Source organism: Streptomyces sp. NPDC005791 (assembly GCF_042871485.1).
Lineage (GTDB): Bacteria > Actinomycetota > Actinomycetes > Streptomycetales > Streptomycetaceae > Streptomyces.
The window spans coordinates 170182-227211 of record NZ_JBIAIP010000004.1; the positions used below are offsets into that span (position 1 = coordinate 170182).

At 70.0% G+C, this 57030-nt stretch carries 55 protein-coding genes and 1 tRNA gene (2 of these 56 cut by a window edge); 24 read left to right on the forward strand and 32 right to left on the reverse strand.

Annotated features, from left to right (window positions below):
• From repSA to ACFYSH_RS10345, 10 genes are all read right to left on the reverse strand, one after another.
• On the reverse strand, positions 1 to 512 hold the start of the coding sequence (repSA, locus tag ACFYSH_RS10300) for a replication initiator protein RepSA (protein WP_388751792.1). Its footprint begins 904 nt before the window's first position; 512 of the gene's 1416 nt are visible here — the first part of the coding sequence; it begins with the start codon at positions 510 to 512; its stop codon lies off the left edge, out of view.
• A 90-nt stretch (positions 513 to 602) separates the two neighbouring features.
• A complete protein-coding gene (locus tag ACFYSH_RS10305) occupies positions 603 to 923 on the reverse strand; it encodes a SpdD-like protein (RefSeq protein WP_388751794.1) in 321 nt (106 codons plus the stop codon).
• Positions 924 to 950: 27 nt separating this feature from the next.
• On the reverse strand, positions 951 to 1106 hold the full coding sequence (locus ACFYSH_RS10310; protein ID WP_388751796.1) for a hypothetical protein: 156 nt from the start codon (positions 1104 to 1106) through the stop codon (positions 951 to 953).
• Between the two features lie 12 nt (positions 1107 to 1118).
• Positions 1119 to 1310: a mobile element transfer protein gene (locus ACFYSH_RS10315; RefSeq protein WP_003967784.1), complete on the reverse strand. Its 192-nt coding sequence runs from the start codon at positions 1308 to 1310 to the stop codon at positions 1119 to 1121.
• Between the two features lie 5 nt (positions 1311 to 1315).
• Positions 1316 to 1501, reverse strand: coding sequence for a hypothetical protein (locus tag ACFYSH_RS10320; protein WP_388751798.1), 186 nt, complete (start codon positions 1499 to 1501; stop codon positions 1316 to 1318).
• A 19-nt stretch (positions 1502 to 1520) separates the two neighbouring features.
• Positions 1521 to 2192 (reverse strand): DUF2637 domain-containing protein, encoded by a 672-nt coding sequence (locus ACFYSH_RS10325; protein ID WP_388751800.1) that lies wholly within the window; start codon positions 2190 to 2192, stop codon positions 1521 to 1523.
• On the reverse strand, positions 2192 to 2377 hold the full coding sequence (locus ACFYSH_RS10330; protein WP_388751802.1) for a hypothetical protein: 186 nt from the start codon (positions 2375 to 2377) through the stop codon (positions 2192 to 2194). The genes ACFYSH_RS10325 and ACFYSH_RS10330 overlap by 1 nt, the downstream gene beginning before the upstream one ends.
• Positions 2378 to 2460: 83 nt before the next feature.
• Positions 2461 to 3816, reverse strand: coding sequence for an FtsK/SpoIIIE domain-containing protein (locus ACFYSH_RS10335; protein WP_388751804.1), 1356 nt, complete (start codon positions 3814 to 3816; stop codon positions 2461 to 2463).
• A 2-nt stretch (positions 3817 to 3818) separates the two neighbouring features.
• Positions 3819 to 4178, reverse strand: coding sequence for a hypothetical protein (locus ACFYSH_RS10340; RefSeq protein WP_326659849.1), 360 nt, complete (start codon positions 4176 to 4178; stop codon positions 3819 to 3821).
• A gap of 139 nt (positions 4179 to 4317) precedes the next feature.
• Positions 4318 to 5097: a GntR family transcriptional regulator gene (locus ACFYSH_RS10345; protein ID WP_388751806.1), complete on the reverse strand. Its 780-nt coding sequence runs from the start codon at positions 5095 to 5097 to the stop codon at positions 4318 to 4320.
• Positions 5098 to 5115: 18 nt separating this feature from the next.
• Here ACFYSH_RS10345 and ACFYSH_RS10350 point away from each other — a divergent pair, with 18 nt between their 5' ends.
• Positions 5116 to 5580, forward strand: coding sequence for an NUDIX hydrolase (locus ACFYSH_RS10350; RefSeq protein WP_388751809.1), 465 nt, complete (start codon positions 5116 to 5118; stop codon positions 5578 to 5580).
• A gap of 377 nt (positions 5581 to 5957) precedes the next feature.
• Here the strand turns inward: ACFYSH_RS10350 and ACFYSH_RS10355 are convergent, their stop codons facing one another.
• The 7 genes from ACFYSH_RS10355 to ACFYSH_RS10385 form a co-directional block, all read right to left on the reverse strand.
• Positions 5958 to 6164, reverse strand: coding sequence for a hypothetical protein (locus ACFYSH_RS10355; RefSeq protein WP_388751811.1), 207 nt, complete (start codon positions 6162 to 6164; stop codon positions 5958 to 5960).
• Positions 6165 to 6274: 110 nt separating this feature from the next.
• On the reverse strand, positions 6275 to 6505 hold the full coding sequence (locus ACFYSH_RS10360) for a hypothetical protein (RefSeq protein ID WP_388751813.1): 231 nt from the start codon (positions 6503 to 6505) through the stop codon (positions 6275 to 6277).
• Between the two features lie 986 nt (positions 6506 to 7491).
• Positions 7492 to 7800 (reverse strand): hypothetical protein, encoded by a 309-nt coding sequence (locus ACFYSH_RS10365; RefSeq protein WP_388751815.1) that lies wholly within the window; start codon positions 7798 to 7800, stop codon positions 7492 to 7494.
• Entirely contained in the window at positions 7797 to 8540 is a 744-nt protein-coding gene (locus ACFYSH_RS10370) for a GntR family transcriptional regulator (protein ID WP_388751817.1), read from the reverse strand. The genes ACFYSH_RS10365 and ACFYSH_RS10370 overlap by 4 nt, the downstream gene beginning before the upstream one ends.
• Complete coding sequence (locus ACFYSH_RS10375) at positions 8537 to 8761, reverse strand: hypothetical protein (RefSeq protein WP_388751819.1); 225 nt, start codon at positions 8759 to 8761, stop codon at positions 8537 to 8539. Before ACFYSH_RS10375 ends, ACFYSH_RS10370 begins: the two co-directional genes overlap by 4 nt.
• Positions 8758 to 8961 carry a hypothetical protein gene (locus tag ACFYSH_RS10380; RefSeq protein ID WP_388751821.1) on the reverse strand — a complete coding sequence of 68 codons (204 nt, stop codon included), beginning with the start codon at positions 8959 to 8961 and terminating at the stop codon, positions 8758 to 8760. Before ACFYSH_RS10380 ends, ACFYSH_RS10375 begins: the two co-directional genes overlap by 4 nt.
• A gap of 323 nt (positions 8962 to 9284) precedes the next feature.
• Positions 9285 to 9563 (reverse strand): hypothetical protein, encoded by a 279-nt coding sequence (locus ACFYSH_RS10385; protein ID WP_388751822.1) that lies wholly within the window; start codon positions 9561 to 9563, stop codon positions 9285 to 9287.
• Positions 9564 to 9641: 78 nt separating this feature from the next.
• On the opposite strand from ACFYSH_RS10385, the gene ACFYSH_RS10390 reads away from it, so the two are divergent.
• Entirely contained in the window at positions 9642 to 10397 is a 756-nt protein-coding gene (locus tag ACFYSH_RS10390) for a GntR family transcriptional regulator (RefSeq protein ID WP_388751824.1), read from the forward strand.
• Positions 10398 to 10562: 165 nt separating this feature from the next.
• Here ACFYSH_RS10390 and ACFYSH_RS10395 read toward each other — a convergent pair.
• A tRNA-Ser gene (locus ACFYSH_RS10395) sits at positions 10563 to 10649 on the reverse strand.
• Between the two features lie 60 nt (positions 10650 to 10709).
• Positions 10710 to 12179, reverse strand: coding sequence for a S1C family serine protease (locus ACFYSH_RS10400; RefSeq protein ID WP_388751826.1), 1470 nt, complete (start codon positions 12177 to 12179; stop codon positions 10710 to 10712).
• 197 nt (positions 12180 to 12376) lie between these two features.
• Here ACFYSH_RS10400 and ACFYSH_RS10405 point away from each other — a divergent pair, with 197 nt between their 5' ends.
• The 3 genes from ACFYSH_RS10405 (at position 12377) to ACFYSH_RS10415 (ending at position 15033) form a co-directional block, all read left to right on the forward strand.
• On the forward strand, positions 12377 to 13210 hold the full coding sequence (locus tag ACFYSH_RS10405) for a glycerophosphodiester phosphodiesterase (RefSeq protein WP_359463811.1): 834 nt from the start codon (positions 12377 to 12379) through the stop codon (positions 13208 to 13210).
• A 47-nt stretch (positions 13211 to 13257) separates the two neighbouring features.
• Positions 13258 to 13941: an ATP-binding protein gene (locus tag ACFYSH_RS10410; protein WP_388751828.1), complete on the forward strand. Its 684-nt coding sequence runs from the start codon at positions 13258 to 13260 to the stop codon at positions 13939 to 13941.
• 126 nt (positions 13942 to 14067) lie between these two features.
• The gene (locus ACFYSH_RS10415) at positions 14068 to 15033 is read left to right on the forward strand and encodes a DUF5926 family protein (RefSeq protein ID WP_388751830.1); all 966 of its coding nucleotides are present in this window, start codon (positions 14068 to 14070) and stop codon (positions 15031 to 15033) included.
• Between the two features lie 531 nt (positions 15034 to 15564).
• On the opposite strand, the gene ACFYSH_RS10420 is transcribed toward ACFYSH_RS10415, so the two are convergent.
• Complete coding sequence (locus ACFYSH_RS10420; protein WP_359463803.1) at positions 15565 to 16248, reverse strand: bifunctional DNA primase/polymerase; 684 nt, start codon at positions 16246 to 16248, stop codon at positions 15565 to 15567.
• 634 nt (positions 16249 to 16882) lie between these two features.
• Here ACFYSH_RS10420 and ACFYSH_RS10425 point away from each other — a divergent pair.
• Together ACFYSH_RS10425 and ACFYSH_RS10430 are read left to right on the forward strand one after the other, a co-directional pair.
• Positions 16883 to 18253: a SpoIIE family protein phosphatase gene (locus ACFYSH_RS10425; protein WP_388751832.1), complete on the forward strand. Its 1371-nt coding sequence runs from the start codon at positions 16883 to 16885 to the stop codon at positions 18251 to 18253.
• Between the two features lie 95 nt (positions 18254 to 18348).
• On the forward strand, positions 18349 to 19812 hold the full coding sequence (locus ACFYSH_RS10430; RefSeq protein ID WP_359463797.1) for an aminopeptidase P family protein: 1464 nt from the start codon (positions 18349 to 18351) through the stop codon (positions 19810 to 19812).
• 49 nt (positions 19813 to 19861) lie between these two features.
• On the opposite strand, the gene ACFYSH_RS10435 is transcribed toward ACFYSH_RS10430, so the two are convergent.
• Positions 19862 to 20449, reverse strand: a complete 588-nt coding sequence (locus ACFYSH_RS10435; protein ID WP_359463794.1) for an ATP-binding protein — start codon at positions 20447 to 20449, stop codon at positions 19862 to 19864.
• A gap of 258 nt (positions 20450 to 20707) precedes the next feature.
• Between ACFYSH_RS10435 and ACFYSH_RS10440 the strand changes: the two genes are divergently transcribed.
• The 9 genes from ACFYSH_RS10440 to ACFYSH_RS10480 all read left to right on the forward strand — a co-directional run bounded on the left by ACFYSH_RS10440 (position 20708) and on the right by ACFYSH_RS10480 (position 30386).
• On the forward strand, positions 20708 to 21514 hold the full coding sequence (locus ACFYSH_RS10440; RefSeq protein ID WP_388751837.1) for a hypothetical protein: 807 nt from the start codon (positions 20708 to 20710) through the stop codon (positions 21512 to 21514).
• A gap of 98 nt (positions 21515 to 21612) precedes the next feature.
• On the forward strand, positions 21613 to 22344 hold the full coding sequence (locus tag ACFYSH_RS10445; RefSeq protein WP_359463788.1) for a YcnI family protein: 732 nt from the start codon (positions 21613 to 21615) through the stop codon (positions 22342 to 22344).
• A gap of 51 nt (positions 22345 to 22395) precedes the next feature.
• A complete protein-coding gene (locus ACFYSH_RS10450) occupies positions 22396 to 23052 on the forward strand; it encodes an SCO family protein (RefSeq protein ID WP_359463785.1) in 657 nt (218 codons plus the stop codon).
• A complete protein-coding gene (locus ACFYSH_RS10455) occupies positions 23049 to 23495 on the forward strand; it encodes a copper chaperone PCu(A)C (protein ID WP_359463782.1) in 447 nt (148 codons plus the stop codon). Before ACFYSH_RS10450 ends, ACFYSH_RS10455 begins: the two co-directional genes overlap by 4 nt.
• Before the next feature lie 13 nt (positions 23496 to 23508).
• Positions 23509 to 25446: a copper resistance CopC/CopD family protein gene (locus tag ACFYSH_RS10460; RefSeq protein WP_388751840.1), complete on the forward strand. Its 1938-nt coding sequence runs from the start codon at positions 23509 to 23511 to the stop codon at positions 25444 to 25446.
• A 5-nt stretch (positions 25447 to 25451) separates the two neighbouring features.
• Positions 25452 to 26765: an iron uptake transporter deferrochelatase/peroxidase subunit gene (gene efeB / locus ACFYSH_RS10465; RefSeq protein WP_388751842.1), complete on the forward strand. Its 1314-nt coding sequence runs from the start codon at positions 25452 to 25454 to the stop codon at positions 26763 to 26765.
• A gap of 40 nt (positions 26766 to 26805) precedes the next feature.
• A complete protein-coding gene (pheA, locus tag ACFYSH_RS10470) occupies positions 26806 to 27741 on the forward strand; it encodes a prephenate dehydratase (RefSeq protein ID WP_359463772.1) in 936 nt (311 codons plus the stop codon).
• 555 nt (positions 27742 to 28296) lie between these two features.
• Entirely contained in the window at positions 28297 to 29574 is a 1278-nt protein-coding gene (serS, locus tag ACFYSH_RS10475; protein ID WP_359463769.1) for a serine--tRNA ligase, read from the forward strand.
• Positions 29571 to 30386, forward strand: coding sequence for an HAD family hydrolase (locus ACFYSH_RS10480; protein WP_359463766.1), 816 nt, complete (start codon positions 29571 to 29573; stop codon positions 30384 to 30386). The genes serS and ACFYSH_RS10480 overlap by 4 nt, the downstream gene beginning before the upstream one ends.
• Before the next feature lie 544 nt (positions 30387 to 30930).
• On the opposite strand, the gene ACFYSH_RS10485 is transcribed toward ACFYSH_RS10480, so the two are convergent.
• From ACFYSH_RS10485 to ACFYSH_RS10505, 5 genes are all read right to left on the reverse strand, one after another.
• On the reverse strand, positions 30931 to 31623 hold the full coding sequence (locus tag ACFYSH_RS10485) for a hypothetical protein (RefSeq protein WP_359463764.1): 693 nt from the start codon (positions 31621 to 31623) through the stop codon (positions 30931 to 30933).
• Positions 31624 to 31909: 286 nt separating this feature from the next.
• The gene (locus ACFYSH_RS10490) at positions 31910 to 32629 is read right to left on the reverse strand and encodes an ABC transporter permease subunit (protein ID WP_359463761.1); all 720 of its coding nucleotides are present in this window, start codon (positions 32627 to 32629) and stop codon (positions 31910 to 31912) included.
• Between the two features lie 30 nt (positions 32630 to 32659).
• Entirely contained in the window at positions 32660 to 33571 is a 912-nt protein-coding gene (locus ACFYSH_RS10495) for an ABC transporter ATP-binding protein (RefSeq protein WP_359463758.1), read from the reverse strand.
• Positions 33568 to 34476, reverse strand: coding sequence for an ABC transporter permease (locus ACFYSH_RS10500; RefSeq protein ID WP_359463756.1), 909 nt, complete (start codon positions 34474 to 34476; stop codon positions 33568 to 33570). The genes ACFYSH_RS10495 and ACFYSH_RS10500 overlap by 4 nt, the downstream gene beginning before the upstream one ends.
• Positions 34466 to 35440, reverse strand: a complete 975-nt coding sequence (locus tag ACFYSH_RS10505) for an ABC transporter ATP-binding protein (RefSeq protein ID WP_388752004.1) — start codon at positions 35438 to 35440, stop codon at positions 34466 to 34468. The genes ACFYSH_RS10500 and ACFYSH_RS10505 overlap by 11 nt, the downstream gene beginning before the upstream one ends.
• A gap of 250 nt (positions 35441 to 35690) precedes the next feature.
• On the opposite strand from ACFYSH_RS10505, the gene ACFYSH_RS10510 reads away from it, so the two are divergent.
• On the forward strand, positions 35691 to 37511 hold the full coding sequence (locus ACFYSH_RS10510) for an SDR family oxidoreductase (RefSeq protein WP_359463750.1): 1821 nt from the start codon (positions 35691 to 35693) through the stop codon (positions 37509 to 37511).
• A gap of 354 nt (positions 37512 to 37865) precedes the next feature.
• Complete coding sequence (locus ACFYSH_RS10515; protein WP_359463747.1) at positions 37866 to 38408, forward strand: RNA 2'-phosphotransferase; 543 nt, start codon at positions 37866 to 37868, stop codon at positions 38406 to 38408.
• Positions 38409 to 38613: 205 nt separating this feature from the next.
• Here the strand turns inward: ACFYSH_RS10515 and ACFYSH_RS10520 are convergent, their stop codons facing one another.
• The gene (locus ACFYSH_RS10520) at positions 38614 to 39006 is read right to left on the reverse strand and encodes a DNA-binding protein (protein ID WP_359463745.1); all 393 of its coding nucleotides are present in this window, start codon (positions 39004 to 39006) and stop codon (positions 38614 to 38616) included.
• Between the two features lie 246 nt (positions 39007 to 39252).
• Here ACFYSH_RS10520 and ACFYSH_RS10525 point away from each other — a divergent pair, with 246 nt between their 5' ends.
• The 4 genes from ACFYSH_RS10525 (at position 39253) to ACFYSH_RS10540 (ending at position 45333) form a co-directional block, all read left to right on the forward strand.
• Positions 39253 to 42114, forward strand: coding sequence for a DEAD/DEAH box helicase (locus ACFYSH_RS10525; protein ID WP_359463743.1), 2862 nt, complete (start codon positions 39253 to 39255; stop codon positions 42112 to 42114).
• Positions 42111 to 43346, forward strand: a complete 1236-nt coding sequence (locus tag ACFYSH_RS10530; RefSeq protein ID WP_388751846.1) for an SWIM zinc finger family protein — start codon at positions 42111 to 42113, stop codon at positions 43344 to 43346. The genes ACFYSH_RS10525 and ACFYSH_RS10530 overlap by 4 nt, the downstream gene beginning before the upstream one ends.
• A gap of 112 nt (positions 43347 to 43458) precedes the next feature.
• A complete protein-coding gene (locus tag ACFYSH_RS10535; protein WP_359463738.1) occupies positions 43459 to 44355 on the forward strand; it encodes an LLM class flavin-dependent oxidoreductase in 897 nt (298 codons plus the stop codon).
• 135 nt (positions 44356 to 44490) lie between these two features.
• Positions 44491 to 45333 (forward strand): Cof-type HAD-IIB family hydrolase, encoded by an 843-nt coding sequence (locus tag ACFYSH_RS10540; RefSeq protein ID WP_359463736.1) that lies wholly within the window; start codon positions 44491 to 44493, stop codon positions 45331 to 45333.
• 37 nt (positions 45334 to 45370) lie between these two features.
• On the opposite strand, the gene ACFYSH_RS10545 is transcribed toward ACFYSH_RS10540, so the two are convergent.
• The 5 genes from ACFYSH_RS10545 to hisC form a co-directional block, all read right to left on the reverse strand.
• On the reverse strand, positions 45371 to 47077 hold the full coding sequence (locus tag ACFYSH_RS10545) for a GAF domain-containing sensor histidine kinase (protein ID WP_388751849.1): 1707 nt from the start codon (positions 47075 to 47077) through the stop codon (positions 45371 to 45373).
• Between the two features lie 62 nt (positions 47078 to 47139).
• Complete coding sequence (gene cydD / locus ACFYSH_RS10550; RefSeq protein ID WP_388751851.1) at positions 47140 to 50724, reverse strand: thiol reductant ABC exporter subunit CydD; 3585 nt, start codon at positions 50722 to 50724, stop codon at positions 47140 to 47142.
• A 46-nt stretch (positions 50725 to 50770) separates the two neighbouring features.
• Complete coding sequence (gene cydB / locus ACFYSH_RS10555) at positions 50771 to 51772, reverse strand: cytochrome d ubiquinol oxidase subunit II (protein WP_359463727.1); 1002 nt, start codon at positions 51770 to 51772, stop codon at positions 50771 to 50773.
• Between the two features lie 19 nt (positions 51773 to 51791).
• Positions 51792 to 53300: a cytochrome ubiquinol oxidase subunit I gene (locus ACFYSH_RS10560; protein WP_388751853.1), complete on the reverse strand. Its 1509-nt coding sequence runs from the start codon at positions 53298 to 53300 to the stop codon at positions 51792 to 51794.
• Between the two features lie 285 nt (positions 53301 to 53585).
• Positions 53586 to 54665, reverse strand: coding sequence for a histidinol-phosphate transaminase (gene hisC, locus ACFYSH_RS10565; RefSeq protein ID WP_388751854.1), 1080 nt, complete (start codon positions 54663 to 54665; stop codon positions 53586 to 53588).
• Between the two features lie 402 nt (positions 54666 to 55067).
• On the opposite strand from hisC, the gene ACFYSH_RS10570 reads away from it, so the two are divergent.
• On the forward strand, positions 55068 to 56180 hold the full coding sequence (locus tag ACFYSH_RS10570; protein ID WP_359463718.1) for a LacI family DNA-binding transcriptional regulator: 1113 nt from the start codon (positions 55068 to 55070) through the stop codon (positions 56178 to 56180).
• Positions 56181 to 56339: 159 nt separating this feature from the next.
• Positions 56340 to 57030: the 5' portion of a metallophosphoesterase gene (locus tag ACFYSH_RS10575; protein ID WP_388752006.1), read on the forward strand. 383 nt of this gene lie beyond the right edge of the window; the window shows 691 of its 1074 coding nt (coding positions 1-691); it begins with the start codon at positions 56340 to 56342; its stop codon lies beyond the right edge, outside the window.

Genomic DNA, 57030 nt, shown 5'->3' on the forward strand with positions numbered 1-57030 from the left:
TCGAGGGCGGTGCCGAGGTTCGGGGCGTCGGCGGTGTGCGGGGTGCCGCAGCGGCAAGTGCCGCGGTCGGGGCGGTTGTGGACCGGGCCGAACGACGGGGCGGTGAGGGTGGCGAAGACGCGCGGGTGGTCGCGGACGGTGGCGGGGATGTCGCGGCGGTCGTCTCCGGCGAGGCCGGCGCGGATCAGGTGGTAGGTGTCGCCCGCGTAGGTCCAGGCGCAGGAGGGGCAGCGGGAGGCACGGCGGTTGCCGCAGGCGATACGGAGGCGCCCGCCCGGCTCGTACGCGGTGGAGTAGCGGTGCAGGGTCTCGCCGGTGGCCTTGTCCTTGTGGGTTACCCAGCCGCTCAGGTGGACGGGGTCGGCGCAGCCGCCGGTGCTGCGGATCTGGTCTTCCCAGCGGGTGTAGTCGGAGGCCGAGGCCACCCGGAGGACGTCCCCGAGGACGGCCGGGTCGAGCGGTGGGGCGGGCATGGACGGCTTCTGTGTCGAGGATGAGGCCCGGTGGGCCATGCTGGGAGTTCCTTCCGGTTGCGAGATCGATCGGTGGGGACGGCTCCCGGGCGGCGGATGCTTGGCGGTATCGAGGCCGCCCGGGGCCGGTCAGCGGCGTTTGGCGTCAGAGGCGATCAGGGAGCGCAGGACGACCGCGCAGACGGCGACCGATGCGCTGGTGACGGCGACCGCCAGGAGCAGCGAGACCAGGACGGTGCCGACGACCAGGACGACGGCGGTGCCGGCGCCGACGAGCGCGAGCGCGGTGCCGGGGGTGAGCTGGACGACCGGGCGGGAAGGCACCGGGGCAGCGGCGGACACCAGGGGCGGGACCGGCGTACCCGGGGTGATGGCGGTCGGCTGGATGACGGCGGGCGGGGTGACCAGGCCGGTGGGCTGGGGCATGGTCGGGATCTTGGGCTGGAACATGGTTGGTTCTCCTCTCCCGGGTTCGGGCTACTTGACGGCGGTGTTGATGACGGAGGCGAAGAGGCTGTCGGCGAGGAGGTAGCCGCCGAGGAGGAGCACGCAGATCAGCCACAGCGGCGGGCGGAAGAGTTTGATGCCGAGGTAACCGACAGCCAGCAGGGCGATCCAGAGGGGGACGTCCATGGACGCTGTCTCCTAACGGACGGTGCAGCGGTGGGTGCGGGCGGCGAGTTGGGCGGCGGTCCGGCTGGAGTAGTCGGCGGACCAGCCGCAGCGGTCGGCGGTGCAGACGGCGGCATGGGCGGTGCGGCCGGTGCGGTCGCGGTGGGTGCCGATCTGCACGGGGCCGATACGCATCACGGAGTGGAAGCTGTCGCGGGCGGGCATGCCGGTCAGCCCCTGTCAGTCGCGGTGTCGGGGTACTGGGCGCGGATGCTGCGGGCGGTGGCCGGGTCGTCGACGCGTCGTGCGGCTTCGTCGGCGAGCAGGTGGGCGAGGAAGGGGCGTCCGGCCGCGGCCATGTCCCGCGCTCCGTCGAGGTAGTCGGCCACGGTCAAGTCGGCGGGGTCGTTGGTCATCTCGGTCTCTCCTTTGCGGTCAGCTGAGGTGGGCGGCGATGGCGTCGGCGAGGTGGGGCGGGACGCCGAGGCGGGCGCGGAGGGTGTCGGTGTCGATCGGGGAGCCGTTACGGGTGCGGTACTCGTCGGCGACCTTGCGGGCGTGGTCGACCAGCGCGGCGGGGACGGGCGGAGCCGGTGGCGAGGGCAGGGCCGGAGGCGTACTGGCTTCCTCAGCCGGGGACGGGGACGGGGACGGGGACGGGACGGCATCAGGCACAGGCACCGGCTCGATGTCCTCCGCGTCCGCGACGGTGGTCAGGGGAACCGGCTCCGACTCCGCTTTCCCCGACGAGTGCGCAAGGAGGGTGCCGCCGAGGAAGGCGAGCGCAGGCCATCCGGCGATACCGAGACGGAGCGGGGCAGGCGGATCGGCCAGGTCGAGGAACCCGGCGGTGGCGACGTTGGCACCGAGCGAGGCGAACAGGGCGACCAGGAACCAGCACCAAGCCAGCCGGGACGGTCCCTCACTGCGCAGCCGACGCCAGGCGGCGACAAGGAGCAGGTCGACACTGACCGGGTAGGCCCATGCCTTCCAGCCGTCCTGTCCGGCCGCGGCGGCGAGGTCGTGCAGGTGGGCGAAGGACAGGGCTCCGGCGATGACCGCCTGGATCAACACCGCGTCGATCCGGAGACCGTGCCGGACGCCCATCAGGAGTCCTCAGCGGGGTCGGAGTCATCCGGGAACGTGCCCGACGGCGGCTCCGGCAGCGACACGGCGAGCGACGAGCTGACGGCGTCCGCGAAGTCGAGGTCGGCGCCGGCCATGTCGGCGTACAGGGCGAGTTGACCGAGCAGGAGCACGGTCCGGGCGAAGTCCTCGCAGTCCGGGCACATGGCGGATCTCCCTTCTTTGGGCATGCAGGGGGTAGGGACCCGGCGCGAAGACGGTCGCGCCTGCCGGGTGGAGCGGGGAGGAATCAGGCGGTGGCCGGAGAGGCCTTCGCCGAAGGCACGAGAGCGGTGGCGGGAGCGGTCACGGCCGGCCGGAAGGGGGCCAGCTCGGGCAGGTCCGGGGTGCGGTCGGCGTACCGGTTGCAGAGGTTCACGGCCTGGCGGAGCGAGGTGTGCGGAGCGCGGATGCGGTGCCACCCGCCGGACGAGTCGCCCGCGATGGCGAGGCCCCGCATGTCGGCGGGAATCTGGATGGCGGCGAGGACCGCGTCCGGAGCGATGTCGCCGAAGGCCATGTTGGCGGAGGTCTCATCGTTGAGTCGGTGGGCGGTACGGCCGGTGAGTTGGGCGCGGAGCATGGTGATGCCCTTGCCGAGTTCGGAGCCGAAGCGCTGTCCGCAGATTTCGAGGTAGATGCCGGCCGCGCGGCCGAGCTGCGCGAGACGGACCAGAGCGGTGATGATGCGGTCCCTCCGCCTCTCCTCCTCCTTCGTTGCGTACAGGGCGAGTTCGGCCACCTCGTCGACCAGGACGACGATCGGAGCCGGGCGGAGTTCATCCGGCAGGTTCCAGATGTCGGCGGCGATCTCCGCGTCCGGCACATCGACGGTGATGCGCTGCTGGGTACGGATGAGTCGGTAGACGTCTGCCATCCGGGCCACGAGTGCGTCGAGGAGTTCGGCGGCGGCGTTCGGGCTGTCGGCCAGCGCGGAGAACCGGCGGGCCAGCGGGAAGAGTTCGACTCCCTGCTTGCAGTCGATGCCGACGAGGGCAACGTCCATGGGAGCCAGCCCGGCGACCAGATTGCGTTGGTAGACGGACTTGCCGGACTCCGTGGCGCCGAGGGTGAGGGCGTGGGGTATCGCCCGGTAGTCGCGGTAGTGCACCGCCCCGTCCTCCCGAAGGGCGACCGGTACCCGCATCGGCCGGGTATCGGTCTCGGCAGGCATCTGCACCCGCTTGAGCACGTCGTATCCGGTCATCCGTACTTCGACGACACCGGACCGCACTTCACGCGAGGTGACGCCGAACATTGAGAAGGAGTGCCGGAGCCGGTCGGAGGCCGCGGCGATGTCGAAGGCGTCCTGTCCGGGACGGAGCTTGAGTCGCAGGACCAGGCCGGTGCGGGTGGGCCGCAGCCGTCGGATGCGCGGCGGGCGGGGCTCAGGTATCGGCCGGTTAGCGGCACGAGCGAGGGCTAACCGCCATCGCGCCGGCGGAACGGTCAGCCCGCACGCGTCCATGACCGAGCGGTACCGGACCAGGACCCGCAGTGCGGCCAGAGTGACCCCGAAGGCCAGCCAGTACCAGGCGGGGCGCCGCCACCGCAGGAGACCCGCAGCGGCGACGACCAGCACCAGAGCGACCGTGAAGGCGGTCATGATCAGGCCGCCTTCGACCCAGCGGCGGCAACGTCGGCGAGCGAGGTGACCGCGACCGCGCGGAACGCGATGCCGTGCCGCCGCTGGCCGTTGAAGTCGTTCTCCCACGGACGGGCGACCAGGCCGGTGAGCGCGACCGGCGTACCCATGGACAGCTCACCGCTGATCCCGGGCTCCGGAACGGTGACGGACAGGATCTCCACCTCCTCGTTCGCCGCGAACATCACGTCCACCGTCATGAGCTGAGCACCGGTCTCCATGTCGGTGGCGATCTCACCGGTACGACGGTCGCGCACCTTGACCTGCGGAGTCTTGGCGACCATCACGACCGCGCTGGAGGTGTCGACGGGAATCTGACGCACAGCAGATCACTCCTCTATAGATGCTGAACTCCGCCACTCATGTATATGAGTGACATGAAGAAGAGTGCATCACTCCTGTACATGAGTCAACCCGCCGCGAAGAAGAACTCGCGACGGGTTGAGGGAAGTTGAGCGGGCGTCAGTCGCCAGCAGGGATCCGGTACTCGAAAACGAACTGGTCAGCGGCCATGAGGGTGTCGCACACCTCGACCACGCGACCCGCGGTCGTACGGGCCTCCCGGATCAGGTGAACCACGGGCGCACCCGGGCTGAGCGCCAGTTCCGCCGCCTCCGACTTCGAGGCCGGACGCGCTTGCAGCGTCTCGACGAACTCCGCGAACTCATGCCCGTGGTCTTCGAGTCGGGCGTAGATGCCACCGCCCCCGGGGTTCTCGGCGAACAGCTCCGGGATCTCCTTGACCACGTCCCAGGGCAGGTAGGACGAGGCGGTCTCGACCGGGGTGCCGTTGCGGAAGTAGAGGCGCCGGCGGGCCAGCACCTGCGTACCGGCGGGGACGCCCAGGCGCTCGGCGGCATCCTCGGGCGCGTCCATGGGGCCGATGTAGAGGACGCTGACCTTCGCGGTGGCGCCGGACTGTGCGGACTCGGCGAGGTAGGCGGCCTGGCCACCCTGCCTGAGCGAGCGCCGGAAGCGATCGGAGGAGCGGTGCCGCACGGGAGGCCGGTTCTTCACGATCGAGCCCTTGCCGTGCCGGGTCTCGACGAGCCCACTCGCCCGCACCTCGACCATGGCCTTACGGATCGTCCCGCCGGAGACGCCGTAGCGGTCCACCAGCTCAGATTCACTCGGCACCATGTCGCCGGCCTTGAGAACGCCCGCCCGGATCTGCTGCACGAGGTCATCAGCGATCTGCACATACCGAGGCCCGGAACCGGCCCCTCCCGCCGCAGTTCCCATAGTCCTTCCCTGCCTCCTATGCTCCTCTACATGAGTCAACCACAGGAAGCGACACCCCCTCCCCTGCACTCCGTGTCCGTAGCAGGAGTAGTGGTGCGCGAGGACGGCCGCCTCCTGGCGATCCGCCGAGCCGACAACGGCACCTGGGAGCTCCCCGGCGGCATCCTCGAACTCAACGAGACACCAGAAGCCGGCGTAGCCCGCGAAGTCTGGGAAGAGACGGGCATCCGCGTCGAGGTGGACCAACTCACCGGCGTCTACAAGAACACGACCCGAGGCATCGTCGCCCTGGTCTTCCGCTGCAAGCCCTCCGGCGGCACCGAGCGCACATCAAGCGAGTCGACAGCCGTCTCCTGGCTCACGCCCGACGAGGTCAGCGAGCGCATGTCCGAGGTCTACGCGGTCCGTCTCCTGGACGCCCTGGACGGCAACGGGCCTCACGTGCGGAGTCACGACGGCAAGCAACTCACCACAGCGGGATAAGACTTTCTCTACTTCATCAAGGCCCGCGCACGGCGCGGGCGCGCGCCGCCTCTGCGGCGCGGCCTGCCTCCTGTCTGCGCCCCGGCTGGCCGCGCCCGGCGGCGCGCTACGTGCATGCGGGCGGACGTAAAAAACCCTCTGTGGCTGAGCCCGGTCGGCTCCACGGCTTTAGGCAGCCAATTTGGCGCGAGCCTCGAAGATCATGGCCCAAGATCGGGCACTAACGGGCAGGCTCACAAACCTGCCCGATCCGCTGGCTAGCGTAATGGGCCATGATCACTCGCGCCAAATCAGCTCCAGCCCAAAGCCGTTCCACCCGACCTCTTGGACAGCGATCCGGCCAGTTCCGGGACTGCATAGCTGCAAGTGGATACACCTCACCAGGGAGAGTACCGCCAGGGCGACGCGACGTAGCCAAGCCATTCCAGGTCGAAGTGAATGCCTTCGCTGAAAGGCTTGCGAATTGCCAGATTAAACAACCCCCAGAGAAGGGCAACTACTCCAGTGAGAAGGTAAATCGCGAGCCGGAAGGCGAGTGCGGCCGCACACCACATGCACCACACAATGACCTTGACGACAGCCAAGATAATATTGTCAGCCAATGGAGGCATGCCGGATGACATCACTCTCACGCCCTTCCTGCGGCCCCCAGGCGGGTAAATCGCGGCTACCGACCTTCTTCAAGCGGACCCATTCAGCCGTTCGGTTCCAGCTGACGCTTGAAGAACGTGAGGTAGGCGTAACCCTTGATGTCCTTGGTGAAATGACCAGTGAGGGGCACAGCCTCATAGCTGATCATCTCCCAACCGGCCGAACCCATCTGATTGAGATAGAAGCGAAACGCCTCTACTTCCTCTTTCTGACGCTTGGAAGACCAGCGTTCGGATATGTTCACCGTCTCGATGTGGTATTCCCACTTGGCCATTACGACCTCCCCGCGCATCACTCAGCTATCGCGATCTGTTCGCGGAGGTTAAGAGTAGGGCGGCGAAGGATGGAACTATGCACAAGTCCCGCACCCTTGTGGCGAATTCAACTGAATGCCTCGGAAAGCTGTTCACAATTGAACCGCACTCTCCGACCCTGACCGCTAATGGGATGGGCCTCACCTTCCAAGCTAGGAGCCTGATGCACTGACCGCAAGTTGCCATTTCGCCTGCACTCCCAAGGACACGCGAGCGCCCTCCCGGGCCGTCCTCGGGCCGTGGAAGGGCGCTCAATGATGACCAACGCCGACAACTGCCGACAGCTAACCAGCAGGTCAGGACATTGATCCAGAAGACGGCCGCAGGTCACGGCCGCCGGTGATCAGTTGTGGCTGTACTGAGCGAGCGGCATTCAGCGACCAGGCCGGCCAACACTGGTGGTCGTCGTCGGTTCGCCCCCGACAGCAAGAAGCAGCGTGGCTGAGGTCGGTGGGGGTGCAGCGAGGCACACGCGCACCTGATCGGTTGGCGCACCCGCCGTCGTGGCTGGCTTTCGTCGGCTGCGGCACAGACGAACCCCGCAGCAGGCCGTTCAGCAGATGTCAGCCCACCTGGCCCGGCTCGAACGGGCTGGCCCCTCCACAACGCGCCGGTGCTGCGGGTCTACAGCGCGCCGGCCGACGCAGGCAGACTGATCGTAGGACAGCTGTCAGCACGCCCGCACCGGCGTTTCCCGCACCGGAAGAGCAGCAAGGGTGAGTGTCTAACTGCGTGACAACGCCGACGAACACGCCAGCGGACCATCAGCACAGGTGAGAGGCACACCAGCCCAAGGCCGAGCGCCCACCCAAGTTGCTTCGGGACGAAGCAGTCCTCAGGCCGTCCAAGGTCGGCCGCAGTCGGCAGACAAAGTCAGAAGCCCACGGCGTCTGAGCTGGTCAGAGCCATGGGCTTCTCTTGCTGTGCTGGTCGGCGGGATCGTAGATCAGTAGGCGGGCTCACGCGGTTCGCTCGCTGCCAGGAGTTGGCCGCGGCTAGTTGCGACGCGGAGGATGTCCCGCAGAGCCCCGGTCAGCTCCTCGACCAGGCACCGCATCTCGTCAAGGGTCGTGTCCTGGTTGTCGAGGGTTTCTGAGGCCTCTTCCAACAGTCGTGCTGCCGTGCCGAGTTGGACGGATTCGATGTTGTCCGCCAGGCGGGACATGTAGCCGTCCGGGTCGTCAGTACTCAGGTAGCAGGGCCTGTCCTCCAGGCCTGACCACGGGAGGAGCCTCAGTTCGTTTGGTGTCGTCATCCTTGAGACTGCCTCTCGTCGAGTACGTGGTGGGCGGTGAAGACGGCGTCGATGCGGTCTCCCGGGAAAGCCAGAAGCGCAGCCTCGACGACGCGGCCGGTGGAGTCGGTGGCGATGCGGGTAATCGCCAGGACGGCCGTGGTGGTTCCGATCCGGAGGGCCGACGCTTCGTCCGGGGTCGGAGAGCGGGCGCAGACCGTCTCTCGGACGGTGGCCGGCGAGGGGCCCAGGACGGCGAATCTCGTGGCCGCCTCCCGGCATTCGGAGTCGTCGTCGAGCACTCCGGCCGGGGCCAGGTCGCGCGGGATGTAGATGCGGGCCAGGCCGTGCGGCGACCCTTGTTCAAGGCTGAGGCAGGAGTACTCCGCGAGAGGGCTGCCCGTTGGCACCCTCAGCAATGTCGTTAGGTGTGCGGAGGCCGGAACCGTGTTGCTGCGAACCGTGACGCGCAACGTGGGCTCAGCAGCCGTCCAAGGGTCCAGCGTGCCCCAGCCGCCGACGTACATGATCTTGCGACGTGGGCGACGCACGAAGTTGCCCTTGCCGTGGATCTTCTCGACGAGCCCTTCGCCCTGGAGTACGGCGAGGGCGCGTCGCAGGGTCACTGTGCTGACCCTGTACCGGCCGGCCAAGCCGACTTCGGACGGTAGGCGCTCGCCAGGCTTGAGGCGGGCCGTCGTGATCTGGTGGCGGAGATCGTCGGCGATGTCGTGGTGACGAGAGGGCACGGAGCCAGTCACCGCCTTCTCAGGAGTCGCACAGCGACGAGCCGGGTACGCGTGTGTATGGTCAACAGCTCGCCCGACTCGAAGACCAGTTGTTTGGCCCCCTGGGGGAGCTGAAAGAGGTCTCTCACTCGGCATGCCTGGCCGCCGATTTGGATGATGTCGCCGCGCTGCACGGTGGCCGCGGTGACCTCGATGTGGGAAACCAGCGCACCGCCGGGGGCTCGGTCCCTCACGCCGTCACCTCCACGGGCACAGACGGGTCGGGCGTGGAGTGGCACGGGCAGCCGCACACCTCGTAGATCACCGGTACGTCGGTCGGCGCCAAGGACGGGGAGTCCTCGACGCAGGAATGGTGCGTGCCGATCCAGCACGCGATCGAGCGGTAGGGGACGGAAGCGGTGTCCGTGGGGTGCGGCTGTCGACGAGGAGGCATCAACGGACCCCCTCAAGCGCCGACCAGGCGTCGGCCGGCGGGCGAGGGGCGACGACCACCGTGCGCGTCCGTACACGCTCTTCCCACGCCAACAGGTACGGACGGACAAGCGCGACGTCCTCACCCCTCAGCGGGTAACGGTGGACCGCGCCAGCCGAAGCCCGGCCCAGGACGACGGTCGATGCGTCAGCGGAGGCGGGACAGGTGAGAGCGGCCAGCGGCCGGGACGGCACTAAGGGGCGGCGATGCCGTCCCTTAGAGAAGTACCGCTCTCTGGTAAGCGAGGCAGCACGGCGGATACGGTTGAGCACGCTGTTCAGCTCCTATCGCTGATAGCCCGGTCCCCCGACATCGCCCGTCGTGGGGACCGTTTTGCGTATGACCGCCCATAAGGTGCGGCCGTTCAAGCTGGTGGCCAGGAGCCCGAATCGATCGGCCTCAGCCACCACGTCCAAGACCTCCCGCCATGACTCGGCGGAGAGCGTCTCCGGCACTTCCGCCTCGACAGTCGTGAACCGGCTGTGCTCCTCCACGCGCGTGGGAAGCCCGACGGCGGACAGCCGGGCGGCGATGGCCACCGCGCTCACTCCCGAAGCGGACACAGGGCAGCCTCCGTCACCAGCGATCACTTTCAGTGAAGCTAGTTAACTAGATTAGAGCTAGTGGACTAGATTTTCCATATGTCTGAGCAACCGCCGTATCTCCGCATCGCCGACGAACTCCGGCGGCGCATCGCGGAGCACGTCTGGGGACCGGGGGACCGCCTCCCCTCCCGCGCCCAGATCGGCCAGGAGTGCGGCGTGGGCGAGAACGTGGTCCGCCGGGCGCAGGAGTTGCTGATCTCCCAGGGAGTGCTGGAGGGCCGGGCCGGATCGGGCACGTACGTCGCCGAAGCCCGGCAGCGGGTTCGGGTCGTGCGGTCGTCCGCGCGCGAGCAGCCCACGGGGTCCCCGTTCCGCCAGGACATGAGGGCTCTCGGCAGGCAGAGCGACTGGGAGAGCCGGACCGAGGCGAAGGTGCCGGCCCCGGCGGAGATCGCCGCGCGGCTGGGGATCGCCGAGGGCGAGTTGTGTGTGCGGACGACGTACGAGTTCCTGGCGGACGGCAGGCCAGTGCAGCTGTCGACGAGTTGGGAGCCGTACGACCTCACCGCCGGCACACTCGTCGTCCTCCCCGAAGGAGGGCCGCACGCCGGGGCAGGTGTCGTGAACCGCATGGCCGAGATCGGAGTCACCGTCAGCCATGCGGTGGAGCAGCCGGAGCCACGACAGGCGACCGCCGAGGAAGCGTCGCTACTCGGCATCCAGAAAGCCGCACTCGTGACGCACATCCGGCGGACGTACTACAGCGACCAGTGCCGCCCCGTGGAAACAGCGGACATCGTGGTGCCCGCGGCGCACTGCGAGATCGTCTACGAGATCCCGATCAGCCGATAGCGTGCGGACCTCCGGCAGCTCCAAAGCAGTGCCCGGCCGTGCCCCCCGCGTGCCCCTTCCGTGCCCGATAGAGCGGGAAACCAGGGGGAACAGCGGTGACCGGCAGGGACCGGGCATGGCAAAGGCCCCCGACCGTATCGCCTGGTCAGGGGCCTTTGCGCAAAGCGGTGGGTGTGGGATTTGAACCCACGGTGACATCGCTGCCACGACGGTTTTCAAGACCGTTCCCTTAGGCCGCTCGGGCAACCCACCCCGCGTCGTCGCCGGTCCCGGAGGCCGGGGCCGGCTCGATGCGTGGGACAGCCTAGCCGGTCAGCTGTCGCCCTTGCGCTCGCCCAGGGTGAGTTCGGCCGTTGCCGTCCTGCCGTCGCGCTCGTAGGTGAGCGTGACCTTGTCGCCCGGCTCGTGGGTCCAGATCTCGCCGATCAGCGTCGGGCCGCTGTCGACCACTGTGTCGTTGAACCTGGTGATCACGTCGCCGGCCTTCAGCCCCGCCTTCGCCGCCGGGCCGTCCGGAGTGACGGCGGAGGTGCCGCCCGCGCCCTCGTCCGAGATGACGGCGCCGCCGGTCTTCTCCTCCATCGTCACCGTCGCGCCGATCACCGGGTAGACGGGCTGGCCCGTCTTGATCAGCTGCTCGGCGACGTTCTTCGCCTGGTTGACCGGGATCGCGAAGCCCAGGCCGATGGAGCCGGCCTGGGACTGGCCGACGCCGCCGCCGCTGGTGGACTGGATGGCCGAGTTGATGCCGATGACCGCGCCGCCCGCGTCCAGCAGCGGGCCGCCCGAGTTGCCCGGGTTGATCGAGGCGTCGGTCTGCAGAGCGCTCATGTACGAGTTCTTGTTGCTGGAGCCGTCACCGGAGGCGACCGGACGGTTCTTCGCGCTGATGATGCCGGTGGTGACCGTGTTGGAGAGGCCGAACGGCGCGCCGATCGCGATGGTGGAATCACCCACCGCGACCTTGTCGGAGTCACCCAGGGGCAGCGGGGTGAGGCCCTCCGGGGGGCTCGTCAGCTTCAGTACGGCCACGTCGTAGCCCTGGGCCCGGCCGACCACCTCGGCGTCGTACTTCTTGCCGTCGGAGAACGTCGCGGTCAGCCGGCCGCTGTCCGCCGCGGAGGCCACGACGTGGTTGTTGGTGAGGATGTGGCCCTCCTTGTCGTACACGAAGCCGGTACCCGTGCCGCCCTCGCCGTCACCGGACTGCGCGTCGATGGTGACGACGCTGGGCAGCGCGCCCGCGGCCACGCCCGCGACCGTGCCCGCTTCGCGCTTGAAGTCCTTCGGGCTGTTGGAGGCGGCGATCGTGGTCGAGCCGGAGGAGGAGCCGGAGTCACTGCTGTCGGCGGCCCAGTAGCCGAGGGATCCGCCGATGCCGCCCGCGACCAGTGCGGCCACCGCCACGGCGGCGATCAGACCGTTCGCACGGCGCTTGCGCGGCGGCTCCGGCTGCGAGGGAGCCGGAGCTCCCCAGGCCGGGGGGTTGCCGCCGTCGGCGTACGCGGGGACGGCGGGAGGGGGCGGCGGCCAGGCGGCCGATCCGGCCGGAGGCTGCTGCGGCGACGGCGGGGCGTACGGGTACTGCTCGTGCCCGGCGGGCGGCTCGGTGCCCTCCTGGTGCGTCGCGGCCGGGATCGGGGCCGTCGGAGCGTCCGCAGGAGGCGCGGACGGAGCCTGCGGGACGCCCTCGGGAGCGGCAGCCGGCACGGGAGGTGCGGACGGAACAGACGGTACGGACGGAACCGTGGTGCCCTCGTTGCCCTCGTTCTCGGTGCTCACAGCTCTTTACTCCTCGGTTCCACTCGGCATTCGGCAAGAGATCCGCTGTGCACGTGTCTGCGGTCAGCTTTTCCCACAGCACGTCAGGCCACTGTAAGCAGGACCTGTGCATCCGCACACCAATCTTTACATCAGGCAAAACGGTCCTCTGCCACAAGGTGTCAACACCCGAGGTGTCCCGGTGACACGATGGCGTGGTGACCCCTGCACGTCTGCCCTCACCACAGTCTCCTATCCAGGTCATCGCTCACCGGGGAGCCTCGGACGACGCCCCCGAGCACACCCTGGCCGCCTACCGGAAGGCCATCGAGGACGGGGCGGACGCCCTGGAGTGCGACGTCCGCCTCACTGCGGACGGACAGCTGGTCTGTGTGCACGACCGCAGGGTGAACCGCACGTCGAACGGCCGGGGCGCCGTCTCCGCCCTGGAACTGGCCGATCTCGCCGCCCTGGACTTCGGTTCCTGGAAGGATCACGAGGAGTCCCCGGACTGGGACCCCGTACCGGGTGAGCTCACCTCCGTACTCACCCTGGAACGACTCCTCGAACTGGCGCATGACGTCCGGGCCGCCGGACGCCCGCTCCAGCTGGCCATCGAGACCAAGCACCCCACGCGCTGGGCCGGCCAGGTCGAGGAGCGACTGCTCCACCTGCTCAAGCGCTTCGGACTGGACGCGCCACCCGCGGACGGACCGTCCCCGGTACGCGTGATGAGTTTCTCCGCGCGTTCCCTGTACCGCGTCCGGGCCGCCGCGCCGACCCTGCCCACCGTGTTCCTGACGCAGTTCGTCTCACCCCGGCTGCGTGACGGCCGGCTCCCCGCCGGGGCCCGGATCGCCGGCCCGGGGATGCGGATCGTACGCAACAACCCGGCGTACATCGAGCGGTTGCACCGGGCGGGGCATCAGGTGCACGTGTGGACCGTGAACGAGCCGGAGGACGTCGAGCTCTGCGTCCGCCTCGGAGTGGAAGCAATCATCACCAACCGGCCCAGACAAGTCCTTTCGCAACTTGGCCGCTCATCGCATTAGTTACAGGGGGTGCACCGGCGCATTCACTGCGCCATCGATCGTTACGAGTGCATCACCGACAGGGCTGTGGCCGGTTTCCGGCGCAGTCCAGGGGGGCATCCAATCCGTGGCGTGGGGCGAAGGAGGTCTCGGGGGTGGCGGTTTTGGTGGCACAGGAAGTGCCCACGTCGTCGAGCATGGCCGTACCCCATGGCCCTGCGGGCGTGGGGCAGGCGCGGCACCGCATGCGCGAGCAGCTGCGCAGCAACGGGGTCTCGGACACCGTGGTCGACGACGCGGTACTGATCCTTTCCGAACTTCTCAGCAATGCCTGCCGCCACGGCAGACCGCTGGGGCAGCACTCGGAAGTGGGTGACGGCGACATCCGTGCCGCATGGCGCGTGGACAGGAGGGGCGACCTCACCGTCGAGGTCACGGACGGCGGCGGCCCGACCAGACCGGCCCCGGCCACCCCGTCGGTCACCGCCCGCGGTGGGCGCGGACTCAACATCATCAGTGCCCTCGCCCAGGAGTGGGGCGTGCGGGACGACGCGGTCGGTGAGGTCACCGTCTGGGCCCTGGTGTCCGCGGGCCACGGACACGCGGGTTTCACGACAGCGGCCCCGAGCCCCACGAGGCCCGCACGCCGCGAGCGGTCCGGGCTGAGCGGCCTGCACGCAATGCATGGGTTCGGCTCGCTCGACGGGCGGGAACTCGCGGACGCTCTCGAGGCCTTCGACGACGCGGGCTGACAGCACGACGGCCCACGGCGCGACGGAGCGGCCCGCGAGCCCCCACCGCAGGTGTGCCCCGGCAACGACAGGGACAGCTAGGCTCGCGCCCGAGACCGCACTGTCGCAATCGGGAGAACGCCCACCATGGCCAAGAAGCGCCCTCAGTCCAAGGCCGGGAAGCCGCAGCTCAAGGACGGTGAAATTCCGGTCGTAGGGGCCCGTGAGCCCTGCCCGTGCGGTTCGGGCCGCCGCTACAAGGCGTGCCACGGGCGCGCCGCCGCGCACGCCGTGACCGAGCTGGTCCAGCGCCCCTTCGAGGGAATCTCCGGCGAGTGCGACTGGATCGCCCTCCGCGAGCTGGTCCCCGCCGCCACCGTCGAGCTGACACTGAAGGGCGGGCTGCCCGAGGGCGTACCGTCCGTGTCGCTCGCGACGGTCCTGCCGATGGCCTGGCCGGCGCTGCGCCGCGACGACGGCTCCGTCCTGCTCGCCCTGCAGAACGACACCTCGTCCGGCGACCTCAGCCGCGACCTCGCGGACACCCTGCAGCGTGCGCTGGAGGCCGAGCCCGGTTCGCCGGTCACCGCCCGCAGGGTGCCCGCCGACGGCCCGCGGCTGCAGGACGTCCTCGACCCCGACGCCGCGTTCGAGCCGGTCGTGCACTCCGGTTTCGAATTCTGGGTCCCGGACGCGGAGAACGCCACGGCGGAGGTCTCCGCCTCCCTGGAGCGTGCCAACGCGGCGGCCATCCCCACCACCCGGCTCTCCGGCGTGGACGCGGCCTACTGGTGCGAGACCCCGGAGAAGAACCACCTCCGCTGGGTCATGCCGCATCCCGAGGAGCAGCTCCTCGACGCCCTCGCACGGCTGCACGCGGCGGGCACCTCCTCGCTCGGCGAAGGAACGCGCCTGGTGGGCTCGTTCCGCGCCCACGGGCTGATGGTCCCGGTCTGGGACCTGCCGAGCGCCATGAGGGCCGAGGAGTGCGAGAAGCCCGCGGCGCGGTTCGCCGAACAGCTCGCCGAAGCCCTCGCCTCGGACGCGCCGCTGACGGGTGAGGAGCGCCGGGCCCGCGGCGGGCTCACCAACCGCCAGGTGACGCTCAGCTGACAGTGACGAGGGCCTGGAAGTGGCGGTGACCCCCGTCACAACTCCTTGTACCCGTCAGTAATTCGGTGTCCGAATAGGCGAGATCGAATTTGCTAACGGCAGATCTCTTGTTACGGTTCTGGAAGTCCGGTCGCTGGTGCATCCCCCGTCGCCAGCGGCCGGACGTTCTCGTTTCCGGGCTCAGGACGGCCGGGGCGCACGCCGGAGCGCTCGTCCCGCCGACGGCCTGGGGCACCCGCCCGGCACCGCGTCCGCCTCCCGCCCCGTCCCACCGGAGGCCGACACCCTGGCATTCCCTAAGATCGCAGCCGGATCCGCTCCCGTGCGGGACCGGCGCGCTCGTCGGCCGTCCGCCGCACCGGGCGTTCGCTTTCGGACAGATACTCCGGGATGCGCGCCGGGACGGTGAACAAGCCCACGGCAATGCGCGATCGACTGCCGGAAAGTTTCGTGGACACCGGTTGCTCGCGGGGCCCGGCCGGGGGCTGCCGGGACGCTTGGCCCTGTCAGCACCTGATCCCGGCCGCCCGCTCAGTACGTGAGCCGACTGCCGCCGTCCGGCGCGCCGTTGCTCGCCTCGACGAGCGCGTCCAGGAGCGATTCCACGTCCGGGAGCCACGGCGCGGCGTCCCCGGCCGCCGGTGCGCGCTCCCAGCGCACCTGGCCGGTGCCCGCCTCGGACGGGGGCAGGATGAGATAGCCGCCCTCCCCGTGGAACCGCAGCGAGCTGGGCACCCGGTCCTGGGCGTGCAGCAGTTCGCCGAGCCGCTCCAGCGTGTAGGGGCTGACCAGCAGTGACCAGCGGGTCGGGGTCGCCACCACGGGGCCGAGCCGCACTCCCATGGCGTCGAGCGCGGTCAGCGCCCGCGCACCGGCGACGGCCGACAGGCTCAGCGCGCACGGTGCCTGGCCACCGGTGGCCAGGACGACGGGGGCGGTGGGCCGGTTGGTCCACCACCAGCGCACCATGCGTGCGTCGGTGGTCGCCGCGAGGAGGCCCGGGTCGAAGGGGTGCGCGCCGGGTACGGCGCACTCGGGATCGGGGCAGGCGCAGCCGCGGCCGCGTCCGCCGCGGCCGGATGCCGTCGCCAGCCCTGCTCCTGGGAGCACGGGCCACTTCCGGACGGTGGCACAGATCAGCGCCGCGTCGAGCTGGGCGGAGCTTCCCTTGCGCCGGGGCCGGTGCCTGCGTCGCCTGCCGAGGATCTCGCGCATGAGCGCTCGTTCCTTTCCGTTGAACGCCGAGGTCCACATCACACCACGCGTTCGTCACCACGTGTGTGCGTCTCTTCGCTGTGCGTGCTCATCGGGTCTGCGGTACGGACGGAGAGTCGGTGCCGAGCGTGAGCCGAGCAGAGTGGAACCGAACAGAATGGAGCCGAGCCGAGTCGAAACCGAGCCGAGTCCAGTCAATACATCGCGCGGTCGGCGTGCGCTTCGCGCGTGCCGTCCCTTGTGCAACCCCGCCACTCGGGGTGGACGGGCGGCCGTCATCCATGAGGACGCCCGGGCTCGCTGTCGGGTTCCGGGACGGTCACAACTGCCCCTGGCCGTCAACGAGTACGTACCCAGCATGTGCGGGGTGACGCCCCCTCCGGCATTTCACCCCGAGGGCACCCCTGTCGAGCGCCCCCAGTCGATCGCAAAAAGCGGCCCGGGGGTGCATTTTTCGGCCAAGTTAACTGACGTGCGGACACCATAAATACCGCGAGGACAATGCTGGACATCAGCTCACTTGTATGTGTAGATGTGGGGGCGTGTACATGTGGTTGCACCGATAGCGGCGCAAAGCGACATGGGGGTTTGCGGTGCTATTCGACAAGACGTACCGGTCGGAAAGCTGACTGCCATGAGCGCCTCGCGCCTTCCGAAAGTGGCTGGAATCGACCCCACGGTTCCCGTTTCACCGCACACTGCCGCACCCATGCAAGGTGTTCCCTCTCCGCCGGGAGCCTTCATCCAGGACCGGCTGGCCGGCTGGGTCTCCGACCTCACCACCCTGCACGAGCTCACCGAACGGCTGGTGGGAACCAGCACCCTGGACAGCGCGCTGCGGGAACTCGTGAGTGCCGGGGCTGCTCTGGTGGGAGCCGGCCGGGGATTCGTCGTCCTCGAGCCCGCTGACGGCCGCGGACCGTCCCGCACGACCGGGCTGGGCCTCGCCCACGCCGAGCTCGGACACATCGAGACGGTGTCCCGCAGCGCCACCCCGTACGGGCGTTTCCTCGACGGCCTGCCGGACACCGACGGCCCCCGGGCCACCCCCGACATCCTCGGTGACGCCGGTCTCGACCCCCACTGCCGGGAGGTCGCCGCCCGGCTCGGATACGCCGCCAGCTACGCACAGCCCCTCGCCACCGAAACCGCAGGCCGGCTCGGCGCGGCCGTCTGGCTGTACGACGAACCGGCCGAACCACTGGAACGCCAGCGCCATCTCGTCGGCGTGTACGCCCGCTACGCCGCCGAGCACCTGGCCCGCCTGCTCGAACTGGAGCGCACCAGGGCCGATGCCGCCGTCATCGCCGAGGAACTCCTCCTCAGCAGACTGCCCCGGATCCCCGGAGTCCGGCTGGCCGCCCGCCGCCGCGCCGCGCCGGACGGTGGCGGCGACTGGTACGACGCGCTGAGCCTGCCGGACGACGCGCTCGGCCTGGCCGTCGGCTCGGTCGGCCGCTCCGGGCCGGCGGCCATGGCCGCCACGGGCCGGCTCCGCGCCGGTCTGCGGGCCTACGCCGTGATGGAGGGCGAGGACCCCGTCGCCGTACTCTCCGATCTCGAACTGCTGCTGCGGCTGACCGAACCGGCCTGCTCGGCAACCGCGCTCTACGCCTACTGCGAACCGGACCGGCGCACGATCGTCCTGGCCGGCGCCGGGCACACCCCGCCCCTGGTGACCGGCGACCGGGGCACCGAATTCGTGGAGACGACCCTCTCCGCACCGCTGGGCATGCTCTCCTGCTGGGAAGCGCCGAGCGTGGAGGTCACCGTCCGGCCCGGCGAGACGCTGCTCCTCTACACCGACGGACTGCTGCGCCGCACGGGCGACACCACGGACCGGGCGTTCGCGCGGCTGCGCTCGGCGGCGGCGGGTGTGCCGAAGGCCCTGCGCCAGGACCCCGGAGCCGTCGCGGACCACATCCTGCGGGCCGTCCTGCCGGACGGCGCGGGGCACGACGACGGCACCGAGGACGTCGTCCTGCTGGCCGCCCGCTTCGACTGAGGGGCCTCAGGGTTGTAAGAGGTCTTCCGGCACCTGGCCCCCTTCCGTACGCCCGTACGATGGAGGGGTCCAGTGTCGTACAAGGAGGACATAACGTGTCTGAGGAGCTTGCCCCGGAGACCCCGGAAGCAGCAGAAGCAGAGCCGATCAAGCAGCGGAAGAACGGCCTGTACCCGGGCATTTCCGATGAGCTCGCCGAGAACATGAAGTCCGGCTGGGCCGACACCGAGCTGCACGGCCTGGAGCCGATCGCCCAGGCCTCGTACACCGCCGCCCGCCGAGCGGCGCTGTCCGCGCGCTTCCCCGGCGAGCGGCTCGTCATTCCCGCGGGCAACCTGAAGACCCGCTCCAACGACACCGAGTACGCCTTCCGCGCCTCCACCGAGTACGCGTACCTCACCGGCGACCTGACCCAGGACAGCGTCCTGGTGCTCGAGCCGGCCGACGGCGGCCACGAGGCGACGGTCTACCTGCTGCCCCGCTCCGACCGTGGGAACGGCGAGTTCTGGCTCGACGGACAGGGCGAGCTCTGGGTCGGCCGGCGCAACTCCCTCACCGAGGCGGAGCAGTTGCTCGGCATCCCGGCGAAGGACGTACGGGAGCTCGCGGCCGCGCTGGCCGAGGCGACCGGCCCGGTGCGCACCGTCCGCGGGCACGACGCGGGCATCGAGGCCGCGCTCACGGACAAGGTGACCGCCGAACGCGACGAAGAACTGCGCGTCTTCCTCTCCGAGGCCCGCCTGGTCAAGGACGCGTTCGAGATCGCCGAGCTGCAGAAGGCCTGCGATGCCACGGCACGCGGCTTCGAGGACGTCGTGAAGGTCCTGGACAAGGCCGAGGCCACGAGCGAGCGCTACATCGAGGGCACCTTCTTCCTGCGCGCCCGCGTCGACGGCAACGACATCGGCTACGGCTCGATCTGCGCCGCCGGCCCGCACGCCACCACGCTGCACTGGGTCCGCAACGACGGTGCGGTCCGCTCCGGCGAGCTGCTGCTGCTCGACGCGGGTGTGGAGACCACCGAGCTCTACACCGCCGACGTGACACGGACGCTGCCCGTCAACGGCACGTTCTCGCCGCTGCAGCGGAAGATCTACGACGCGGTGTACGAGGCCCAGGAGGCGGGCATCGCAGCGGTGAAGCCGGGCGCCGCCTTCCGCGACTTCCACGACGCGGCCCAGCGGGTGCTCGCCGAGAAGCTGGTCGAATGGGGCCTGCTGGGCGACCTGTCCGTCGAGAAGGTCCTGGAGCTGGGCCTCCAGCGCCGCTGGACGCTGCACGGCACCGGCCACATGCTCGGCATGGACGTCCACGACTGCGCCGTCGCGCGCACGGAGTCGTACGTCGACGGCACCCTGGAGCCCGGGGTCTGCCTGACGGTCGAGCCCGGACTGTACTTCCAGGCCGACGACCTGACCGTGCCCGAGGAGTACCGGGGGATCGGCGTCCGGATCGAGGACGACATCCTCGTGACCGAGGACGGCAACCGGAACCTGTCCGCCGCGCTGCCGCGCCGGTCCGACGAGGTCGAGGCGTGGATGGCCGGGCTCAAGGGCTGACACGGCCGACGCGGGGCGGCAACGTCCCGCACGCCGGAGGGCGCGCGGCTCAGGACACCATGAGCAGTGCGCCCTCCCGCCATTTCAGGACCTTGTCGAAGCTCACCACCGCGCCGCGCCCCGGCCGGTTGCCGAAGTGGACGTGATCGGCGAGCTCCTCGATCAGGCAGAGTCCGCGTCCGCTCTCGGCCGTGGCCGGGGGGTGCGTCGCGGTGCACGCGGACGGGGAACCGGCCGCCGGACGGGCGGCGGACGTCCGCGGATCCGACGGATGCCCGGCGGATGGCTGTGCGGCGGTGCGAAGCGTGCGCCGGGCGGGGAAACCGGGCCCCGAGTCGGCGACTTCGATACGGCATCTCTCGCCGTCCAGGTACGCGGTGACCCGGTACTGCCCGCAGGCCGTCCCGGACTGCTCGTCACCGACGGAGGCGGGGACCACATCACCGGCCCCACCCGCGTCCCGTCGATCGCCGCCGTGTTCGACGGCGTTCGCACAGGCTTCGCTGAGCGCGACCGAGAGGTCGTAGGAGATGTCCGGATCCACCCCCGCGGTCTCCATGGTGCCGAGCAGAAAACGACGGGCGAGCGGAACGCTCGCAGCTTCGCGCCGCAAATGGAGTGACCACCAGATGCTCATGCTCCAGCCTCCTGGCTGCGGCTCGACATACCGATACGTATTGCCGCGATGAGCGCTTCGTAAGCACGGATCCGCCGGGACAGCGCTCATTCGGCGGATGCGGATATGCCGTTCGCCGGTGTACGGGGCTCCGGCCCGCGTCCTCGGATCGGGCATGAACAGGTGCGACACTCCTGTTCACTCCCCGATGGGGACGGAAACCGACCTTCCGGACCTGCCGTACGGAGGCCGGGTGCTCAGTGGGATGATGACCCGGCCATGTCTATGCCTGTCGCACGCGCCGGAGCCGGTATGCGGCTTTTGAGGACCGCGGTGTTCACCGCGGTCTGCGTCGTGCTCGCCGCGGCCGGGCATGGCCTCGCCGCAGGCGTGGGTGTGCCCGGGTGGAGTCTGCTGGCCGGCTTCGCCGGGGTCTTCGCCGTCGCGGCGGCGCTCGCCGGACGGGAGCGGACCCTCCTCTCGATCACGGCCGCCCTCGCGGCCGGGCAGCTGGCCCTGCACATCCTCTTCGGGTTCGGCCGCCACATGCCGACCGGCACGACGGGGCCCGGGGACGACTCGCTGATCCGCTTCGCCGCGGGGCTGGTGTGCGGTGCAGGACCGGCTCAGCTGAGCGCCGGTGAGGCCCACCGCATCGTGACCACGGCCGGTATCGATCCGGCGACCGTGGCCCGGGGGCACACGCACGGGGTGTCCGGCGCGGCCGACCCGACGGTCCTGGCCACGATGATGTCCGGTCTGCCCAGTGTGCCCATGTTCCTGGGGCACCTACTCGCCGCGCTCGCCACCGGCTGGCTGCTGCGCCGCGGTGAGGTCGCGCTCTTCCGGCTGGCCAGGCTTTCCGCGCAGGGCGGCCGCCAGCTCGCGTCCGGAGCCAGGCTGCGCGCGCTGCGGGCGGCGATGGCTCTCGTACGCGCACTGCGTGCCGGGCTCCCGGGTCGGCCCACGACCGGGCCGCGCGCCCTCCGCAGCGCCCTCGACACGCCCGCGCCGGCCACCGGGGACCCTCTGCAGCACATGGTGATCAGGCGCGGGCCGCCGCCCGTATACGTACGCGCAGCCTGACGCGACCCTCCGCCGGGATCCGGTGACGAGGGGTCGTGATGCCGTCGCGTCTTCGCGCGCCGGACCGCCATTTCCCTCTCTGTGGAGTGATCCCTGCCATGAACGTTTCCCGCATCGCCCTCGTCGGCGGCGTCGCCGCGTCCACCGTCCTGCTGCTGGCCGGTACGGCCTCCGCGCACGTCAGCGTGCAGCCGCAGGGCGAGGCCGCCAAGGGCGGCTACGCCACGGTCAACTTCAAGGTTCCCAACGAGCGCGACAACGCCTCCACCGTCAAGCTCGAGATCAACTTCCCGACGGACCACCCGCTGGCCTCCGTCAGCCCGCAGCCGGTGGCCGGCTGGAAGATCGACGTCACCAAGAGCAAGCTGGCCACGCCGCTCGAGGTGCACGGCAAGAAGATCAACGAAGCGGTCTCCAAGGTCACCTGGACCGCGGACGGCGACGGTATCGAGCCCGGCTTCTTCCAGCAGTTCCCGCTCTCGGTCGGTCAGCTGCCCGAGGACGCCGACCAGCTCGTCTTCAAGGCGCTCCAGACGTACAGCAACAAGGAAGTCGTCCGCTGGATCGAGGAGCCCACCGAGGGCGGCGAGGAGCCCGAGAGCCCGGCACCCGTCCTCGCGCTGACCGCCCCGGCGGCCGACACCCACGGTGCCGCCGCTGACGACAAGAGCGGCGAGGCCGAGGCGACGAAGGAAACGGCGGCGTCCTCGGACGACGCGTCCTCGTCGGGCACCGACGGCACCGCACGCGTCCTCGGCATCGTCGGCATCGTCATCGGTGCCGCCGGAGTGGCGTTCGGTGTGCTCGCCGGCCGTCGCCGCAGCGTCTGATCCCGCCGACTCACCCACCCCGCATTCCACAGATACAGGAAACAGCTCTCCATGCACAGCAAGAAGACGGTGCTGGCCGCGGCGTTCGCCGCCGTGGCCGCACTGACCCTGTCGGCCTGCGGCAGCGGCGGAGACTCGGCGGACGATTCCGTCGCCGAGGTCTCCTCCGAGACCGAGTCCAACCCCGCGACGGTGCTCGACCAGCCGTTCACCAAGCCCGACCTCGTCCTCACCGACACGCACGGCAAGAAGTACGACCTGCGCGAGCAGACGAAGGGCAAGCCGACTCTCATCTACTTCGGCTACACCAACTGCCCCGACGTCTGCCCGCTGACCATGAGCAACATCGCCATCGCCAAGCGGGCCCTGCCCAAGGCCGACCAGGAGAAGCTCCAGGTCGTCTTCGTCACGACGGACCCCGAGCGGGACACCCCGGCGTCCCTGGGCAGCTGGCTCAAGGCTCAGGATCCCGACTTCACCGGACTCACCGGCGACTTCCCGACCATCCAGGCCGGAGCACGCCAGATCGGCATCGGCATCGATCCGCCGAAGAAGGAGAAGGACGGCACGGTCGTCTCGATGCACGGCGCCCAGGTCATCGCGTTCTCCCCGAAGACCGACAAGGGCTACGTCCTCTACAGCGAGGACACCACGGCGGAGAACTACACCGAGGACCTCCCCGAGCTCGTCAAGGGGGAGACCCCGTGAACCGCCGCACGGCCGTCGCCGGTGTCCTGACCCTCACCACCGGGCTGGCGCTGACGGCGTGCTCCTCGGACACCGTGCCGCAGCTGGAGGTGACCGGGGCCTTCATGCCTCAGCCCGTCAGCGACATGGCGGCCGGCTTCCTCCTCGTGAAGAACAGCGGAGACGCGGCCGACCGGCTCACGTCGGTGACCAGTTCGCTTTCCGACCATGTCTCCATCCATGAGACGAAGAACCGGACGATGCGGATGGTCACGTCGTTCGAGGTGCCCGCCGGTGGTGAGCTCGATCTCGAACGCGGTGGCAGCCACATCATGTTCACGGAACTGAAGCAGCGGCCCAAGCGGGGAGAAACGGTCTCCGTGGAACTGCACTTCGAGAAGGCCGACCCCATAACGGTCGACATTCCCGTGAAGGAGACCACCTACAACCCGAAGAAGCAGTGAGGTACTGACACCCATGACAGCCACCGCCCCGCGCTTCGGGCCCTCCCCGACACGACGGCCGCTCGCCGCGGTCGCGCTCCTCGCCGCGCTGATCAGCTCGCTGTTCGGCCTGGTGCTGGCCGGCGCGAGCCCCGCGTCCGCGCACGCCGCTCTCACAGGGAGCGACCCGCAGGACGGGGCGGTGGTCGCCACGGCTCCGACGGACGTCACCCTCACCTTCTCCGAGCAGATAGCCGTGGGCGACGACTCGATCCGGGTCCTTGATCCCGACGGCAAGCGGGCCGACAAGGGCGCTCCCCGTGATCTGACGAGCGGCGGCGCCGTGCGGTACGGCGTCGAGCTCCTCAGCGGTCTGCCCGACGGCACCTACACCGTGGCCTGGCAGGCCGTGTCCGCGGACAGCCATCCGGTGTCCGGAGCCTTCACCTTCTCCATCGGCGCCCCCTCGGATACCACCGTGGCGCTCCCGTCGGACGGAGCCGGCGGCGGTCTCGTGGGGGCGCTCTACGGCATCGCACGCTACGCCGCATACGCGGGCTTCATCCTGCTCGCGGGCGGATCTGCCTTCGTGCTCGCCTGCTGGCAGCGCGGAGCGGGCGCGCGACCGCTGCAGCGGCTCGTCGTACGCGGCTGGATCACGCTCACCGCGGCCACCCTGGCCATGCTGCTCCTGCGCAATCCGTACACCGGATCCGGCAAGCTCGCGGACGCCTTCGACCTCGACGGCCTGCAATCCGTGCTCGACACCAAGCCGGGTGCCGCGCTGGTCTCCCGACTGCTGCTCCTGGGCGCCTCCGCACTCTTCATCGCCGTCCTCTTCGGGGCGTACGCCAAACGCGAGGACGAGAAGGAGAAGCAGGACCTCACCTTCGGACTCGCCACAGGCGGAGCGGTCATCGCCGTGGGGATCGCCGGTACCTGGGCGCTGGCCGAGCACGCCTCGACGGGGATCCAGCCGGGCATCGCCATGCCGGTCGACATACTCCACCTGCTCGCCGTCGCCGGCTGGCTGGGCGGACTCGCCGCGCTGCTGGTCGCCCTCCACCGGACTCCGGACATCACGAGCGGCGCGGTACGGCGGTTCTCACGCGTGGCCTTCGCCAGTGTGCTCGTCCTCGCCGCGACCGGGCTCTACCAGTCCTGGCGACAGGTCGGTTCGTGGTCGGCGCTGACCGGTACCCGGTACGGACAACTGCTGCTCGTCAAGGTGGCGCTCGTCGCCCTGCTCGTCGGGGTCGCGTACCTGTCGCGGCGGTGGAAAGGGCGGCTGACCGAGCGCACCGGACCCGCGTCCGCCGATGACACCGCTCAGGCGGCCTCGGCGGAACCCGCGCCTGTGCCTGATCCGGCCGCCGGCCCAGGGGAAGAACTGGCTCCGGAACGCGCCGCCCAGCTCTCCCGGCAACGCGCGGCTCTGACCGCGACCAAGCAGAAGCGCGCCCGCGACGCCGATCCGGACCGCTCCGGACTGCGGCGTTCCGTACTGGTGGAGACGGGCATCGCCGTGGTGCTGCTCGTGGTCACGACCATCCTGACCTCCACCGAGCCCGGCCGCACCGAGCAGGAGGCCGCCCGTGGCAGCAGCACGACGGCGGCGCCGGTGACCGGCGGACAGGTGAATCTGAGCCTGCCCTTCGACACCGGCGGCCAGAACGGCAAGGGGACGGTGCGTCTGGACATCTCACCCGGCGGAACCGGAGCGAACAGCGTGCACCTCTGGATCGACGGACCCGGTGAACGCCCGATGGACGTCCCCGAGGTGAAGCTCGCCTTCACGCTGGAGTCCAAGGACATCGGCCCGCTGCCGGTCGTCCCCGACCGCCTCGCCGAGGGGCACTGGACCGCGAGCGGCGTGCAGATCCCGATGGCGGGCGACTGGAAGGTCGCCGTGACGGTGCGTACGTCGGACATCGACCAGACAACCATCGACAAGAACGTGAAGATCGGCTGAGCAGGGTGAGCAAGAAGAAGAACGCCCCCCGGGAGAACGGCGCCCCCGCCGCCCGCCACGAAGGATCCGGACCCGCCTGTGCGGGCGTCGTCTCCCGACGGCGGCTGATCGGCAGCGCGGGAGCGGCCGGGGCGGCGGGTCTCGTCCTGGGCGCGGCAGGCGGTGCGGGCGGTTACGCCGCGACGCGCGGGGACGCGCCGACGCCGCTGACCGCGGTCGGCTCGACCGAGGCGATGTTTCACGGGAAACATCAAGCGGGGATCACCACCCCTCTTCAGGCCCGCGGTCACCTGATCGCCTTCGATCTGGTGCCCGGCGCGGGGCGCCGGGAGGCAGCCGCTCTGATGCGCCGCTGGTCGGCCGCGGCGGAGCGGCTGATGGCCGGTGAGCCTTCGGACAGCCAGGGGCACGACACCGGGGTGGCGCTGGACGCCGGGCCGTCCTCCCTTACCGTCACCTTCGGATTCGGACGGACCTTCTTCACCCGCACCGGCCTGTCCGGCCACCGCCCGCCCGCCCTGGATCCGCTGCCGGCCTTCTCCTCCGACCACCTCGACCCCAAACGGTCCGAGGGCGACCTCTGGGTCCAGATCGGCGCCGACGACGCACTCGTCGCCTTTCACGCGCTGCGCGCCCTCCAGAAGGAGGCCGGCTCAACGGCCCGGGTGCGGTGGCAGATGAACGGCTTCAACCGCACCCCGGGTACCACCGCACAGCCGATGACCACACGCAATCTGATGGGCCAGGTCGACGGCACCAACAACCCGAAGCCGGCGGAGAGCGACTTCGAGCAGCGGATCTTCGTGCCGTCCGGCGGGGCGTCGGAGTACGCCTGGTTGGCCGGCGGCTCGTACGCCGTGGTCCGGCGGATCAGGATGCTCCTGGACGACTGGGAAGAACTCACGGTCGGACGACAGGAACAGGTCATCGGACGGCGCAAGGCGGACGGTGCCCCGCTCAGCGGCGGCTCGGAGAACACCGAGATGGACCTGGACGAAGCAGGGCCGGACGGCAGGCTGCTGATCCCGGACAACGCCCACGCCCGGATCTCCTCTCCCGAGAAGAACGGTGGCGCCGCGATGCTGCGCCGGCCGTTCTCGTACCACGACGGCATCTCGGACGACGGCACTCCGGACGCCGGGCTGCTCTTCATCTGCTGGCAGGCCGATCCGTTCAAGGGCTTCATCCCCGTCCAGCGCAAACTCGACCGTGGGGACGCGCTCTCGCCGTTCATCCGGCACGAGGCGAGCGGGCTCTTCGCCGTACCCGGAGGCGCCGCGTCCGGGGAGTACGTGGGGCAGCGGCTGCTGGAGGCGTGAGGCGCACGGCCCCGCCCGCCGTGCGCATTAGGGTGACCGTATGTCAGCCACGCGCTACGCCTACCTCGGCCCCGAAGGCACCTTCACCGAGGTGGCCCTCCGCACGCTCCCCGAAGCCGCCACCCGCGAACTCGTCCCGATGGTCTCGGTGCCGGCCGCCTTGGACGCGGTGCGCAGCGGGGAGGCCGCGGCAGCGCTCGTCCCCATCGAGAACTCCGTGGAGGGCGGGATCAGCGCGACCCTGGACGAGCTGACCACGGGCACTCCGCTGATGATCTACCGCGAAGTGCTGCTCTCCATCACGTTCGCGCTGCTGGTGCGTCCAGGGACCAAGCTGTCGGACATCAAGACCGTCAGCGCCCACCCGGCCGCACAGCCTCAGGTACGGAACTGGATGGCTGCCCATCTGCCCGAGGCGGTATGGGAGTCGTCGGCCTCGAACGCGGACGCTGCCCGGCTGGTCCAGGAAGGGCGCTACGACGCCGCTTTCGCCGGTGAGTTCGCCGCGGCCACCTACGGGCTGGAACCGCTGGTGACCGAGATCCACGACGCGGAGAACGCCCAGACCCGCTTCGTGCTGGTGGGCCGTCCGGCCAGGCCGTCCGCACCCACAGGGGCCGACAAGACCTCCGTGGTCATCTGGCTCGGCGCCGACCGGCCGGGGGCGCTCCTCGAACTGCTCCAGGAGTTCGCCGTCCGCGGAGTCAACCTGATGCTGATCCAGTCCCGTCCCACGGGTGAGGGCATCGGGAACTACTGCTTCGCCGTGGACGCGGAGGGACATATCGCGGACCGCCGGGTCGGCGAGGCGCTGATGGGGCTGAAGCGGATCTGCCCGCAGGTGCGGTTCCTGGGTTCGTATCCGCGTGCGGGAGTGACACCCGAAGAGGTGAGCGAACTGCGGATCGGGACGTCGGACACGGACTTCACCGAAGCGTCCGACTGGCTGGCGCGGAGCCAGGACGGTCGGGCCTGAAGCCTGCGGCAACCCGAGCCCCCTTCCGCACAGAGTTATCCACAGGCCATCTCTTCGTCCTGGGGAAAAGTCGACACCGCAACGCGACATCGTCGACAAATCCGCCCGGTGCGCCTGGGCCTCTCCAGAGGTCATCACTCTCCCGCATCCCTCCTATTCCACTGATCACCCCAGCAAGATGAGCAATACCCGCCCGAATGAGTGCACGGGTCGGGTTCAAGGCGTGGCTCCCGTCCCGTCATGCCGCTTTCGGAATGATCTTCTGCTGCATCCACAGATCTTCTTCACAGCCTGTGGATAACTAAAGGGATCAACGGGAACCTGTGGACAACACACCCGTGGACGCCCTCAACTCCCCGCCGACGCACCGGTGATGCGTCAAGCGACAGGGGTACTTGTTCCCCCTTTGAGGCAATGCGGCCCTTTTATTGACAACCCCACCGCCGACCGGCCGGGGATGATGCCCGGAATTACCGAGTCCGGCAAATCGGTCAAAGCGCCGTGTTCGTCGATATCGGTTCGAGTCGTGGATCCTCGCACCGGTAGCCTTGGGGGGTGATTGACCTTCGCCTGCTCCGTGAGGACCCCGACCGTGTTCGCGCCTCCCAGCGCGCCCGTGGAGAGGACGTCGCGCTCGTCGACGCCCTGCTCTCCGCCGACGAGCTGCGCAGGTCGTCCGGCGTCCGCTTCGACGAACTCCGCTCCGAGCAGAAGTCGCTCGGGAAGCTGATCCCCAAGGCCACCCCCGAGGAGCGTGCCGAGCTCCTCAAGAAGGCCGAGCAGCTGAAGGCCGAGGTGAAGGCGGCCGACACCGCACAGGACGAGGCCGACGCCGAGGCCAAGCGGCTGCTCCTGCTGCTCGGCAACGTCGTCCACGAGGACGTGCCGGTCGGCGGCGAGGAGGACTTCGTCGTCCTGGAGACGCACGGCACGATCCGTGACTTCGGCGCGGAGGGTTTCGAGCCCAAGGACCACCTGGAGCTCGGTGAGGCGCTGGGCGCCATCGACATGGAGCGCGGCGCCAAGGTGTCCGGGTCGCGTTTCTACTACCTGACAGGCGTCGGCGCGCTGTTGGAGCTGGCCCTGGTCAACGCGGCGATCGCGCAGGCCACCGAGGCCGGATTCGTCCCCATGCTGACCCCCGCGCTGGTCCGTCCGCGCGCCATGGAGGGCACGGGTTTCCTCGGCCAGGCCGCGGAGAACGTGTACCACCTGGAGAAGGACGACTACTACCTCGTCGGCACGTCCGAGGTCCCGCTCGCGGCGTACCACATGGACGAGATCCTGGACGCCGACAAGCTGCCGCTGCGGTACGCGGGCTTCTCGCCGTGCTTCCGCCGCGAGGCCGGTACGTACGGCAAGGACACCCGGGGCATCTTCCGCGTCCATCAGTTCGACAAGGTCGAGATGTTCTCGTACGTCGACCCGGCCGACGCCGAGGCCGAGCACCGCAGGCTCCTGGACTGGGAGAAGCAGTGGCTCACCGCCCTCGAGCTGCCGTTCCAGGTGATCGACGTCGCCACCGGTGACCTGGGGGCGTCGGCCTCCCGCAAGTTCGACTGCGAGGCGTGGATCCCGACCCAGGGCAAGTACCGCGAACTGACCTCCGCGTCGAACTGCGACGGTTTCCAGGCGCGCAGGCTCTCCGTCCGTATGCGCGACGGCAAGAAGGTCCAGCCGCTGGCCACGCTGAACGGCACGCTCTGCGCCGTACCGCGCACGATCGTGGCGATCCTGGAGAACCACCAGCTGCCTGACGGTTCCGTGCGTGTGCCGGAGGTCCTCCGTCCGTACCTCGGCGGGCGCGAGGTTCTGGAGCCGGTCTCCAAGTGACCTTCCCCTACAAGCTCGTCGCCACCGATCTCGACGGCACGCTGCTGCGCGACGACCACACGGTCTCCGCACGCACCCGTGAGGCGCTGGCCGCGGTCACCGCGGCCGGCGCCGCGCACATCGTCGTCACCGGGCGGGCGGTGCCGTGGACCCGGCACATCCTCGACGACCTGGGCTACCAGGGCCTCGCGGTGTGCGGCCAGGGCGCGCAGGTCTACCACGCCGGCGAACACAGGCTGCTGACCTCCCTCACCCTGGACCGGCAGCTCGCCGGGCTCGCGCTGTCCAAGATCGAGGCGGAGGTCGGCCCGCTCGCGCTGGCGGCGAGCCGGGACGGGCTCGAGGGCGAGGTGCTGGTCGGTCCCGGATACCGGGTGCAGGAGGGGCCACTGCCCGCCGTCTACATGAACGACCCCGCCCAGATCTGGACCGCCCCGCTGAACAAGGTCTACATACAGCATCCGGAGCTCGACGACGACGCCCTGACGAAGGCCGCGCAGCAGGCCGTCGGCAGCCTGGTGAACGTCGTCATGGCGGGCCCTGGCGTCGTGGAGATCCTGCCCCTGGGCCTGAGCAAGGCGACCGGCCTCTCGCTGGCCGCCCGCAGGCTGGGGCTGAAGGCGGCGGACACGCTGGCCTTCGGGGACATGCCGAACGACATCCCCATGTTCGGCTGGGCGCAGCACGGCGTCGCCATGGCCAACGCACACGACGCCCTGAAGGCCGTGGCGCACGAGATCACCGCGTCGAACGAACACGACGGCATCGCGGTGGTGCTGGAGGAGCTGCTCCGGACGGCCACGCGCGCGTAGGCGGGGCTGTCCCTCGAGCTCCGGCGGAGGATGCGCGGATCGAACGCGCGCGGGGTCTTCACCCCGACGACGGCTTAGGGCGTGTTTCGAAAGTCCCGCCTGCCTGGCGACGCCTGGCACGCACGCTCGCCGCGTTGTCGGGATCACCCCGGTACATCGAGTATCGGGGCGACCCTCCGCCTTGCGATCGCACGCACCAGACGCCGCCAGGCCCGCCCTTCGGGCGGACGGCGCTACTTTCGAAACACGCCCTAGCAAGCCGCTGCCTTACCACTCGGCCAATCCTCCGGGAGGTGGCCGCGCGCGAGGCGCGGAGGGCCACCCGGGGGTCCTGCTTCGGGCGGCTGCCGCGGGCAGCTGATGTAGCTACCGCGGTGCCGGCTGCGGACCACCCTGTCGGGAGCACGACGGACTCGGACTCCTGGTCATCGCCGCGCTCCTCTCCCGGTCTGTGAACGGCGCCTTTCTGCGCCGTCCCCCTCACTGTGTCCGAGACCGCCGTCCGGGGACCACCCCTCAATGACTGGTGGTCCCCGGCCGGGCCTCAGCCGCTCCTGCGGTTGCCCAGATCCCTCAGCCGGTGGGCGAGGTCATCCATGCGGGCGTCGAGCCGGATGACGTCCTGCGAGACGTCGGTGAGGCGCAGGCTGATGGCACCGACGACCTGATGGGTGACATCGAGCTTCCGGTCGAGGGAGTCGAGCCGGTGCGACATCCGGCCGAGCACGGGGCCGAGCTCCTGGAGCGCGCTGCCCACGTCGGCGAGGCAGCCCTCGATGCGGGTGACGCGCCGGTCCAGCGAGACGTAGGAGGCCCTGAGGTCCTCCTCCGCGTCGAGCAGGTGGGTCCGGACGCTGCGCGCGATGTCGCTGTCGCGAAGGAGCAAGGCGACGTTGAGCACGGTCCTGCGGGTGTAGAGCCGGAGCTGCGTGGCTGCCTGTGGATAACTTCCCGCCCCCTCACCCTCCCATCGCGACACCATGTCGCTCTGGAAGGAGTGCAGCTCAGCGCCTCGCAGCACCCTCATGCCGTTGCTGACCAGCTCCTTCTGGTGCCGGTCCGTCAGCCTCCTCACAGAGATTGTGGATACTTCGAAGTAGCGAGCCACTTCCTCTGTGCGAAGGTGAATTCCATCCGGGAGCATGACAAGGCTCTTGACCTTGTCGAGGACTTCGATGCGCCCCATCTGTTCGACCCGGAGGGCTTGGGATTCGAGCAGGGCTACTTCCGTGGGCATGGGTGTGCCTCTCGTGCGTGGGAACGACAAGGAGAGCCCTGTCCCCGGGCCGAGAGGGCGGAGGTCGCTCACGGTTGCCACTCACTCGATGACCGGCCGGGCGGGCACTGCCTCACCGCTGCCGGCATTCCCCGCATTCACGAGAGCTCGACGCCACAGATTCCAGTTGCCTCCACGCACCCTGTACAACGAGCCGGCCACCGTACAGTCACGCGGCCCGTTCGTCGCGCACAGGACAACCCCCGCCCGGTGGGCGGGGGTTGCAGGGGTCGCACGGAAGCCGCTCTCACTCCTCGCCGGCGAGCTTCAGCACCCGCAGCTTCCGACCCGCGTACCACGTGGCCATGACCGTGACGCCGACCAGCAGGACGATCGCGAGCGGCAGGCCGATGTCCGAGGTGACCTGGCCCTGCCCGGCGACCTTCTCGGCGACCGAGAGGGACCACTGCTGCACACTGAGCGTCCTCGCCCCCGGGACCAGGCTGCCGAAGAGCGCCTCCCAGACCAGTGCGTACACCAGGCCGAAGACCACCGCGTGCCGGCTGACCGTGCCCAGCAGCAGGAACAGTGCGCTGTACGCGATCGAGGCGACCAGCGCCGCGACCGTGTAGGCGACGGCGATCTGTCCACCGTTGCCGTTGAGGATCAGGCCCGCGAGGAGGGTCGGCAGCGCCGAGAAGAGCATCGTCACGGCTACGGCGACGATCAGCTTGGTGAAGATGATCGTGGGCCGCTTCACCGGCTTGGCCAGCAGATAGACGATCGAACCGTCATCGATCTCCGGCCCGATGGCGCCCGTCCCCGCGATGACCCCGATGAGCGGGACCATGGTGGCGATGGCGAAGCCGCCCAGCACACCGGACGCGACGCCGTCGTCGGCCCCGGCGAACGTCCGCACCGCCACGGCGATGGCGATGAGGAGGACCGGCAGGACGAACAGGATGGCGGCCCGGCGCCGGCCGAGCAGGGCCCGGTAGGTGAGCCGGGCGACTGTGGGGTCGTACATGACGCTTCACAGCTCCTTTCAGGCCACTACTCAGGCCGCTACGAGATAGGAAAAGACCGATTCGAGGGATTCGTCGGACGGGGAGACGGTGAGCAGCCGGATGCCGTGTTCGCGCGCGACCCTCGGCAGCAGCGTCGTGAACCGCCCGAAGTCGACCGCCTGGATACGCAGGGCACCTTCTGCCACGTCGACGTCGATCCCCGCCGTCGAAGGATCCGCGATGAGCGCGGCGGCGAGGGCGCGGTCGTCGCTGGACCGGACGAGATAGCGGTGCGGCCGGTCCGTCATCAGCCGGCGGATCTTCCGGAAGTCGCCGGACGCGGCATGGCGGCCCGCCACGATCACCTCGATGTGCGAGGCGAGCTGCTCGACCTCCTCGAGGATGTGGGAGGAGAAGAGCACCGTGCGGCCCTCGGCGCCCATCCGGCGCAGCAGCTCCATGAGCTGCATCCGCTGCCGTGGGTCCATGCCGTTGAACGGCTCGTCGAGGAGCAGGACGGACGGGTCGTGCACCAGCGCGGACGCCATCTTCACGCGCTGGCGCATGCCCTTGCTGTACGTCGAGATCTTGCGGTCCTGCGCGTACTCCATCTCGACGGTGGCCAGCGCCTTGTGCGCCGCCGCGTCGCCCAGTCCGTGCAGCTCGGCGTTGGCGACGACGAACTCACGGCCGGTCAGGAAGTCGTACATGCCCTCCCGCTCGGGCACGATGCCGATGGCCTTGTAGACCGCCTCGTTGCGCCAGATCGGTGCGCCGTCGAGCGTCACCTTGCCGGTCGACGGCTCGAGGAAGCCGGCCATCATGTTGATCAGCGTGGACTTTCCGGCGCCGTTGGGACCGAGCAGCCCGGTGACTCCCGGACCCACGGTCATGCTGACGTCGTTGACGGCGACCACGTTGCCGAACCAGCGGGAGGTGTGGTCGATCTCGATGGTGGTCACAGCCCGACCCTCCGGTAGCGGCGCATCAGTACGGCGTACGAGCCGGCGACGAGCGCGAGAACAACGATCAGGTAGACCACGCCCGCGGCGGCTCCGGGCCCCTCACCACCGGGGAAGGCGGAGGAGGCGCCGAGGAACGCGGTCTGCACCCCGTCGATCAGCGTGATGGGTGAGAACAGCCCCAGCCAGGTGATGGCCTCGGCCGAGTCGGTCTGCCAGGCGATCGCCTGGACGGTGGAGACCGCACCGTAGGTGATGGTCAGTACGGCGATCACGGCGGCGACTCCGAAGCCCCGGCGCGGGGTCAGGGCGGCGACCACCAGTCCGAGACCGGCGAACAGTACGGAGAGCAGCGCCACCGAGACCATCCCCTGTCCGAAACCCTTGGTCTGATCGGCGAAGTCGAACTCGGCGAGCAGTGCACCCACGTAGAGAATGACGAGGGGCAGCCCGGTGAGGATGAGCAGGGCCGAGGCCATCGCGGCGCACTTGGCGATGACGTAGTCGAAGCGCTCGATCGGCCGTGAGAAGTACAGCGGGACGCTCTTGAAGCGCAGGTCCCGGGACACCGACTGCGGTGCCTGTGAGGCGATGAAGAGTCCGATCACGGCCTGCAGATAGATCGCGAAGTCGGTGTAGGCGATGGGCAGATCGGTCATGCCGGGCGCGGCGATGGCGACCGCGACGAGGATGAGCGCCACGAGGCACATCACCCCGCACAGCAGCATCGGCAGCACCTTGGACTTGGCGGACCTGCCCAGTCCGAACGAGCCGCGCAGGGACTGCGAGTACAGCGAGCGGCGGGCGTAGGCCCGGCCGAGGCGCGCTCCGTCGTAGGAGCGGTATCCGATGTTGTGGATCCGGGAGGTGTCGCTCCCGGCGGCGGTCCCGGTCTCAGTGCTCATCGCGCCCGCTCCCCTTCTGCTGTCCGGCACCCGCTGCCGCGGCCACGGCCGCCTGCGGTGCCTGTTCGGTGCGGAAGACCTCGGCGATGTGGTGGCGCCGCTGTTCCATCCGGATGAGACCCAGTCCGAGGTGGGCGACGCTGTCGCGGACCACGTCGTACGTCTCCTCGCCCGTGGCCTCCACCAGGAGGATGTGGCCCGCTCCCGGCAGCCCTTCGGCGTCCAGGCCGTCATGGCCGACGAGCTTGATCCCCGCGCCGGTGAGTGCCTGACGCAACGCGTCGGTGCCGTCCGGGTGGGTGTCGCTGTCGGTGACCTCGACCGCCAGCGTCGTGGTGGTCCGGGTGAAGTCCCTGGTGGAGCTGGAGCGCAGCAGCGCGCCGCCGTCGATGACGACGACGTGGTCACAGGTCCGTTCGAGCTCACCGAGGAGGTGCGAGGTGACCAGCACCGAGATGCCGAAGTCGGTGTGGACACGGCGGATCAGGCCGAGCATCTCGTCCCGGCCGACGGGGTCCAGGCCGTTGGTCGGCTCGTCGAGAAGGACCAGCTTCGGGTCATGGACCAGCGCCTGGGCCAGCTTCACCCGCTGCTTCATTCCGGTCGAATAGCCGCCGATGGGGCGGTAGCGCTCCTCGTACAGCCCGACGTGGCGCAGGGTGTCCGCGGTGCGCTCGCGCGCCGCGGTGGGCGGCAGTCCGGACATCCGCGCCATGTGTACGACGAACTCGGTGGCCGAGACATCGGGGGGCAGGCAGTCGTGCTCGGGCATGTATCCGACCCGCTCACGGATGGCGGCGCCCTCGGTGGCGACGTCGAGCCCGAGCACCGCGGCCCGGCCTTCGGTGGCGGGGGACAGACCCAGCAGGATCTTGATCAGCGTGGACTTGCCGGCCCCGTTGGAACCCACCAGGCCGGTCACGCCCGGTCCGATGTCCAAGGAGAGCCGGTCAAGCGCGGTCACCCTCGGGAACCGCTTGCTCAGGCTTTCGGTTGCGATGACAGTCACGTCTTCGAAGGTAGTGGCGCGCACCACAGGAGTCGTCAGACCAGACGGCTGTATCCGGGTCCGCCTCCAGGCGTACGAACCCGTAGGGGGACCCCACGAGGGAGGACACCACGGTCCGGGCCCTCCCCAGCGTCGTCCACAGGCTCGGGGCATCCCTTGACGAGACCGTGCGCCGGTTGCCACATTCGGCGGTGTCACGCCGCGGATGCGTACCGTGACGGCGGCACGGGAACGAGGAGGCGTCGTGGAGTTGCGAGGCGTGCGTGAGCGCCGGGTGCGTACGGGCGGGATCGAGCTGTGCGTGGCCGAGGCGGGCGATCCGGCACGGCCGACGGTCGTGCTGGTGCATGGGTATCCGGACAGCAAGGAGGTCTGGTCCCGGGTCGCGGAACGGCTGGCGGAGCGGTGGCACGTGGTGTTCTACGACGTACGGGGGCACGGCAGGTCGACCGCTCCGGAGCCGCTGCGCGGGGGCTTCACGCTGGACAAGCTGACCGATGACTTCCTGGCCGTCGTGGACGCCGTGAGCCCGGACCGCCCGGTCCATGTGGTCGGCCACGACTGGGGTTCGGTCCAGTCCTGGGAATTCGCCACGGTGGAGAGGACCAAGGGCCGTATCGCGTCGTTCACCTCGATGTCCGGCCCGTCCCTCGACCACTTCGGGCACTGGATCAAGCAGCGGACGTCGCACCCGGACCCGCGCCGTGTGGCGCAGTTGCTCGGCCAGGGCGCCAAGTCCTGGTACGTGTACGCACTGCACACGCCGGTGCTTCCCGAGATGGCCTGGAGAGGGGTGCTCGGCAGGCAGTGGCCACGGATTCTGCGGCGCGTGGAGAAGGTGCCCGCGGACGGGTATCCGACGGCGTCGCTCCCGCAGGACGCGTCGCACGGTGCCTGGCTCTACCGGGACAACATCCGGTTCCGCCTGCGTCGGCCGCGCCCGGACGCGTACGCCCATGTCCCGGTGCAGCTGATCACACCGACCGGTGACGCGTTCCTCTCACCGTCGCTCTACGACGAACTGGACGCCTGGGTACCCCGGTTGACACGGCGCTCCCTCCCTGCGAAGCACTGGGTGCCGCGCACCAGGCCGGATCAGCTGGCGGCCTGGATCAGCGAGTTCGCGGACGAGGTGGAGACCGGCGGCGGGGATGGCCCCGCCGAGGAAACGACGCCCGCAACCGCGGCCACCGGCCCGCATGCCGGTCGGTTCGGCGGCCGGCTGGTCCTGGTGACGGGGGCGGCCACAGGCATCGGACGGGCCACGGCACTGGCGTTCGCGGAGGCGGGGGCCAGGGTGGTGGCTGTGGACCTGGACGCGGACGGTGTTGCCCGGACGGCGGAGACGGCCCGGCTGATCGGCGCACCCGACGCGTGGGGCGAAGTGGTGGATGTCGGGGACGAACAGGCGATGGAGAAGCTGGCGGAGAAGGTTCTCACCGAACACGGCGTCGTGGACGTCCTGGTGAACAACGCCGGTGTCGGTCTGTCGGGTGCCTTCCTCGAGACGACGAGCGAGGACTGGCGGAAGGTCCTCGACGTGAATCTGTGGGGCGTCGTCAACGGCTGCCGGATCTTCGGCAGGCAGATGGCCGACCGGGGCCAGGGAGGTCACATCGTCAACGTCGCCTCGGCAGCGGCCCATCAGCCGTCCCGTGTGCTGTCCGCCTACAGCACCTCCAAGGCGGCGGTGCTGATGCTCAGTGAATGTCTGCGTGCGGAGCTGGCCGAGCATTCGATCGGGGTCAGTGCCGTCTGCCCGGGTCTCATCGACACGGGCATCACCGGTACGGCCCACTTCGTCGGTGCCGATGACGCGGAGGAGGAACGCCTGCGGAAGCGGACGGCTCGTCTGTACGCACTGCGTAACTACCCTGCGGAGAAGGTGGCCCAGGCGATTCTGGGGGCCGTGAGGCACGACCGCGCCGTGGTACCGGTGACACCCGAGGCCCGAGGGGCACAGCTGCTGTCCCGGATCAGTCCACGGATGCGCCGCCGTGTGGCCCGGCTGAGGCCCCCCTTGTGAGCACCGCCGCGGTGAGAACGCGCAGTGGTGCCGCGCGGGGACACCGGGCGTGGCGGCCACTTGGCGGGTTGGAAGCCCCGTGGCCGACGTCGTATGCGGCCGACACGGCTTCGCCGATAAGGCGTCGTACGACGGCGCCTTGGCCGCTTGTGTCATGTGCCGGCACGACGAGCGTGTGTGCGCCCGCGTGCCGCACAAGTGCTGTGCATGGCGGTGGAGTTGTCCACAGCGGCACCGAAAACCCTGTGGATAAGCCGCGTTGGCTGTGGATCAAACCTGGTGAGGCCCATGAGCGCTGGAACTTCGAGTGAAATCGAGGTGCGCCCCACGAGGCCCGCCTGGCACGCTGAGAGGATGGACGACCGACGCACCGTCAAGGTGTCCAAGTACCTGTCGAGGCATCTGCGGCACGAGCCCGGCCGGATCGGAATCAGTCTCGACCCCCAAGGCTGGGTCGCCGTCGACGTGCTTCTGCGGGCCTGTGCCCAGCATGGCTTCGCTGTCACCCGGGCCGAACTCGACCACGTCGTCACGACCAACGACAAACAGCGCTTCGCCGTCGAGGGCGAACGTATCCGCGCGAGTCAGGGCCACTCCGTGGCGGTCGACCTCGGCCTGCCCCCGGCCGAACCGCCCGCGTACCTCTACCACGGCACCGTGGCACGGACGCTCCACGCCATCCGCGCCGAAGGGCTCAGGCCCATGAACCGCCACCACGTCCACCTCTCGCCCGACCGCGAGACAGCGGTCAGGGTCGGGGCACGGCGCGGCGCACCCGTCGTCCTCGCCGTGGACGCGGGGGCCATGCACCGGGCAGGTCACGTCTTCCATGTCAGCGCCAACGGTGTCTGGCTGACCGCCTCCGTGCCACCGGTCTTCATACGACTGCGGGAATGACCCGTTGGACAGGTCGGCGAACCATGTCCCCCCAGGCCCGTCCGCGGAGCGTCGAGGTTCGTGACGGATCGCGGGGCGGTCCTGGCGACCCCCGTCGCGACGCCGGCGTGGCTTCCCACATCGGCGTTGTCGGTCGGCACATCGGGTCGGCGTGAAGCCTGCGTTTCGTCGGGGTCAAGGGCGCAGGGAGGGGCGACGGGGGTGCTCAGATCGGCTCGACGGCGATGCGAGGGAGGCACAGCCGGCGCAGGTCGCCCGTGTCGCTCGTGATGACGGTGACGTCGCCGTGCTCCATGTGCGCCGTGGCGGTGAGCGTCGCATCGATGGCGTACGTGTGACCGTGCAGGCTCTCCGCGGCGAGCAGTCTGCTCGCCGCACGTGCGATCTCCTCCGTGACCGGGCGCACCTTGGCCAGGGAAACGGCATGGTCGAACGCCGCCTGCGGCACCTTCGGGTCACGTGCCTCCACCAGCGTGGCGGCGCTCGTCACGACGAGCAGATCCAGTTTGCGGGCGACATCCAGCCATACGGTCATGTCACGGTGGCAACGGGAGAGCTTGGAGAGGGCCTCGCTGTCGAGAACGAGAGTCCCGCTCACGCGGCGTCCGCCGGAGCGGACCCAGGATGCCGGCTGCCGGGCACGGCCACGCGAGCACAGATGCGGTGCCTTCCGCCGGAGTCCTGTCCCCACCGGTGAAGGCATAGCCCAGGCTTGCCGGTGGGTGACAGCACGTGGTGAAGTCCGGTGAGGGGCAGGGTTGCCTTGGAGAGCCCCCGGATGGTGAGGGAGCGGAATCGAGTGGCACGGGTCGTTGCACGAGAAGCGAGCACGGGCACAGGCGTGATGAGCGCACCACCGCTTGCCGCCCCCGAGGCGACCACCTGGGCGCGGGAGCTTCTCGACGAAGGCTGGGCGGCGGTGTTCCTTCCCGGAGAGCCGGCCCGTCTCGGGCGGCTCCTGCTCTGGCAGCCCGCGGGGGCGGTCGCCGGGGACGGTGCCTTGCCGAAGGGTGTGGAGACCGACTCGGTGGAACTGGTACTGCCGCGTGGCCGCTCGGTCGGACGACGCACGATGGACGGTTACGCGCTGCCCGTCGCGGTCGCCGTGTCCGCCCTGACCGGGGCGCGGCCACCGCACCCGTCGGCCGCGGCCTGGCAGGCCGCCGCCCACTTCGCGCTGCGGCTGCTCGCCGACGGCCGCCTCCACCCGGCCCTCACCCCGGCCGGTTACGACACCTGGCGGGCGGGCCCCTTCACCGCTGCCCAGCGGCAGGCGCTGGACGCCCTCGCCGCAGCCTTCCCGCCCCATGCCCACTGCCTGCCCGAGCCCGGCCCGCCGCCGGTACGCATCGCCGAACCGGCGATGCTGGTGCGCCTGTTCTGCGACGCGGTCGCCGACGACCTGGTCCGCACTCCGGCCGTGCCTCTCGCCGTGGGAGCGGTGCCGTACGCCTGGCGCGAGGCGCGCGCCGTGCCGGCGCTGCGCGAATGGGCCGAGGAGACCGCTGCCGCGCTGACCGCCGAGGTCGGCGTCTCGCTCCGCGTCGACGTACCCGAGGGCCGACGCCGGCAGTTCCGGGCCACCCTGCAACTGCACACCGCGGCGGATCCGGCGCTCGTCGTGGAGGCCGCACGGCTGTGGAGCGAGCCCGGCGAGGTGGAGAGGCTCCTCGGCCCACGCGCCGAGACCGAGACACTGCTCGCGCTGCGCCGCGGCGCCCGCGTCTGGCCCCCGCTCCACCGCATGCTGGCGGACGCCGCTCCCGAACAGCTCCTGCTGACCGACGACGAAGCCTTCGACCTGCTGGGCGAAGCAACCGACGCGCTGCGTGCGGCCGGTATCGATGTGCACTGGCCGCGCGCACTGCTCAAGGCGCTCACCGCGACCGCGGAGATCGGGCAGCGCGCCGCCCCCGGTTCCAGCGCGGGCGGTCTGCTCGACGCCGACGCCCTGCTCGACTTCCGCTGGCAGGTCTCGCTCGGTGGCGAGCCTCTCACCGAAGCCGAGATGAACGCCCTCGCCGAGGCGCGCCGCCCGCTGATCCGGCTACGCGACCAGTGGGTCGTCGCCGACCCGAAGCTGGTGGCCCGCGCGAAGCGCCGCCGGATGGAACCGCTCACCCCCATGGAGGCGTTGAGCGCCGCGCTGACCGGCGAGGTGGAAAGGGACGGTGGGACGTATCTCTGCGAGGCGGTCGGTGCGCTCGGCGATCTGGTCACCCGTATCCGCGATCCCGAGTCCCGTACCCCCGCCGCCCAGCCCCCTGCTCTCACGGCCACGTTGCGCGACTACCAGAAGCGGGGCCTCGCCTGGCTGGCCGAGATGTGCGAACTCGGTCTCGGCGGCTGCCTCGCGGACGACATGGGCCTGGGCAAGACCATCACGCTGCTCGCCCTGCATCTGCACCGCCAGACCGTCTCCACCACCGCGGGCCCCACCCTCGTCGTCTGCCCCACCTCCTTGCTCGGCAACTGGCAGCGCGAAGCTGCCAGGTTCGCGCCGACCGTTGCCGTGCGCCGTTACCACGGCGGCGACCGCCACCTCGAGGACCTGGCCGGCGACGAGATCGTCCTGGTCACCTACGGGGTGCTGCGGCGCGACCGTGACGTCCTCGCCGAGACCGCATGGTCGCTGATCGCCGCCGACGAGGCTCAGCACATCAAGAACCCCTACGCCGTGACCGCTCGCGAACTGCGTACCCTGCCCGCCCGGGCCCGCGTCGCGTTGACCGGTACCCCCGTGGAGAACAACCTCTCCGAACTGTGGGCGCTCCTCGACTGGACCACCCCAGGACTCCTCGGATCGCTGTCCGCCTTCCGCGACCGGCACGCCCGCGCCATCGAGGCGGGGGCCGGGGACGGCCAGGGCTCGGCGGCCGCCGAGCGCCTGTCACGCCTCGTCCGCCCGTTCCTGCTGCGCCGCAAGAAGTCCGACCCCGGCATCGCACCCGAACTGCCGCCCAAGACCGAGACCGACCGTGTCGTCTCGCTGACGGCCGAGCAGACCAGCCTGTACGAGGCGGTGGTCCGCGAGACCATGGCGCAGATCGAGGAGTCCGAGGGAATCACCCGGCGCGGCTTGGTGCTGAAACTACTCACCGCGCTGAAGCAGATCTGCAACCACCCGGCCCAGTACTTGAAAGAGCACGGCCTGAGCCGATCCGCGCCGCTCACCGGCCGCTCCGGCAAGCTCGATCTTCTCGACGAACTGGTCGACACCATCATCGCCGAGGGCGAATCGGTGCTGGTCTTCACCCAGTACAAGCAGATGGCGACCCTCCTGGAGAGGCATCTCGCCGAACGCGGCACACCCACCCTCTTCCTGCACGGCGGTACCCCCGTCACCCGACGCGAGGAGATGGTGGAACGCTTCCAACGCGGTGATGTTCCGGTGTTCCTCCTGTCGTTGAAGGCGGCCGGCACCGGGCTCAACCTGACCCGCGCCACTCACGTCGTGCACTACGACCGCTGGTGGAACCCGGCCGTCGAGGACCAGGCCACCGACCGCGCCTACCGCATCGGCCAGGACCGGCCCGTCCAGGTCCACAAACTCATCGCGGAGGGAACCGTGGAGGACAAGGTGGCGGAACTGCTCGCGTCCAAGCGCGCGCTCGCCGACGCCGTCGTCGGCTCCGGCGAAGCCGCCCTGACCGAACTGTCCGACGCCGATCTCGCCGAACTCGTCGCCCTGGGGAGGCAGGCATGAGCGCCTCGGTCCCCGGCCCGCGCCGCGCGCCTGCCCGCGGCAAGCGTGCCTTCGCCGCGACCTGGTGGGGCCAGGCGTGGGTCACCGCCCTGGAAGACTCCACCCTGGACGCCGGGCGCCTGTCACGCGGGCGCACCTACGCCCGCAAGGGCATGGTCGGCCCGACCACCGTCGCCCCGGGCCGGATCAAGGCCGCCGTCCAGGGCAGCCGGCCGCGCCCGTACCGCTCCTCCGTCCACCTGCCCGTCCTCACCGACACCCAGTGGGGCACCCTGCTCGACGCCATCGCGGCCCGCGCCGGCCACCTTGCCGCGCTCCTGGACGACGAGATGCCCGCCGGACTCGTCGACGACGCCCGCCGAGCGGGCGTCCCCCTCCTCCCGCAGCCCACCGAACTCGATCCCGACTGTTCCTGCCCCGACTGGGGGTACCCCTGCAAGCACGCCGCCGCGCTCTGCTACGTCATCGCCGCCACCGTCGACGCCGATCCGTTCGTCCTCTTCGCGCTGCGCGGCCGCGGGCGGGAAGAGGTCCTCGCCGAGCTGCGCGCACGCCGTACGCCGAAGCAGGGCACCCCCACCCCACCAGCCCCGACGGGTGTCCCGGCCACCGCCGCCTACACCCGCTGGGCTGAACACGCCCCCCAGCTGCCCGGCCCCCGAGCTCCGGCCACCCACGCCGCCGCGTTGCCCGTCGCCCCGCCTTCCGGCACCGGCCTGTCCACCACGGACCTGGAACGCCTCATGTCCGACACCGCCGCACGCGCAGCACGACTTCTCGCGGGCCACACCGCCGACCTGCACCTGACGCAGCACCAGGACGCGGTACGGATCGCCGCGAGCGGCCCCGGACCCGATTGGTTTCACCGTCTGATCCAGAACACCGGCATCAAACCCACTGAGTTCGCCCGTCTCACGCGCGCCTGGCGCAACGGCGGCCCCACCGGCCTCACTGTCGCCGAACAGCCGCTCACCCCTGACCCGGCGGTGATGACGGCCGCCCGTACCGCCCTGACCGCTGCCCTCGCCGAGATGACCCCCGCCCCTGCCCGTCTCCGTGCCTGGCGCAACCGCCTCACCCTCACCGACCACGGCATCCAGCTCCGGCTCGGCCCTGACGCCTGCTGGTACCCCTGCATCCGGGAGGACGACGGCGAATGGTGGTCCGCGGCACCGGCGGACGCCGACCCGGTCGCGGCAGTCACCGCTGTCTGGCGGAAGACCGGGGCGTGATGGCGACGGCGGGGCGCACGGCACCGGCCGCAACCAGCCATCGGATACGCCGGGCAGCCGCTACGGGGCGGAGGCCCGTAGCACGCGGTCGAGGAAGCATAGGGTCGTCAGCATGCGACTGAGCACGGTGATCCTTCCCATCCACCGATGGACCGAAGGACAGAAGATCTGGCGGCAGGCCGAAGACCTCGGATTCCACGCCGCGTACACCTACGACCATCTCTCCTGGCGGAGCTTCCGCGACGGGCCGTGGTTCGCCGCGCTCCCGACGCTGACGGCGGCAGCGACGGTGACGCAGCGTATACGTCTGGGCACTCTCGTGACGTCGCCCAACTTCCGGCATCCGGTCACCCTCGCCAAGGACCTGATCACCCTGGACGACGTCTCCGGCGGACGGATCACGCTCGGCATCGGCGCCGGCGGCAGTGGCTTCGACGCCACCACGCTGCGCCGGGCCGACGAGCAGCCGTGGACCCCGCGTGAACGTGCCGAGCATTTCGAGGAGTTCGTCCCACTGCTCGACCGTCTGCTCCGTGAGCCGACCGTGACACAGGAGGGCCGGTTCTACGCCGCGAACGAGGCCCGGAACATCCCCGGCTGCGTACAGCGCCCCCGGCTGCCCTTCGCGGTCGCCGCCACGGGGCCGCGCGGGCTGAAGCTCGCGGCACGCCATGGCCAGGCGTGGGTGACCACGGGTGATCCGAAGCTGTTCGAAACAGGCACCCCTGAACAGTCCGTGACTGCCGTCCGCGGCCAGATGACCCGGCTGGGAGCGGCCTGCGAGGAAGCCGGCCGGGATGTCTCCGAGCTGGACAAGATCCTGCTGACCGGCTTCACCCCGGGGCGTCCGTTGCAGTCCCTCGACGCGTTCGTGGACTTCGCGGGGACCCATTTCGACCTCGGGTTCACCGAGATCGTCGTCCACTGGCCGGTGCCCGACTCCGACTTCGCCCTGGATACGGAGGTGTTCGAGCAGATCGCCACCGAGGCACTGGCCCAGCTCGGCTGAGGGCCGGGGGTGGCTGAGGCAGGACGGCCCGGCCTTCGGCATATGCCAGAGGCAGGTTACGCAGCTCAGGGCCTCGCACTCTCAGATGGGCGCCCCTCTGCACGCCCGTGCGACTCCGTGCGGGAGAATGAGGGAGTGACCTCAGCTACCGACTCGCCTCTGCCTGCCGTGACCCGGCTGATCGCCACCGATCTGGACGGCACCCTCCTGCGCGATGACAAGACCTTGTCGGACCGTACGACCGCCGCTCTGGCAGCCGCCGAAGCGGCGGGAATCGCTGTCTTCTTCGTCACCGGACGGCCCGCTCGCTGGATGGACGTCGTCAGCCCTCATGTGCAGGGCCACGGCATGGCGATCTGTGCGAACGGCGCCGCGGTCGCCGACCTCCACGAAGGCCGGCTGCTCAAGGTCAACCCCCTGGACCGTGCGATCGCCCTGGACGTCGTCGACGTCCTGCGCGAGGCGGCGCCCGGGGTGTCCTTCGCCGTCGAACTGGCCACGGGCATCCACTACGAGCCGGCCTACCCCCCGTTCCACATGGATCCGGGGGCCACGGTCGCCGTCGCGGAGAAACTGCTCCACGAAGAGGTCCCGGGAACCGGCGCACCGGTCCTGAAGGTCCTGGCCCACCACCCCGAGATGGCCCCGGATGCCTTCCTCGCGCTGGCCCGCGAACGCGCGGGTGACCGTGCGTCGTTCACCCGGTCCAGCCCCACCGCGCTGCTGGAGATCAGCGGCCTGGGGGTCTCCAAGGCCCGCACGCTCGCCGCGTGCTGCGCGGAGCGCGGGATCACCGCGGACGAAGTGGTCGCCTTCGGGGACATGCCCAACGATGTGGAGATGCTGAGCTGGGCCGGTGCCTCGTTCGCCATGGGCAACGCCCATCCGGCCGCGGTGGCCGCCGCGACCGGGGTGACGCTGACGAACGACGAGGACGGCGTCGCCGTCGTCATCGAACGGATCCTCGCCACACGCTGAGCCCGCGCACCGGGACAGGACCGCGAGGCCCGCCCGGTCAGAGCGGAACCTGCCAGGTCACCGTCGTACCGGAGCCGTCCTCCCCGGCCCCCGGTCCGAGCCAGCTCGCGCCGCCCAGGGATTCGGCGCGCCGGGCCAGGTTGCGCAGGCCGCTGCGCCGGCCTCCGTCCGGAATCCCCACCCCGTCGTCCGCGACCGTCAGCCGTACCGCGTCCCGCCCGTCGGGCAGCACCGCGGTCGCGTCCACCCTCACATCGACGTGTGAGGCACGCGCGTGGCGGAACGTGTTGGACAGCGCCTCACGCAGAGCCGCGATCAGGTTCCTGCCCGCCAGTTCCCCCACCAGTGAGTCGACAGGCCCCAGGAACCGGTGCGAGGGCATGAAGCCCAGGGGCACCGCCGCCATGTTGATCTCCCGTAGTACCCGGGTCCGCAACCCCGACGGCGCCTCGGCGGGTTCGTGCTGCAGCGCGAAGATGGCCGTGCGGATCTCCTGGATGGTCACATCCAGTTCGTCCACGGCCCGTCCGATGCCGGCCCGCACCGCGGGCACCGGAGAGCGCCGCTGGGCGCCCTCCAGCATGATCCCGGTGGCGAACAGCCGCTGGATGACGAGGTCGTGGAGGTCACGGGCGATCCGGTCCCGGTCCTCGTAGACGGCGAGGCGCTCCCGGTCCCGCTGGGCCTCGGCCAGCTTCAGCGCCAGTGCGGCCTGCGCGGCGAAGTGGGTGGCCAGTGTCCGCTCCGTCCGGGTGAACGGCCGGCCGCCCCGGAGCCGGGGAACGGAGAGCGCTCCGAGCACCCGGCCACCGCTGCGCAGGGGGAGCAGCATGTGCGGGCCGAATCGATCGGCCAGCCTGGTGATCAGGCGGGGGTCTGTCGCCGAGTCCTCCAGGAACACCTCCTCGCCCCGCAGGAGGGCGGCCACCACCGGGCTCTGCGGCGGGATGATCACGCCGAGGGACGCGGACGGCTCGTCCCCGGAGACGGCGACGATCTCCAGACCGCCTTCCTCGGCCGGAAGCAGCACGATGCCGACCGCCGCATCGGCGAGGCGACGTGCCTGTTCGGCGACGACGGCGAGTGCCTCGTCGGCGTCGCCGGCCGAGAGCAGGGCGGTGGTGACAGCCACCGAACCGTCGATCCACTGTTCGCGCTGTCGGGCTGCCTCGTACGTCCGTGCGTGGCCGATGGCGATCCCGGCCTCCGTCGCCAGCACACGCAGTATGTGCAACTCGTCGTCGCAGAACCCACCTCCGCCGTGCTTCTCCATCACGTAGAGGTTGCCGAAGATCTCGCCCTGGACCCGGATCGGGACTCCGAGAAAGCTGCGCATCTTCGGGTGGGCGGCCGGGAATCCGCCGAAGCGCGGGTCGTCCGCCAGATCCTCCAGCCGGATGGGCACGCCGTCGTGGATCAGCGCGCCCAGGAGACCGGTGTGTCCGTCGGGCGGGTGTCCGATCTCCTGGGCGATCCCCTCGGGCACCCCATGGGTGATGAAGTCGCTGAGGACTTCGCCGGGCTCTTCGACGACGCCGATGGCCGCATAGCGGGCGTGGGCGAGTTCAGCCGCGGTCCCGCAGACGCGCTCGAGGGTGGAGTGCAGCTCGAGGCCCGTGGCGACAGACCGCGTTGCCTCCAGCAGCGGGGGAACGCGTGCGCTCAGCTCCGCGGAGAGCCCTCGCAGACCTCCGGTGCTCCGCTGCGCCTTTTCGGGCGCGTCCTTCGACTCCGAATCGGGCATGATCCGAGCCTAGTAAGCACCGAACAGTCCGGAAAGCCGGAACTCGGGCGAGATCGCCGTGTTCAGCCCCTCACCGGTTCAGGCACCGCTCGCGATCGCTTCCTGGGACCCCTGCGCACAGGGGCCTGTTCACGTTCGAGCATCCGGCGCAGTGGACCGTCCTGGGCCGCCAGAGCAGCGTACGGACCCTGCTGCACCACCCGGCCCCCGTCCAGCACCACCACCTCGTCCACCGCCTCGAGCCCGGCCAGCCGATGAGTGATCAGCACGGTCGTACGCCCCTGGGTGGCGGCCAGCAGATCCGTGGTCAGCGCGTCCGCCGTGGCCGGATCGAGGTGCTCCGCAGGCTCGTCGAGTACGAGTACGGGGAAGTCGGAGAGAAGAGCACGGGCCAGTGCCAGCCGCTGCCGCTGGCCACCCGACAGCCGGGCCCCGTGCTCGCCCACCAGCGTGTCGAGGCCGTCGGGCAGCGACCGGACCCAGTCCCACAGCCGGGCTGCGGCGAGAGCGTCCCTCAACTCCCCGTCGGTCGCTCCTGTGCGGGCCAGCCGCAGGTTCTCGCGGATGGAGCTGTCGAAGACGTGGGCGTCCTGGGCACACAGCCCGACGAAGGTCCGCACCGTGTCCCCCTCCAGCGCGGAAGCCTCGACCCCGCCGAGACTGTACGTACCCTCCCGGGCGTCCAGGAAGCGGAGCAGGACCTGCGCGAGCGTGGTCTTACCCGAACCGGACGGGCCCACGACGGCGACCCGCTTCCCGGCCTGCAGCGTCAGGTCGACGGAGTGCAGGGCATCGCGCTCCGCGCCCTCGTAGCGGGCCGACAGCCCGCGTACGGCCAGGGGGAACGGCGCGGCCGGCGTCTCGGCCGGCGCAGCAGGCTCCCCGACCGGTGCGGAAGCATCCAGCACCTCGAAGACCCGCTCCGCGCTCCGCTTGATCCGCCGGCGGTACTGCACCGCGAGCGGCAGTCCCGTCACGGCTTCGAACGCGGCGAGCGGGGTGAGCACGACGACGGCGAGCTCGACACCCGCCAGCCGTCCGCCGTACACGGCGGGCAGCGCCACGAGCGCCGTCGCCACGACGGTCAGTCCGCAGATCAGGGCGGAGAGACCGCCGCCGAGGGCTGTCGCGGCCGCAGTGCGCGAGGCGATCCGTGTGAGGACGCCGTCCGCCGATCGCACCTGCTCCCTCCGGGCGGGCAGCGCACCCGCGACAGTCAGCTCGGCCGTCCCGCCGAGCAGATCGGCGACCCGGACGGCCAGCGCGGCCCGGGCCGGCGCCAGCTGGGACTCGGCCCGCCGGGCGAAGGCCCCGCTCAGCCACGGCACGCCCACGCCCGCGAGGAGCAGCCCGGCGGCGAGAACCGCACCGGCCTCCGGCAGCATCCAGCCGGTGAAGGCGACAGAACCCGCCACCACCGCCGCCGCGGTTCCCACGGGCAGCAGCCAGCGCAGCCAGTAGTCCTGCAGCGCGTCCACGTCGGAGACGAGCCGGGACAGCAGGTCGCCCCGCCGCGCGGCGCGCAGACCGGCGGGCGCGATGCGCTCCAGCCCCCGGTACACAGCCACTCTGAGCTCGGCGAGCATCCGCAGCACCGCGTCGTGGGACACCAGCCGCTCCGCATAGCGGAAGACGGCCCGCCCGAGCCCGAAGGCCCGGGTAGCGGTGACCGCGACCATCAGATACAGCACCGGGGGCTGCTCGGAGGCGCGTGAGATCAGCCAGCCGGAGACGGCCATCAGACCGACGGAGGACGCCACCGCGAGGCTGCCCAGCAGCAGAGCCAGCCCCAGCTTCCCGTGCTGCGAACCGGCGGCCTCGCGGACCCGGGCGAGCACACGACCGCCTGCCCTGGGGGCGGTGTCCCTGAGCAGCTCGACCCTCTCCGCGAGCAGTGCGGGCTCTGCCGCGTCCAGCTGCCCGGCATCCCCTCGGTCAGCCCGGTGGCCTGGAGCACCAGGGTTCGGAGCCGCCCCGCCGTCAGCCTCCACCCGGCCGGCCATCGGCTCGCCCGCCCCCGGCTGCAGCACGACCACCCGGTCCGCGACCGCGAGCAGCGCCGGCCGGTGCACGACCAGCAGCACGGTGCGCCCTGCGGCAAGCCTGCGCACCGCGTCGACGATGCCCGCCTCCGTCTCGCCGTCCAGGCTCGCCGTCGGCTCGTCGAGCAGCAGCAGAGGCCGGTCCGCGAGGAAGGCCCGGGCCAGCGCGAGGCGCTGCCGCTGTCCTGCGGAGAGCCCGGTGCCGTCCTCACCCAGCAGCGTTCCGACACCGTCCGGCAGCGCGCCCACGAAGTCGTACGCCCCTGCCTCCCGCAGCGCGGTCATCACCGCCGCGTCGTCCGCGTCCGGGCGCGCCAGCCGTACGTTCTCCGCGATCGTCCCGGCGAAGAGATGGGGGCGCTGGGGCACCCAGGCGATCTGCTCACGCCAGCGCTCGAGGGAGAGGGCGGACAGATCGGTCCCGCCGACCCGGACCCGGCCCTCGTCCACGGCGGTGAATCCGAGCACAACGCTGAGGAGCGTCGACTTGCCGACCCCGCTGGGACCGACGAGGGCGACGGTTTCCCCCGGCTCGACCACGAGGGAGGCCGCAGCCGGAGCGGGCTCGGCCCGGCCCTGATGGCGGACCGTCACCCCTTCCAGTTCGAGCCGCAGCGACTTCGGCGTGTCGTGGGACCCGCCGGCCGCGGGCTCGGTCTCCAGCACCGCGAAGATCTCCTCGGCCGCCGAAAGCCCTTCCGCGGCCGCGTGGTACTGCGCCCCGACCTGACGGATGGGCAGATAGGCCTCCGGCGCCAGAATGAGCACCACCAGCCCCGTGTAGAGGTCCAGTTCTCCGTGGACGAGCCGCATCCCGATCGTCACGGCGACCAGGGCCACGGAGAGGGTCGCCAGCAGCTCCAGGGCGAAGGAGGAGAGAAACGCGATCCGAAGGGTCTTCAGCGTGGCCTGGCGGTACTGCGAGGTGATGCCACGGATCGATTCGGCCTGCGCCTTGGCCCGCCCGAAGACCTTCAGTGTGGGGAGTCCGGCGACCACGTCGAGGAAGTGACCGGAGAGCCGTGACAGCAGCTTCCACTGACGGTCCATCCGGGACTGGGTGGCCCATCCGATCAGGATCATGAAGAGCGGAATCAGCGGCAGCGTCACCACGATGATCGCCGCCGAGACCCAGTCCTCGGTGACGATCCGGGCCAGCACCGCCACCGGAACGACGATCGCGAGGCCGAGCTGAGGAACGTAGCGCGAGAAGTAGTCGTCGAGGGCGTCGACGCCCCGGGTCGCCAGAGCGATCAGCGACCCGGTGCGCTGCCCGCTGAGCCAGTCCGGCCCCAGGACGGACGCCCTTTCCATGAGCCGGCCGCGCAACTCGGACTTGACCGCGGCACTCGCCCGGTACGCGGCCAGTTCCGTCAGCCACGCCACGAACGCCCGCCCCAGCGCGACAGCCGCCAGCAGCATCAGCGGCGTGCGGAGCCCGGAAACGGTCAGCCCGTCCTCGAAGCCGCCCACCACCACTTCGGCGACGAGCATGGCCTGGGCGATGACCAGAGCGGCTCCGACCAGGCCCAGTGCCACTACGGCCGCCAGGAAGAACCGGGTGGCCCGGGCGTAACGGAGTAGTCGCGGGTCGATCGGTTTCACGTGAAACAGCTCCCCAGTGCGCTCATGGCACTCGTCCGGTTCGGGCTCAGTGCGCGTCGGCGATGTGGTGCGTGCCGATGCGCTTGCGGAACACCCAGTACGTCCAGCCCTGGTAGAGCAGCACCACGGGGGTGGCGATGCCTGCGCACCAGGTCATGATCTTGAGGGTGTACGGGCTGGAGGAGGCGTTGGAGACCGTCAGATTCCACGCGTCGTCGAGCGAGGACGGCATGACGTTCGGGAAGAGCGTCAGGAAGAGCATCGCTACCGCTGCCGCGATGGTCACGCCGGAGAAGGCGAACGACCAGCCCTCGCGTCCCGCCGCGATGGCTCCGATGGCCACCACCAGCGACACCACGGCGACCAGCATGGCCGTCAGGCTCCAGCCGTTCCCGTTGTCCGCCTGCGTCCAGCCGAGGAAGGCCAGTGCGAGCACCGCCGTGGCCAGGCCCAGCTTGAGTGCCAGCCCCCGTGCACGCTTCCTGATGTCCCCGACGGTCTTGAGCGCGGCGAACACCGAGCCGTGGAAGGTGAAGAGGAACAGCGTGACCAGGCCGCCCAGGACGGCGTACGGGTTGAGCAGGTCCCAGAGGTTGCCGACGTACTCCATATCGGCATCGATCTTCACGCCGCGGACGATGTTCCCGAAGGCCACGCCCCAGAGGACGGCCGGAATCAGCGAGGTCCAGAAGATCGCGTGCTCCCAGTTGGTCTGCCAGCGCTCCTCGGGCCGCTTCGCCCGGTACTCGAACGCCACCCCGCGGATGATCAGGCAGAGCAGGATGACCAGCAGAGGCAGGTAGAAGCCGGAGAACAGGGTGGCGTACCACTCCGGGAAGGCCGCGAAGGTGGCGCCGCCCGCGCTGAGCAGCCACACCTCGTTCCCGTCCCAGACCGGCCCGATCGTGTTGATCAGGACCCGTCGCTCCTTGCGGTCCCGGGCCAGCAGCTTGGTGAGGACCCCGATACCGAAGTCGAATCCTTCCAGGAAGAAGTAGCCGGTCCACAGGACGGCTATGAGCACGAACCAGACATCGTGGAGTTCCATCTCTCAGCTCCGCTTGATCTCAGTAGGAGAAGGCCATCGGCCGGTCGGCGTCCTGGTCGTGACCGCCGATCCGGGTGGGCGGGTTGAGGTCGGCCTCGGTGAGCTCGGGGGGTCCGGCCTTGACGTACTTCAGGAGCAGCTTGACCTCGATGACGGCGAGCACCGCGTAGAGCACCGTGAAGGCGATCATGGAGGTGAGGATTTCGCCCTGCGAGACTCCCGGAGACACCGCGTCGCGGGTCTGGAAGACCCCGTAGACCACCCAGGGCTGGCGCCCCATCTCGGTGAAGATCCAGCCCCAGGAGTTCGCGATCAGGGGGAACATCATGGTCCAGAGGGCGGTGAGCCAGTAGAGCTTGGCGAGCTTCGGGCTCAGCGCCTTGTTCCTGAAGAGGACGAGATTCGGCACTTCGTCCTCGCCCGTGCGCAGCGCCTGCGGCAGCAGGAACTTCCGCCGCGTCAGCCACAGGCCCAGCAGACCGAGTCCGAAGGACGCCATGCCGAAGCCGATCATCCAGCGGAAGCTCCAGAAGGCGACCGGGATGTTGGGCCGGTAGTCGCCGGGCCCGTAGGTCTCCTGCAGTTCCTTGTTGATGTCGTTGATACCCGGGACGTACGAGGTGAAGGTGTTGTCCGCGAGGAAGGAGAGCACTCCGGGTATGGAGACCTCCACGTCGTTGTGCCCCTCGGCGACGTCCCCGACCGCGAAGAGGGAGAAGGGCGCGCCCTCCTCGCCCTCCCACAGGGCCTCCGCCGCGGCCATCTTCATCGGCTGCTGCTTGAACATCACCTTGCCGAGCGTGTCTCCGCTGACCGCGGTGAGCATGCCGGCGGCCACCACCGTGACCAGCCCGACCCTGAGGGAGGTGCGCATCACACGGATGTGCTTCCGGCGGGCGAGGTGGAAGGCGGATATGCCGACCATGAAGGCGCCTCCGACCAGGAAGGCCGCCGTGATGGTGTGGAAGAACTGGGTGAGCGCCGTGTCCTGGGTGAGCACCTTCCAGAAGTCGGTGAGCTCGGCACGGCCGCGCTCCTCGTTGATCCGGTAACCGACGGGGTGCTGCATCCAGGAGTTGGCGGCCAGGATGAAGAAGGTCGAGAGGATGGTGCCGATGGACACCATCCATATGCAGGCGAGATGGATCTTCTTCGGCAGCTTGTCCCAGCCGAAGATCCACAGGCCGATGAAGGTGGACTCGAAGAAGAACGCGATCAGGGCCTCGAAGGCGAGCGGGGCACCGAAGACGTCACCGACGAACCGCGAGTAGTCGGACCAGTTCATGCCGAACTGGAACTCCTGGACGATGCCCGTGACCACGCCCATGGCGATGTTGATCAGGAAGAGCTTGCCCCAGAACTTGGTCGCCCTGAGGTACTTCTCGTTGTCCGTACGCACCCAGGCGGTCTGCAGGCCGGCGGTGAGCGCGGCGAGAGAGATCGTCAGTGGGACGAACAGGAAGTGGTAGACGGTGGTGATGCCGAATTGCCATCGCGCCAGGGTCTCTGGTGCCAGAGCCAGGTCCACGACTCTTCTCCTTACGTCGCCGTGATCACAGCCGCAGGTCGCCCGGTCATACCCCCCGATGACGGGAGGAACCAGGGCGCGCTTGTGAACGCGTTCACATTCACAAGCAATTATGGCGCACATGCCTTCGAAGCCGTCCGGTGGGGGGTGTTTTCCGGCCGACCCCGCCGAGACGGCCGGAACCGGACAGGGCACCAAGGACTCCGGGACGGAAAAACGGTGGCCCCGGACCTCGGTCGCCGAGGTCCGGGGCCACCGGAGGGGGATCGCCCGCCGATCGCGCCGCTACAGCTCCTGGCGGAAGGACTCCGCCACCTTCAGGAACACGTCGTTGGCCTCGGCCTCCCCGATCGTGACCCGCACACCCTCACCGGCGAAGGGCCGCACGACCACCCCCGCCTGCTCGCAGACCGCGGCGAAATCGAGCGTCCGGTCCCCGAGCCTCAGCCAGACGAAGTTCGCCTGGGACTCCGGAACGGTCCAGCCCTGCCGCACGAGACCGTCGTACACCCTGGCACGCTCGCCGACCAGCGAACCGACCCGGCCCAGCAGCTCGTCCTCGGCGCGCAGCGAGGCGACCGCGGCGTCCTGGGCGACCTGACTGACGCCGAAGGGGACGGCCGTCTTGCGCAGCGCCGCCGCCACGGGCTCGTGCGCCACCGCGAAGCCGACCCGCAGACCCGCGAGGCCGTACGCCTTGGAGAAGGTCCGGAGCACCGCGACATTGGGCCGGTCCCGGTAGATCTCGATCCCGTCCGGCACGTCGGCGTCCCGGATGAACTCCTTGTACGCCTCGTCGAGCACGACCAGGACATCGTCCGGAACACGGTCCAGGAACCGCTCCAGCTCCGCCCGGCGCACCACGGTGCCGGTCGGGTTGTTCGGATTGCAGACGAAGATCATCCGCGTCCTGTCGGTGACCGCGCCGGCCATGGCGTCGAGATCGTGCACCTCTCCGCCGGTCAGAGGCACCTTGACCGACGTCGCGCCGCTGATCTGCGTGATGATCGGGTACGCCTCGAACGAGCGCCAGGCATAGATGACCTCGTCCCCCGGGCCCGACGTGGCCTGGAGCAACTGCTGCGCGACACCGACCGAACCCGTTCCGGTGGCCAGATGGGAGACCGGCACACCGAACCGGTCCGCCAGCTCGTTCATCAGACCGGTGCAGGCCATGTCCGGATACCTGTTGAAGGCGGCGGCCGCGGAGAGCACCGATTCCATGACACCGGGCAACGGGGGGTACGGGTTCTCGTTGGAGGACAGCTTGAAGGCAACCGGCCCCTCCGCGGATGCCGGCTTGCCCGGCACATACGCAGGGACGCCGTCCAGTTCGGCGCGCAGTTTCGGGCTCGTCTCGCTCACCGCAGGTCCTCCTCGACCGTCCGTACACATCAATACTGCTCACCTTATGAGGATTGGGCACCCGTGCGAACGGCCAGGATCCGAAATCGCCGGCCCCGGCGGGACGGACCCGCCCTGCGCGGGTCCGTCAGCCTCCGGGAAGGGGAGCGCCGCACATCCCGTCGCGCGCCGGTCGCTCGCTCCGTGGCGCGCATCCCTCGAACAGGTGAGTTGAGACCTCTTCGAGACATGGGCCATTCACCAGGTTCCTGCACACCGATGCGTGACACGGTGATGCCCGCACGGCCAACCCCCTGCGATTCCAAGGCATTTGCCCCCCGTTGATCATGCAGAAACGTGCCTGTCAAGGTAGGCATATGCGACCAGCCGGACCCGGCATCGGCCCCCTACTATCGGCTCGCCATGACAGCAGCAGGGAAGCACCAGGTAAGCCGGACAGAGACGCCCCGGCGTAACGGCCGGCCAGGACGTGCGGGGATCCGGGACGTAGCCGCGGCGGCCGGGGTCTCCATCACGACCGTGTCCGACGCGCTCAACGGCAAGGGCAGGCTCCCGGACGCCACCCGCCGCCATGTCCGCGAGGTCGCCGAACGGCTGGGCTACCGCCCGTCCGCGGCGGCCCGAACCCTCCGTACCGGCAAGTCGGGGCTCATCGGCCTGACCGTGACCACGTACGGGGATGAACCTTTCACCTTCACCGAATTCGCGTATTTCGCGGAGATGGCGAGAGCCGCCACATCGGCCGCCCTCGCACGCGGCTACGCCCTCGTGATCCTCCCCGCCACGTCACGCCACGACGTCTGGTCCAACGTCGCGCTGGACGGGACGGTCGTCATCGATCCCTCCGACCAGGACCCGGTGGTCACCGAGCTCGTGCGCCAGGGCCTGCCCGTCGTCTCCGACGGGCGCCCGGCGGGCACCCTCCCGGTCACCGCCTGGGTCGACAACGACCACCGGGCGGCGGTCCTCGACCTCCTGGACCACCTCGCGGCCGCAGGAGCCCGCCGTATCGGGCTGCTGACCGGCACCACCACCGACACGTACACCCGGCTGTCGACCACCGCCTACCTCCACTGGTGCGAGCGGGTCGGCCAGGATCCGGTCTACGAGTCCTACCCGGCCCACGACCCCTGCGCGGGCGCCGTCGCCGCGGACCGCCTCCTCGCCCGTCCCGACCGCCCCGACGCCGTCTACGGGCTCTTCGACCCCAACGGCACCGATCTGCTCGCCGCGGCGCGACGCTACGGTCTGAGGGTCCCCGAGGACCTCCTCCTGGTCTGCTGCAGCGAATCCACCGTGTACGCCTCGACCGAACCGCCCATCAGCACCCTCTCGCTGAAGCCTCGCAGAATCGGCACGGCGGTCGTCCAGCTCCTCATCGACGCCATCGAAGGGGTCGAGCACGACGGCCCGGTGGAGCAGGTGATACCGACGGAACTCATCGTCCGGACGTCCTCCCAGCGCCGCCCACCCCGCACCACGGTCAGCGCTCCGAGGTCACCGGCCGGGGACTGATCGGATTAATCAGGACCAAACGACCGATGAACCAGATGTGCCCACGGATTCACCACCCCTGGTGCGTCACACAGCACGATCCGCATTCCTATGATGGGCGCACGACACCGCGGACCACCTCTACCAGGCAGGGACCGTCAGGTGTACGGAGGCGCGACGGTGGTGGAGGGGTCGATGACTCAGGGGGCCGGTCAGGAACCCGTGGTGCGGACAGCGACGTTGCGCGACTTCCGCGTACCGCCGTATGCACAGGTGCCGGTGGACCCGCTCCTGCCGCATCCCGGCAACATCTCGGTGGGCGACGAGCCGCCGGAGGGGTACACCCCCACCGCGCGGGATCTGCCTGTGATCAACCGCGGGGACACCGTTCAGGTGAACACCGTCCCGGAAGCCCGGACCGGTGGCGATTCCGGCCGCGGCCCGCTGTACGTCGTCGGTGACGTCCACGGATACCTGGACGAACTCCTGGGCTCTCTGCGTGAGCAGGGCCTCGTCGACACCGACGGCCGCTGGGCAGCCGGCAACGCCAGGCTCTGGTTCCTCGGCGACTTCACCGACCGAGGTCCTGACGGCATCGGCGTCATCGATCTGGTCATGCGCCTCTCCGCGGAGGCCGCCGCGGCCGGCGGTTACTGCAAGGCGCTCATGGGCAACCACGAACTGCTGCTGCTCGGCGCGAAGAGGTTCGGTGACACCCCGGTGAACTCCGGCGCCGGCACCGCGACCTTCCAGGCCGCCTGGCTGCTCAACGGCGGCCAGAAGACCGACATGGACCGGCTGCAGGACGTCCACCTCCAGTGGATGGCCCGGCTCGACGCCGTCGTCGAGGAGGACGGGCACCTGCTGATGC

Coding starts and splice junctions, on each gene's coding strand:
- ACFYSH_RS10420 (WP_359463803.1), bottom strand. CDS start 16,248: ATGCGCGAGATCCTCGGCAGGCGACGCAGGCACCGGCCCCGGCGCAAG.
- ACFYSH_RS10390 (WP_388751824.1), top strand. CDS start 9,642: ATGTCTGAGCAACCGCCGTATCTCCGCATCGCCGACGAACTCCGGCGG.
- pheA (WP_359463772.1), top strand. CDS start 26,806: ATGTCAGCCACGCGCTACGCCTACCTCGGCCCCGAAGGCACCTTCACC.
- ACFYSH_RS10310 (WP_388751796.1), bottom strand. CDS start 1,106: ATGGACGTCCCCCTCTGGATCGCCCTGCTGGCTGTCGGTTACCTCGGC.
- ACFYSH_RS10460 (WP_388751840.1), top strand. CDS start 23,509: ATGACAGCCACCGCCCCGCGCTTCGGGCCCTCCCCGACACGACGGCCG.
- ACFYSH_RS10500 (WP_359463756.1), bottom strand. CDS start 34,476: ATGAGCACTGAGACCGGGACCGCCGCCGGGAGCGACACCTCCCGGATC.
- ACFYSH_RS10490 (WP_359463761.1), bottom strand. CDS start 32,629: ATGTACGACCCCACAGTCGCCCGGCTCACCTACCGGGCCCTGCTCGGC.
- ACFYSH_RS10415 (WP_388751830.1), top strand. CDS start 14,068: ATGGCCAAGAAGCGCCCTCAGTCCAAGGCCGGGAAGCCGCAGCTCAAG.
- ACFYSH_RS10425 (WP_388751832.1), top strand. CDS start 16,883: ATGAGCGCCTCGCGCCTTCCGAAAGTGGCTGGAATCGACCCCACGGTT.
- ACFYSH_RS10435 (WP_359463794.1), bottom strand. CDS start 20,449: ATGAGCATCTGGTGGTCACTCCATTTGCGGCGCGAAGCTGCGAGCGTT.
- ACFYSH_RS10305 (WP_388751794.1), bottom strand. CDS start 923: ATGTTCCAGCCCAAGATCCCGACCATGCCCCAGCCCACCGGCCTGGTC.
- ACFYSH_RS10360 (WP_388751813.1), bottom strand. CDS start 6,505: ATGGCCAAGTGGGAATACCACATCGAGACGGTGAACATATCCGAACGC.
- ACFYSH_RS10345 (WP_388751806.1), bottom strand. CDS start 5,097: ATGGGAACTGCGGCGGGAGGGGCCGGTTCCGGGCCTCGGTATGTGCAG.
- ACFYSH_RS10350 (WP_388751809.1), top strand. CDS start 5,116: ATGCTCCTCTACATGAGTCAACCACAGGAAGCGACACCCCCTCCCCTG.
- ACFYSH_RS10525 (WP_359463743.1), top strand. CDS start 39,253: ATGAGCGCACCACCGCTTGCCGCCCCCGAGGCGACCACCTGGGCGCGG.
- ACFYSH_RS10325 (WP_388751800.1), bottom strand. CDS start 2,192: ATGGGCGTCCGGCACGGTCTCCGGATCGACGCGGTGTTGATCCAGGCG.
- ACFYSH_RS10335 (WP_388751804.1), bottom strand. CDS start 3,816: ATGACCGCCTTCACGGTCGCTCTGGTGCTGGTCGTCGCCGCTGCGGGT.
- ACFYSH_RS10440 (WP_388751837.1), top strand. CDS start 20,708: ATGTCTATGCCTGTCGCACGCGCCGGAGCCGGTATGCGGCTTTTGAGG.
- ACFYSH_RS10510 (WP_359463750.1), top strand. CDS start 35,691: ATGCGTACCGTGACGGCGGCACGGGAACGAGGAGGCGTCGTGGAGTTG.
- ACFYSH_RS10570 (WP_359463718.1), top strand. CDS start 55,068: ATGACAGCAGCAGGGAAGCACCAGGTAAGCCGGACAGAGACGCCCCGG.
- ACFYSH_RS10450 (WP_359463785.1), top strand. CDS start 22,396: ATGCACAGCAAGAAGACGGTGCTGGCCGCGGCGTTCGCCGCCGTGGCC.
- ACFYSH_RS10330 (WP_388751802.1), bottom strand. CDS start 2,377: ATGTGCCCGGACTGCGAGGACTTCGCCCGGACCGTGCTCCTGCTCGGT.
- ACFYSH_RS10545 (WP_388751849.1), bottom strand. CDS start 47,077: ATGCCCGATTCGGAGTCGAAGGACGCGCCCGAAAAGGCGCAGCGGAGC.
- ACFYSH_RS10315 (WP_003967784.1), bottom strand. CDS start 1,310: ATGCCCGCCCGCGACAGCTTCCACTCCGTGATGCGTATCGGCCCCGTG.
- cydB (WP_359463727.1), bottom strand. CDS start 51,772: ATGGAACTCCACGATGTCTGGTTCGTGCTCATAGCCGTCCTGTGGACC.
- ACFYSH_RS10320 (WP_388751798.1), bottom strand. CDS start 1,501: ATGACCAACGACCCCGCCGACTTGACCGTGGCCGACTACCTCGACGGA.
- ACFYSH_RS10365 (WP_388751815.1), bottom strand. CDS start 7,800: ATGACGACACCAAACGAACTGAGGCTCCTCCCGTGGTCAGGCCTGGAG.
- ACFYSH_RS10515 (WP_359463747.1), top strand. CDS start 37,866: ATGGACGACCGACGCACCGTCAAGGTGTCCAAGTACCTGTCGAGGCAT.
- ACFYSH_RS10535 (WP_359463738.1), top strand. CDS start 43,459: ATGCGACTGAGCACGGTGATCCTTCCCATCCACCGATGGACCGAAGGA.
- ACFYSH_RS10485 (WP_359463764.1), bottom strand. CDS start 31,623: ATGCCCACGGAAGTAGCCCTGCTCGAATCCCAAGCCCTCCGGGTCGAA.
- ACFYSH_RS10380 (WP_388751821.1), bottom strand. CDS start 8,961: ATGCCTCCTCGTCGACAGCCGCACCCCACGGACACCGCTTCCGTCCCC.
- ACFYSH_RS10445 (WP_359463788.1), top strand. CDS start 21,613: ATGAACGTTTCCCGCATCGCCCTCGTCGGCGGCGTCGCCGCGTCCACC.
- ACFYSH_RS10530 (WP_388751846.1), top strand. CDS start 42,111: ATGAGCGCCTCGGTCCCCGGCCCGCGCCGCGCGCCTGCCCGCGGCAAG.